Annotated in this window: 51 protein-coding genes and 2 tRNA genes (1 of these 53 cut by a window edge); 26 read left to right on the top strand and 27 right to left on the bottom strand. The window is 66.5% G+C overall.

The annotated features are described in order from the left end of the window. Nucleotides 1–51 precede the first annotated feature (51 nt). Both P5F91_RS12120 and P5F91_RS12115 read right to left on the bottom strand, forming a co-directional pair. Complete coding sequence (locus tag P5F91_RS12120) at nt 52–453, bottom strand: YciI family protein (RefSeq protein ID WP_145609676.1); 402 nt, start codon at nt 451–453, stop codon at nt 52–54. Between the two features lie 158 nt (nt 454–611). Continuing rightward, nucleotides 612–1,046: a YybH family protein gene (locus P5F91_RS12115; protein ID WP_277907272.1), complete on the bottom strand. Its 435-nt coding sequence runs from the start codon at nt 1,044–1,046 to the stop codon at nt 612–614. Nucleotides 1,047–1,170: 124 nt separating this feature from the next. Between P5F91_RS12115 and P5F91_RS12110 the strand changes: the two genes are divergently transcribed. Then, the gene (locus tag P5F91_RS12110; RefSeq protein ID WP_145609678.1) at nt 1,171–1,800 is read left to right on the top strand and encodes a TetR/AcrR family transcriptional regulator; all 630 of its coding nucleotides are present in this window, start codon (nt 1,171–1,173) and stop codon (nt 1,798–1,800) included. On the opposite strand, the gene P5F91_RS12105 is transcribed toward P5F91_RS12110, so the two are convergent. Continuing rightward, nucleotides 1,795–2,721 (bottom strand): LysR family transcriptional regulator, encoded by a 927-nt coding sequence (locus P5F91_RS12105; protein WP_145609679.1) that lies wholly within the window; start codon nt 2,719–2,721, stop codon nt 1,795–1,797. The two genes, P5F91_RS12110 and P5F91_RS12105, sit on opposite strands and share 6 nt — an antisense overlap. A gap of 91 nt (nt 2,722–2,812) precedes the next feature. Here P5F91_RS12105 and P5F91_RS12100 point away from each other — a divergent pair, with 91 nt between their 5' ends. Both P5F91_RS12100 and P5F91_RS12095 read left to right on the top strand, forming a co-directional pair. Next, nucleotides 2,813–3,829 carry an NADP-dependent oxidoreductase gene (locus P5F91_RS12100; protein ID WP_145609680.1) on the top strand — a complete coding sequence of 339 codons (1,017 nt, stop codon included), beginning with the start codon at nt 2,813–2,815 and terminating at the stop codon, nt 3,827–3,829. 32 nt (nt 3,830–3,861) lie between these two features. Beyond that, nucleotides 3,862–4,164 carry a putative quinol monooxygenase gene (locus P5F91_RS12095; protein WP_145609681.1) on the top strand — a complete coding sequence of 101 codons (303 nt, stop codon included), beginning with the start codon at nt 3,862–3,864 and terminating at the stop codon, nt 4,162–4,164. Nucleotides 4,165–4,250: 86 nt separating this feature from the next. On the opposite strand, the gene P5F91_RS12090 is transcribed toward P5F91_RS12095, so the two are convergent. Continuing rightward, nucleotides 4,251–7,025 (bottom strand): TonB-dependent receptor, encoded by a 2,775-nt coding sequence (locus tag P5F91_RS12090; protein ID WP_145609682.1) that lies wholly within the window; start codon nt 7,023–7,025, stop codon nt 4,251–4,253. A gap of 227 nt (nt 7,026–7,252) precedes the next feature. Here P5F91_RS12090 and P5F91_RS12085 point away from each other — a divergent pair, with 227 nt between their 5' ends. Then, nucleotides 7,253–8,059, top strand: a complete 807-nt coding sequence (locus P5F91_RS12085; protein ID WP_145609683.1) for an IclR family transcriptional regulator — start codon at nt 7,253–7,255, stop codon at nt 8,057–8,059. Nucleotides 8,060–8,119: 60 nt separating this feature from the next. Here P5F91_RS12085 and P5F91_RS12080 read toward each other — a convergent pair whose 3' ends face one another. Beyond that, nucleotides 8,120–8,464 carry an L-rhamnose mutarotase gene (locus tag P5F91_RS12080; RefSeq protein ID WP_145609684.1) on the bottom strand — a complete coding sequence of 115 codons (345 nt, stop codon included), beginning with the start codon at nt 8,462–8,464 and terminating at the stop codon, nt 8,120–8,122. Nucleotides 8,465–8,657: 193 nt separating this feature from the next. Between P5F91_RS12080 and P5F91_RS12075 the strand changes: the two genes are divergently transcribed. Genes P5F91_RS12075 through P5F91_RS12065 form a run of 3 tightly spaced genes read left to right on the top strand, consistent with a single transcriptional unit; the run spans nt 8,658 to nt 13,421 of the window. Beyond that, complete coding sequence (locus P5F91_RS12075) at nt 8,658–9,674, top strand: LacI family DNA-binding transcriptional regulator (protein ID WP_211106870.1); 1,017 nt, start codon at nt 8,658–8,660, stop codon at nt 9,672–9,674. Between the two features lie 6 nt (nt 9,675–9,680). Next, entirely contained in the window at nt 9,681–11,294 is a 1,614-nt protein-coding gene (locus tag P5F91_RS12070) for an alpha-L-fucosidase (RefSeq protein WP_186454631.1), read from the top strand. 48 nt (nt 11,295–11,342) lie between these two features. Continuing rightward, complete coding sequence (locus P5F91_RS12065; protein WP_145609686.1) at nt 11,343–13,421, top strand: beta-galactosidase; 2,079 nt, start codon at nt 11,343–11,345, stop codon at nt 13,419–13,421. A 57-nt stretch (nt 13,422–13,478) separates the two neighbouring features. On the opposite strand, the gene P5F91_RS12060 is transcribed toward P5F91_RS12065, so the two are convergent. Continuing rightward, nucleotides 13,479–14,258, bottom strand: coding sequence for an enoyl-CoA hydratase/isomerase family protein (locus P5F91_RS12060; RefSeq protein WP_211106871.1), 780 nt, complete (start codon nt 14,256–14,258; stop codon nt 13,479–13,481). 90 nt (nt 14,259–14,348) lie between these two features. After that, nucleotides 14,349–15,245 carry a LysR family transcriptional regulator gene (locus P5F91_RS12055; RefSeq protein ID WP_145609687.1) on the bottom strand — a complete coding sequence of 299 codons (897 nt, stop codon included), beginning with the start codon at nt 15,243–15,245 and terminating at the stop codon, nt 14,349–14,351. 115 nt (nt 15,246–15,360) lie between these two features. Here P5F91_RS12055 and P5F91_RS12050 point away from each other — a divergent pair, with 115 nt between their 5' ends. From P5F91_RS12050 to P5F91_RS12040, 3 genes are read left to right on the top strand one after another with little or no spacing between them, the layout of a single operon-like run. After that, nucleotides 15,361–15,516: a hypothetical protein gene (locus tag P5F91_RS12050; RefSeq protein ID WP_186454632.1), complete on the top strand. Its 156-nt coding sequence runs from the start codon at nt 15,361–15,363 to the stop codon at nt 15,514–15,516. Further along, a complete protein-coding gene (locus tag P5F91_RS12045; RefSeq protein WP_277907271.1) occupies nt 15,509–16,129 on the top strand; it encodes a glutathione S-transferase family protein in 621 nt (206 codons plus the stop codon). The genes P5F91_RS12050 and P5F91_RS12045 overlap by 8 nt, the downstream gene beginning before the upstream one ends. A 55-nt stretch (nt 16,130–16,184) precedes the next feature. Next, nucleotides 16,185–16,853 (top strand): peroxiredoxin-like family protein, encoded by a 669-nt coding sequence (locus P5F91_RS12040; protein WP_277907270.1) that lies wholly within the window; start codon nt 16,185–16,187, stop codon nt 16,851–16,853. A gap of 82 nt (nt 16,854–16,935) precedes the next feature. Here the strand turns inward: P5F91_RS12040 and P5F91_RS12035 are convergent, their stop codons facing one another. Continuing rightward, nucleotides 16,936–17,916, bottom strand: coding sequence for an SDR family oxidoreductase (locus tag P5F91_RS12035; RefSeq protein WP_277907269.1), 981 nt, complete (start codon nt 17,914–17,916; stop codon nt 16,936–16,938). Between the two features lie 74 nt (nt 17,917–17,990). Between P5F91_RS12035 and P5F91_RS12030 the strand changes: the two genes are divergently transcribed. Beyond that, entirely contained in the window at nt 17,991–18,371 is a 381-nt protein-coding gene (locus P5F91_RS12030) for a winged helix-turn-helix transcriptional regulator (RefSeq protein WP_145609691.1), read from the top strand. Nucleotides 18,372–18,616: 245 nt separating this feature from the next. Then, the gene (locus P5F91_RS12025) at nt 18,617–19,027 is read left to right on the top strand and encodes a nuclear transport factor 2 family protein (RefSeq protein WP_145609692.1); all 411 of its coding nucleotides are present in this window, start codon (nt 18,617–18,619) and stop codon (nt 19,025–19,027) included. On the opposite strand, the gene P5F91_RS12020 is transcribed toward P5F91_RS12025, so the two are convergent. The 3 genes from P5F91_RS12020 to P5F91_RS12010 all read right to left on the bottom strand — a co-directional run bounded on the left by P5F91_RS12020 (nt 19,024) and on the right by P5F91_RS12010 (nt 23,701). Beyond that, nucleotides 19,024–20,706, bottom strand: a complete 1,683-nt coding sequence (locus P5F91_RS12020) for an FAD-dependent oxidoreductase (RefSeq protein ID WP_277907268.1) — start codon at nt 20,704–20,706, stop codon at nt 19,024–19,026. The two genes, P5F91_RS12025 and P5F91_RS12020, sit on opposite strands and share 4 nt — an antisense overlap. Then, on the bottom strand, nt 20,703–21,350 hold the full coding sequence (locus P5F91_RS12015; protein ID WP_145609694.1) for a gluconate 2-dehydrogenase subunit 3 family protein: 648 nt from the start codon (nt 21,348–21,350) through the stop codon (nt 20,703–20,705). The genes P5F91_RS12020 and P5F91_RS12015 overlap by 4 nt, the downstream gene beginning before the upstream one ends. 62 nt (nt 21,351–21,412) lie before the next feature. Next, on the bottom strand, nt 21,413–23,701 hold the full coding sequence (locus P5F91_RS12010) for a TonB-dependent receptor (protein WP_145609695.1): 2,289 nt from the start codon (nt 23,699–23,701) through the stop codon (nt 21,413–21,415). Between the two features lie 639 nt (nt 23,702–24,340). Here P5F91_RS12010 and P5F91_RS12005 point away from each other — a divergent pair. Continuing rightward, nucleotides 24,341–25,069 carry a TetR/AcrR family transcriptional regulator gene (locus P5F91_RS12005; RefSeq protein ID WP_277907267.1) on the top strand — a complete coding sequence of 243 codons (729 nt, stop codon included), beginning with the start codon at nt 24,341–24,343 and terminating at the stop codon, nt 25,067–25,069. A gap of 48 nt (nt 25,070–25,117) precedes the next feature. On the opposite strand, the gene P5F91_RS12000 is transcribed toward P5F91_RS12005, so the two are convergent. Genes P5F91_RS12000 through P5F91_RS11990 form a run of 3 tightly spaced genes read right to left on the bottom strand, consistent with a single transcriptional unit; the run spans nt 25,118 to nt 29,214 of the window. Further along, nucleotides 25,118–27,520 (bottom strand): beta-glucosidase family protein, encoded by a 2,403-nt coding sequence (locus P5F91_RS12000; protein ID WP_277907266.1) that lies wholly within the window; start codon nt 27,518–27,520, stop codon nt 25,118–25,120. Nucleotides 27,521–27,547: 27 nt separating this feature from the next. Further along, entirely contained in the window at nt 27,548–28,108 is a 561-nt protein-coding gene (locus tag P5F91_RS11995) for an NADPH-dependent FMN reductase (protein ID WP_277907265.1), read from the bottom strand. Continuing rightward, nucleotides 28,105–29,214 (bottom strand): LLM class flavin-dependent oxidoreductase, encoded by a 1,110-nt coding sequence (locus P5F91_RS11990; protein WP_277907264.1) that lies wholly within the window; start codon nt 29,212–29,214, stop codon nt 28,105–28,107. Before P5F91_RS11990 ends, P5F91_RS11995 begins: the two co-directional genes overlap by 4 nt. Before the next feature lie 299 nt (nt 29,215–29,513). On the opposite strand from P5F91_RS11990, the gene P5F91_RS11985 reads away from it, so the two are divergent. From P5F91_RS11985 to P5F91_RS11975, 3 genes are all read left to right on the top strand, one after another. Beyond that, nucleotides 29,514–30,749 carry an MFS transporter gene (locus tag P5F91_RS11985; protein ID WP_277907263.1) on the top strand — a complete coding sequence of 412 codons (1,236 nt, stop codon included), beginning with the start codon at nt 29,514–29,516 and terminating at the stop codon, nt 30,747–30,749. An 84-nt stretch (nt 30,750–30,833) separates the two neighbouring features. After that, nucleotides 30,834–31,601, top strand: coding sequence for a hydroxypyruvate isomerase family protein (locus tag P5F91_RS11980; protein WP_145609700.1), 768 nt, complete (start codon nt 30,834–30,836; stop codon nt 31,599–31,601). Between the two features lie 24 nt (nt 31,602–31,625). Further along, the gene (locus P5F91_RS11975; RefSeq protein WP_277907262.1) at nt 31,626–33,008 is read left to right on the top strand and encodes an MFS transporter; all 1,383 of its coding nucleotides are present in this window, start codon (nt 31,626–31,628) and stop codon (nt 33,006–33,008) included. Between the two features lie 68 nt (nt 33,009–33,076). Here P5F91_RS11975 and P5F91_RS11970 read toward each other — a convergent pair whose 3' ends face one another. From P5F91_RS11970 to P5F91_RS11945, 6 genes are all read right to left on the bottom strand, one after another. Continuing rightward, complete coding sequence (locus P5F91_RS11970; RefSeq protein WP_277907261.1) at nt 33,077–33,469, bottom strand: C-glycoside deglycosidase beta subunit domain-containing protein; 393 nt, start codon at nt 33,467–33,469, stop codon at nt 33,077–33,079. A 14-nt stretch (nt 33,470–33,483) separates the two neighbouring features. Continuing rightward, complete coding sequence (locus P5F91_RS11965) at nt 33,484–34,494, bottom strand: sugar phosphate isomerase/epimerase family protein (RefSeq protein ID WP_145609703.1); 1,011 nt, start codon at nt 34,492–34,494, stop codon at nt 33,484–33,486. 235 nt (nt 34,495–34,729) lie between these two features. Next, nucleotides 34,730–35,782, bottom strand: coding sequence for a sugar phosphate isomerase/epimerase family protein (locus P5F91_RS11960; RefSeq protein WP_145609704.1), 1,053 nt, complete (start codon nt 35,780–35,782; stop codon nt 34,730–34,732). A 43-nt stretch (nt 35,783–35,825) separates the two neighbouring features. Next, nucleotides 35,826–36,977, bottom strand: coding sequence for a Gfo/Idh/MocA family protein (locus P5F91_RS11955; RefSeq protein ID WP_277907260.1), 1,152 nt, complete (start codon nt 36,975–36,977; stop codon nt 35,826–35,828). 17 nt (nt 36,978–36,994) lie between these two features. Beyond that, on the bottom strand, nt 36,995–38,461 hold the full coding sequence (locus P5F91_RS11950; RefSeq protein WP_277907259.1) for an MFS transporter: 1,467 nt from the start codon (nt 38,459–38,461) through the stop codon (nt 36,995–36,997). After that, nucleotides 38,458–38,913, bottom strand: a complete 456-nt coding sequence (locus P5F91_RS11945) for a nuclear transport factor 2 family protein (RefSeq protein WP_277907258.1) — start codon at nt 38,911–38,913, stop codon at nt 38,458–38,460. Before P5F91_RS11945 ends, P5F91_RS11950 begins: the two co-directional genes overlap by 4 nt. A 316-nt stretch (nt 38,914–39,229) precedes the next feature. Here P5F91_RS11945 and P5F91_RS11940 point away from each other — a divergent pair, with 316 nt between their 5' ends. Next, complete coding sequence (locus tag P5F91_RS11940) at nt 39,230–40,813, top strand: carboxylesterase/lipase family protein (protein ID WP_277907257.1); 1,584 nt, start codon at nt 39,230–39,232, stop codon at nt 40,811–40,813. Nucleotides 40,814–41,566: 753 nt separating this feature from the next. Here the strand turns inward: P5F91_RS11940 and P5F91_RS11935 are convergent. Beyond that, nucleotides 41,567–41,944, bottom strand: coding sequence for a winged helix-turn-helix transcriptional regulator (locus P5F91_RS11935; RefSeq protein ID WP_277907256.1), 378 nt, complete (start codon nt 41,942–41,944; stop codon nt 41,567–41,569). 86 nt (nt 41,945–42,030) lie between these two features. Here P5F91_RS11935 and P5F91_RS11930 point away from each other — a divergent pair, with 86 nt between their 5' ends. The 4 genes from P5F91_RS11930 to P5F91_RS11915 all read left to right on the top strand — a co-directional run bounded on the left by P5F91_RS11930 (nt 42,031) and on the right by P5F91_RS11915 (nt 45,098). After that, nucleotides 42,031–42,651, top strand: coding sequence for an FMN-dependent NADH-azoreductase (locus P5F91_RS11930; RefSeq protein ID WP_088871135.1), 621 nt, complete (start codon nt 42,031–42,033; stop codon nt 42,649–42,651). An 85-nt stretch (nt 42,652–42,736) separates the two neighbouring features. Beyond that, nucleotides 42,737–43,381: an SDR family oxidoreductase gene (locus P5F91_RS11925; protein ID WP_277907255.1), complete on the top strand. Its 645-nt coding sequence runs from the start codon at nt 42,737–42,739 to the stop codon at nt 43,379–43,381. A 64-nt stretch (nt 43,382–43,445) separates the two neighbouring features. Next, entirely contained in the window at nt 43,446–44,372 is a 927-nt protein-coding gene (locus P5F91_RS11920) for an oxidoreductase (protein WP_277907254.1), read from the top strand. Between the two features lie 84 nt (nt 44,373–44,456). Beyond that, nucleotides 44,457–45,098: a DsbA family oxidoreductase gene (locus P5F91_RS11915; protein ID WP_277907253.1), complete on the top strand. Its 642-nt coding sequence runs from the start codon at nt 44,457–44,459 to the stop codon at nt 45,096–45,098. 299 nt (nt 45,099–45,397) lie between these two features. Here P5F91_RS11915 and guaA read toward each other — a convergent pair whose 3' ends face one another. Continuing rightward, nucleotides 45,398–46,960, bottom strand: coding sequence for a glutamine-hydrolyzing GMP synthase (guaA, locus tag P5F91_RS11910; protein ID WP_145609708.1), 1,563 nt, complete (start codon nt 46,958–46,960; stop codon nt 45,398–45,400). A gap of 193 nt (nt 46,961–47,153) precedes the next feature. Between guaA and P5F91_RS11905 the strand changes: the two genes are divergently transcribed. After that, nucleotides 47,154–48,149 carry an alpha/beta hydrolase gene (locus tag P5F91_RS11905; protein ID WP_145609709.1) on the top strand — a complete coding sequence of 332 codons (996 nt, stop codon included), beginning with the start codon at nt 47,154–47,156 and terminating at the stop codon, nt 48,147–48,149. 66 nt (nt 48,150–48,215) lie between these two features. After that, on the top strand, nt 48,216–48,902 hold the full coding sequence (locus P5F91_RS11900; RefSeq protein WP_277907252.1) for a GNAT family N-acetyltransferase: 687 nt from the start codon (nt 48,216–48,218) through the stop codon (nt 48,900–48,902). Nucleotides 48,903–48,912: 10 nt separating this feature from the next. On the opposite strand, the gene P5F91_RS11895 is transcribed toward P5F91_RS11900, so the two are convergent. From P5F91_RS11895 to P5F91_RS11875, 5 genes are all read right to left on the bottom strand, one after another. Further along, nucleotides 48,913–49,467 (bottom strand): GNAT family N-acetyltransferase, encoded by a 555-nt coding sequence (locus P5F91_RS11895; protein WP_246134285.1) that lies wholly within the window; start codon nt 49,465–49,467, stop codon nt 48,913–48,915. A gap of 141 nt (nt 49,468–49,608) precedes the next feature. Then, entirely contained in the window at nt 49,609–51,000 is a 1,392-nt protein-coding gene (locus P5F91_RS11890; protein WP_277907251.1) for an RsmB/NOP family class I SAM-dependent RNA methyltransferase, read from the bottom strand. Nucleotides 51,001–51,104: 104 nt separating this feature from the next. Next, complete coding sequence (guaB, locus tag P5F91_RS11885) at nt 51,105–52,580, bottom strand: IMP dehydrogenase (protein WP_145609712.1); 1,476 nt, start codon at nt 52,578–52,580, stop codon at nt 51,105–51,107. Nucleotides 52,581–52,813: 233 nt separating this feature from the next. Further along, nucleotides 52,814–53,542: an RlmE family RNA methyltransferase gene (locus P5F91_RS11880; protein ID WP_277907250.1), complete on the bottom strand. Its 729-nt coding sequence runs from the start codon at nt 53,540–53,542 to the stop codon at nt 52,814–52,816. Nucleotides 53,543–53,647: 105 nt separating this feature from the next. Further along, the gene (locus tag P5F91_RS11875) at nt 53,648–54,682 is read right to left on the bottom strand and encodes a Ppx/GppA phosphatase family protein (RefSeq protein WP_145609714.1); all 1,035 of its coding nucleotides are present in this window, start codon (nt 54,680–54,682) and stop codon (nt 53,648–53,650) included. A gap of 427 nt (nt 54,683–55,109) precedes the next feature. Between P5F91_RS11875 and P5F91_RS11870 the strand changes: the two genes are divergently transcribed. The 3 genes from P5F91_RS11870 to P5F91_RS11860 all read left to right on the top strand — a co-directional run. Then, nucleotides 55,110–55,183 (top strand) — tRNA-Gln (locus tag P5F91_RS11870). A 70-nt stretch (nt 55,184–55,253) separates the two neighbouring features. Further along, nucleotides 55,254–55,327, top strand: a tRNA-Gln gene (locus tag P5F91_RS11865). Nucleotides 55,328–55,523: 196 nt separating this feature from the next. Further along, on the top strand, nt 55,524–55,703 hold the beginning of the coding sequence (locus P5F91_RS11860) for an ankyrin repeat domain-containing protein (protein ID WP_277907249.1). It continues 1,551 nt past the right edge of the window; 180 of the gene's 1,731 nt are visible here — the first part of the coding sequence; its start codon is at nt 55,524–55,526; the stop codon falls past the right edge of the window.

The raw sequence follows: 55,703 nt of genomic DNA, 5'->3' as shown, positions 1-55,703 counted from the left end.
GGGAAGGTGGCTGACCATGCCCCTCCCCGGTCCAACAACCCAAATGCCCGGTTACCGGTCCCCAGCGCTCTCCGGCGCCGGTGCGTCCTCAAAGTCCGCCATCTCGTACAGCGGCCTAATTTCGATCTCGCTCGGTCCCGGCATGGGGTTCGGGCAGCGCTTCACCCAGGCGACCGCCTCCGCCATATCCTTGACCTCCCATAGCCAAAAGCCCGCAACCAACGCGGCGGCCGGGGCGAAAGGCCCATCGATCACCGAACGGCCGGGACCGTCGAAGGCGACGCGCTTGCCGTGCGAACTGGGCTTGAGGCCATCGGCCATCACCAGGATGCCGGCGTCGCGCAAGTCATCATTGAACTTTCCCATCGCCGCCATCATCTCGGCCATCCACTCTTTCGCGGGTAGCCCCCTTTCGCTGTCTTCGGTCGCCTTCACCAGCACCATCACACGCATCGCCTGCCTCCTGGGGTTGGAGCCGGCCCCGCCGGCCTTGTATCGAAACGACGAATGACGTGTCCCGCCGCCGACACCGTCCGGCACATTTTCATGGGCAGGCTCGCCCGGCGGGAGCCAGCCTCAAGCCTGCGACCGACCGCGTGGATCAAGAGCTGTCATTGGGCCGGCACGGGAACGATGGCGGAGATACGCCAACCGCCAGCGGTGCGGATCGCGACTTCGTTGACCAGAAAAGTGTGGGTCGTCCCTTCCTGACCGGCGGGGCCAACGGTGATGCGGGTGGGCGCATAGATGTGGGCCACGTCCGGACCCAGGGGAAGGATGCGGATCGCATCCTCATCAGGCTCGAAGCGCCAAGTTCCGGCGAAGACCGCGCGGAAATGGTCGATGACCGCCGCCCGCCCCCAGAAGCGATACGCGCGGGCCACGAAGTTCACGGGATCCGGCTGCCCGGGCGGGGTGTGGGCAAGCACGGTGTCCATCATCTGGATATCGTGGGCGTTTTCAGCGGTGGCCTGGCGCAGAAAAAGCGCGCGGATCTCTTCAATGTCGGCGGCGCTGACGGCCGGTGTGCCGTGCTGATCGCTCATGGTTCTCGTTCCTTGTTCCGATTTAGACCTGTGCCCCGGGCGGCGGCGCTTGCCTTGACAGCGCCGGCTGGGGGGCGGTAAATAAAATATGACCGGTCGTCTTAAATTAATCAAGGGCACTGCAATGAACTCTGGACCATCCGCCCGCCGGGGGCCGAAACCCAAGCCGGACACCCGCGACAACCTCATCCGCGCTGGTTTGCAGGCCATCCACGCCGACGGGTTCGCGGCGACCGGCATCCAGGGCATCGTGGAAAGGGCCGACGTCCCAAAGGGGTCCTTCTACAATCACTTCGCCAGCAAGGAGGCCTTCGGGGCCGAAGTCCTCGACGCCTATTCGGATCTGGGGTTGGAACGGTTGCGCGCGTTCCTCGCCAACTCCGACCTGCCCCCCCTGGCCCGGTTGGGCGCCTATTTCGATGACCGGATTAAGGCGTTCACGGCCGGCGGCTATGCCCGTGGCTGCCTGCTGGGCAACTTCAGCGCCGAAGCCGCCGACCACAGCCCCCTGATCCGCGAGCATTTGGTCCAGCACTGGGATGCCTGGACCAAGGCGCTGGAGGGCTGCCTCGCCGAAGCGCAAGGCCAGGGCGCCATCGACGGCCGTCTGGCGCCAGCCTCCCTGGCACGGTTCATTTTGAACAGCTGGGAGGGCGCGCTGCTGCGCATGCGCGTCGAAAAGACGGGCTCCGCCCTCATAGAATGCAAATCCATGATCTTGGAAACGCTTCTGCCGTCCCGCCGCCCGTCATGAGCCGCCCGCGCCCGCCGTCGGCAGGGCATCCTGCAAATGGGCCAGGAAGGCCCGGACCGCCGGGTTCGCGCGGCGGCTTTCCGGCCAGACGGCGGTGATGTTGTGCCGCTCGACCGCATAGTCGGACAACACCGGCACAAGCTCGCCACGCGCCACGTAAGGGGCGGCGACAAAGTCGGCGCTGATGCCGATGCCGCCCCCGGCGACCAGCGCCGCGATCAGCGCCTCGCTGGCGTCCATGACGATGCCGGACGCGGGCACGATCTCGATTTCGCGATCCCCGATCAGGAAGGGCCAGCGCAACATCTGCCCGGAGCTTTGGTAGCGGAGAGCCGCGGTGTCGTGCCGCGCCAAATCGTCCGGATGCGCCGGCGTTCCCCGGGCGGCCAGGTAGGCCGGCGATGCGTAGCAGCAGAACCGGTGCGGCGCGAGCCGCCGCGACAGCAGCCGCGTATCCGGTAGGTCACCGATCCGCACGGCCAGGTCGATGCCGTGCTCGATCAGGTCGACGAACTGGTCGCTCAGGCGCAGGTCCACCAGCACCTGGGGATGGCGCGCTCGGAACGCCGGCAGCGCCGGCGCGATCACATGGATGCCGATGGGCAGGGACGCGGCGATACGCAAGGTTCCCGAGGGCGCCGACCGCGCGGACTTCGCCGCCTGCTCGATCTCCTCCGCGTCCCGCAGCAGCCGCAGGGCGCGTTCGTGCAGGTCACGGCCCTCCGGCGTCAGGGTCAGCGAGCGTGTCGTCCGGGTAATCAGGGTGACGCCCAGGTTTTGCTCCAGCCGCTGGACGCTCTTGCTCACCGCCGATGGTGAAATCGACAGCGAGCGGGCGGCCGCGGTGAAGCTGCCCAGCGACCCGACACGGGCGAAGGCGATCAGCCCGGTGAGCCTTTCAAGTCCGATTTGTTCCTTCATGGAAATACTGAAGCCACCTCCAGCCCAATTGTCAATTCGTGCCTAGGGGTCAAACTATGGCTTAGCTTCGAAAGCACGAAAGGAATGCGTCATGAGCGACACGATGAAAGCGGTTCGGCTGCACGAATTCGGCGGGCCCGAGGTGCTGCGCTATGAGGACGCGCCCCGTCCCACGCCCGCGCCCGGCGAGGTGCTGGTCAAGGTCCATGCCGTTGGCCTCAACCCGCCGGATTGGTACCTGCGGGACGGCTATCGTTCCCTTCCCCCCGAATGGCAGCCGCACCCGACCTTCCCCTTGACCCTCGGGTCGGACATATCGGGTGTCATCGCCGCCGTGGCCGGCGATGTCGGGGATTTCGACGTGGGCGATGAGGTCTATGCCATGGTGCGCTTCCCCCATAATGTCATGGAAGGCAGCAAGGCCTATGCCGATTATGTCAGCGTCCCGGTATCGGATCTGGCCCGCAAGCCGGCCGGCATCGATCACATCCACGCGGCCGGCGCGCCCATGTCCCTGCTCACCGCCTGGCAGTTCCTGATCGAACTGGGGCACGACGAGCCGAACCCGTTTCAACCTTACAGGCATGAGCCGGTGCCGTTGCGCGGCCGGACGGTGCTCGTCAACGGGGCCGGCGGTGGTGTCGGCCATCTGGCCGTGCAACTGGCGAAGTGGCAGGGCGCGCGCGTCATCGCCGTGGCGTCCGGAAAGAATGAAGGCCTGATGCGCGACCTGGGCGTCGACCAGTTCATAGACTATACCCGGACGCCCGCCGAGGAAGTGGTGCGCGACGCGGACCTGGTGCTGGACACCGTCGGCGGTCCCGATACCGGCCGCTTCCTGCGCACCCTGAAACGGGGCGGCGCGCTTTTCCCCGTCTATCCCCTGGGCTTCACCGGCCACAGCGAAGCGGAAGCGCTGGGCATCACGGTATCGACCACGCAGGTCCGGTCCAGCGGCGCGCAATTGGCTCAGGCCGCCCGTCTGCTCGACAACGGCACCGTCCGCGTCGTGCTCGACAGCACCTTCCCGCTCGCCCAGGCCTCCCAGGCGCATGAGCGTGCCGCCTGCGGCAATATCCAAGGCAAGATCGTCCTTACCGTTGCCTGAGCGGGAAAGCGGAACCCCAGGAGTATGCGATCATGCTGATCGTGATGGGCCATGTTCAGGTCGATCCCTCCGCGATGGAGGAGTTCGCCGCCGATATCCAGGTGCTCTCGCGGTCCGTCCGGCAGCGCGAGGGCAACCTGTCCTACGCCGTCGCGGTGGATGACCAAAGCGAAGGCCGGTTGCTGGTTGCCGAACGCTGGCGCGACCAGGCCTCCCTCTCCGCCCACCTCGACGCCCCCGACACGAGGGCGTTCGTGGGGAAGTGGCAGGGCCGGATGACAGGCGATGTCCGAAAATACGACGCCGCGAACGAGCGGTCCCTGCTGGACGGATAATGCCCCGTCATAGGGACCGTATCTCAAGGAAACGGCCCAGATCAGTCCTGATGGATCGAACTGGGCCGTCCTCCATTTATAACTTGTCAGTATGTGACGCGCGCGGTGAAGCTCAGGCGCCGGTCCGAGATCGTCGCGGTGCGGGGACGCGTCGCAATTCCGAAATACGACAGCTTGAGCGCGTTGTTGATATTGCGCGCGTCAACGCCCAGCGAGAAATTCTGGGTGACCTGATAGGTCAGGGAGCCGTCGAGCTGACCATAGGGCTGGTCGAAGATGGGAAGGTTACCGGTGCCCACACCCGCCGTCGTCTCGACGAACTTGCTGCGCCAGTTGTAGGCGAGCCGAAGTGACAGCGGGCCCTTCTCATAGATGCCGATCAGGTTGTAGCTGTATCTCGACAACAGCTCGAGCGGCACGCTGGTGACGGGGCCGGACGTCGCCGGGCTGGGCGCCTGGGAATCGACATAGGTGAAGTTCGCCTGGAGTCCGAGACCGTCCAGCGGGTCGGGCAGGAAATCAAAGAACTGCTGGAACGAGAATTCGGCCCCCTTCACTTCGGCATCGGCCGCGTTGGTGTAGGACGTGACCTGGTAGGTGTATGTCTTGCCGTCGGGGAAGGTGATGTCGCGCGGCGTGATCGCCGTCTGGATGTACCCGTTGATCTTCTTGTAGAAGCCGGCGACCGACACATACTCCTGGCTCGAGAAGTACCATTCCAGCGAGGCGTCAAAGTTGCGTGACGTCATCGGCTTGAGCAAAGGGTTGCCGCCGGTCGCGGTATGGATCTCTGCATGTTGCGACGGCCCAGGCTCGGTCAGCGTCAGGCTGGGGTTCAACTGCGAAAAGGTGGGGGCGGCCAGGTTGGTTGACGCCGCCAGGCGGAGCTGCAGGGCATCCGTCAGGTGATAGCGCAAGTTCAGGCTGGGCAGGGCCTTGGTATAGGAATCCTGGAACGCGATGGCGGCGTATTGAGGATTGCCCGTCGCCGTCGATCCGTCCGGCTGCGCGATCTGCGGCACCTGCTGGTAGTACCCTGAGACACCCAGATTGGTTTGGACGATCCGCACCCCGATGTTGCCGTCCAGCGGGATGGACAGCGGGCTGGCGTCGAAATAGGCTGCGCCATATTCCGCATACGTTTGCTGGCTCTGCGCGTTTGAGCCGCTGGGCAGGAAGGGCGGCGCGCCGTTGAGCCCGAAGGCGGTCAGCGTGTTGGCGTAATTGCCGATGGTCTCCAGTGGGAAGGTGACCACGCTGCCGAACACATTCGCGTCGCCGCGGAAGATGTCGCTCAAGTCGTAATTCTCAAGCCCGCCCCGGCCGTTGACGCTGGAATAGCGATAGCCGGTGTCCCGGGTCGAATTCGTCCTGTCCGTGTACCGGAAACCGGCGCGCAGTGATTTCAAAATGCCGGTATCGAAGCTGTACTTGACATCAAGCCGGCCGCTTTTCTCCTCGCCCACGGAATTGGAGAAGTCGTCGAGGAATCCGTTGTTGGAGTAAAGCGCGGCATTGGTGGTCTGGCTGGCCGGAATGGTGGAGAACGACGCCACGTCACCCGATATGTTCTGGTGAAAGACGGTGTTCGGGCCATTGGTGATGACGATGAAATTGCTCTGGCTGGTGTCCGATCGGATGTATTGGCCATCCGCTGTGATCTCCAGGTTCGACGTCGGGGTCCAATGCGCCTTCAAGGAATAGTCGGTCGTGGTCGAATCGCGCGTCGTCAGGCTGGCGTAGGACCCCAGGGGAACGTCCTCCCAGGTGCCGCTGATGAAATCGCCGTTGCTGGCGAATTTGAAGTCGGCGCCCGGTAGCGGTGTGATGGGCCCGTCCCCGGTCGTGGCGAAGAAGGCATTGCCCCGGATGTTGAACTTGTAGTTGTTGCGCAGTACCTCGCCCGTAAAATCCAAGGTGTCCGTGGGCTTCCACTGCAAGGCCACGTCCGTGCCGAAGCGCTGCCGGTTGCCGTAATTCTTGTTCAGGCCGCCGCCGTGCGGAATGGTTGTAAGTTGACCTGACCGGCCCATGGCCGCCGCCGTCGCGGCATCCGAGGGGTTGACGAAACTGCCGTCAGGATTGCGGCTCTGGTTCAGGGTGTAGAAGGGTTCCGTCGTGATTTGGTCGTCGCGGAAATAATCCTTCTGGTAGGCAATGTCGGCCAGCACGCCGATCTCGCCAATCCCGGTGTTCCAGCGATCACTCATCAGCACCGAGCCCGATGGCCCTGTCTTGTCGGCCAAGTCGTAATAATTGCCAGTGATCCCGCCAGCGAACTTGAAGCCGTCGAAGTCGAAGGGCTTGCGCGTGCGGAAGTTGATGACGCCGCTGAGCTGCCCTTCAATCTGTTCGGCGGACGGATTCTTGTAGACGTCGATGCCCGCCAGCAATTCTGCCGGCACGTCTTCGAGGTTGAGGATATCGACACCGCCGGCGGTGAAAATATCCCGCCCGTTCAACTCGGTACGCACCTGGGTCAACCCCCGGATGGCGACTGAGCTGCCCTCACCGTAATTGCGCTGGATCTGGATGCCGGCGACCCGCTGCAACGCTTCGGCGACATTGCGGTCGGGAAGCTTGCCGATGTCTTCGGCGACGATGGAATCGACGATCTCCGGCGCGTCGCGCTTGATCGCCTCCGCCGATTTCAAGCTGGCACGGACCCCTGTGACGACGATCTCGTTCAGGTCCCCCTGATCGTTCGCCGAGGCCGTGCCGGCGGTGGCGGCCGGCGTCTGCGCCGGAGCCCCGCTGGCGGCCGTCTGCGCGATGGCGGGTGCGGACCAGATCAACGCCAGCGGCAACGGCAAGCCGACCAGCAGCGGCACGAGTTTCGATGAATGGCGCCCACGCAACATGTGCGTTCTCCCTGATGATTTTTATGCTCGGAATGATTTTCACCAGTACAATTCAATTATCATATATGCAATACAAATTTTGAGGGTGTTTTTGCCGGGGATGTCCCTCGGATTTGGGCGGCCGACGCCCGCCGTGGCGCCAGGATCAAGGAAACCCGAGGCTTTCGAGCCGCCGGAATGTGGGCTATCGATGGGACGCGACCGCGTTGATGATCAGGGGGAACCACATGACCCGAGCGGGCCCTAAAGGCACCTATGCCGCGCCGGCCATAGAAAAGGCGTTTGAAATCCTGGAGATGCTGGCGGAGCATCGCGACGGGGCATTGGTCAGCGAGATGGCCGCGCACCTCAATCGCTCGGTCGGTGAGCTGTTCCGCGTCGTCATCGTGATGGAACAGCTGGGCTATCTTCAGAAGTCCGCTAAATCGGACCGCTATACGGCGGCCTACAAGCTGCTCGACCTCGCCTATCGCGCGACCCCGACGCAGAACCTTTTGCACGCCGCCCTGCCCGAGATGCGGCGGCTGGCGATCGAGACGGGGCAATCCTGCCATTTCGTTGTCCCCAACGGCGGCGAAGGGCTTGTCATCGCGCGGGAAGAGAATCCGGGCACGCGGGGGTTTTCGCTGCGGCTGGGTGCGGCGATCGACATGCTCAAGAGCTGCTCGGGTCAGGTGATCCTGGCCTTTTCCAAGCCGGAACGGGCCGACCGCATCGTCGCCGAGGCGGAGGCGATGCAGGGCGTGTCGGCCAACCGCGAGGAATTAGGCCAGCGGTTGGACATCATCAGGCGGGATGGTTTCGACCATCGCAAGAGCCCGATCACCCACGGCGTGACCGACATCAGCTATCCCGTGTTCGGGTTTGATCGGGATATCGTCGGCGCGCTGACCATTCCCTTCCTGGCGCTGATCGATGGATCGCAGAAGGTCGATTTTGAAACGGCCCAGGGACTGCTGAGGGTCGCCGCCGCCAATATCTCGGCGACGCTTGGGTACATGCCCGCCAAGCCGGACCCCACGCCTTCCCTTTGACGGTGGGAACAATGCCGACGACGGAGGCCCCGCAGGGGAGCGGCCGTCGCCGGCCCCGTATCACTGTTCGGCCAAGCTGAAAATACGATCCGCCGGCACCCACTTCTGACCCGCCTTGGCCCAGGGCAAGCGGCGCTGGAACGTGTCCATCAGCGCCTCCCAGGCCTGGACATCCGGATCGGCGGCGTCCACCGCGGCCTTGGCCGCCGGGTCGTAGTCATCCGTCACATCCACGATCATCGCCAGCCGATCGCCGCAGAGATGAATTTCCATCTCGAGGATGCCGGCCTGGCGGATGGCGCGCACCACCGCCGGCGGCACCTGGCCGGGCGCGTGCCACTGGCGATAGCGCTCGATCAGGACGGGATCGGATTTCAAATCCAACATCAGGACATGACGGTTCATCGAGGTCTTTTCCTCTCAAGTCCCGCACCGGGAAACCAGTGCGCATGACGGCCAGCCGCCGACAACAGTTTTTCAGAAAATGAACTTGTTATAAATATGCTTAATCGATAAAGTTAACGATAACTGCCGTCCGAACAGGCCGAAAGGCTGCGCCGGCATGCTATGGGGAGAGGCGCGCATCTTGACCGCCCGCATGAAAGACATCGCGCTGGAACTGGGGCTGTCTGTCGTCACGGTGTCCAAGGCGCTGCGCGCCCACCCGGACATCGGCGAGGCGACACGCCGCCGCGTGCTGGAGCGGGTGGCGGAGCTGGGATACCAGCCGAACCTGATGGCCCGGTCGCTGGTCACGGGCCAGACCTGGACCATTGGCCTGATCGTCCCCGACCTTCTCCACCCCTTCTTCGCGGGCATCGCCAAAGCCATCTCCAACGACATCCGGGCCCACGGATACGGGCTGCTGATCTCCTCCTCCGATGAGGAGCCGGATGCGGAGCGGCAGCAGATCCGGAATCTGCTGGCCCGGCAGGTGGATGTCATCGTGCTGGCCTCCACCCAGACGACGATGGATGGCCTGCGGGAGATCGAGCGGCGGGGCACGCCCCACATTCTGCTGGATAGGCGCTTCGCGGGGGCCGAGGCCCATTTCGTCGGCAATGACGACGAGGCGGTGGGCGCATTGGCCACCGCGCATCTGATCGCGCAAGGCTGCCGGCGCATCGCCCATCTTCGCGGGCCGGAGGTGAGCACGGCGGCGGGGCGCCTGTCCGGTTACCGACAGGCCTTGGCCCAGCACGGGCTGGCGGCGGCGCCGGATCTGGTGATGGACCTGGGGCCATCGGGCGACCACCGGGGCGAGGAGGCCGGCTATGCCGCGACACGCCGCCTGCTGGCGCTGTCCCCCCGCCCGGACGGACTGTTCTGCTACAACGACCCCTCCGCCCTGGGTGCCATGCGCGCCGTGCTGGAGGCGGGACTGCGCATCCCGGACGACATCGCCATCATCGGCTGCGGCAACCTTTCCTACGCCGACTTCCTGCGCATCCCCCTTTCCTCTGTCGACCAGGGCGCCGAAGCCATCGGCCGGCGCGTGGCCCAGCTGGCCACCAGCCTGGCCCGCAGCAAGAACGCCACGCCGCCACCCCAGGTCGATCTCGTGCCGCCGCGCCTGATGGCGCGCGCCTCCACCATCCGGTTCTCGAAGGAATAGCTGCTTATGGTAAGCCCGACGCGTCGTGACCTCGTCCGCTATGCTGGCGCGGTCTCAGCCCTCACCTTGTCCGCCGCACCGGCCTCCGCCAAGGCGCGCGCCGACGCCGGCCCGTTCGAGCCCACCTGGGATTCCCTGGCCGCCGGGTACCAGGCGCCGGCTTGGTTCCGCGATGCCAAGTTCGGCATTTGGGCCCATTGGGGACCGCAGTGCGCGCCGGAGTTTGGCGACTGGTACGCCCGCCGCATGTACATGCAGGGGGACCCCAGCTACGAACACCATGTCAAAACCTACGGGCACCCCACGCAATTCGGCTTCATGGAGCTGATCAACCGCTGGAAGGCGGAGCGGTGGGATCCGGAGGAACTGACCAAGCTCTACAAGGCGGCAGGCGCCAAGTACCTGGTGTCCATGGCCTGCCACCACGACAATTTCGACAACTTCGACTCCCGCCACCATGCCTGGAACGCCACGCGGGTGGGCCCGGGCAAGGACATCGTGGGCGGCTGGGCGGCCGCGGCGCGCAAACACGGCCTGCGCTTCGGCGTCAGCAACCACGCGAGCCATGCCTGGCATTGGTACCAGACGGCCTACGGCTATGACGCCACCGGTCCCCGGGCGGGCCAGCGCTACGACGCCTTCCGCCTGACCAAGGCCGATGGGGCCGGGAAATGGTGGCAGGGACTGGACCCCCAGAACCTTTATACGGGACGCAACATGGTGGTCCCGGATGGGATCACCGACCTGGCCGCCATGAACGCCTGGCACGAGTCCCACGACGGCATCTGGAACGAGTCTGTGCCCCCCAACCGGGCCTTCGCCGAGACTTGGCTGAAGCGGTGCCAAGATCTGATGGACCGCTATCAGCCGGACCTGGTCTATTTCGACGATACCGGCCTGCCCCTGGGCGACTACGGCCTGCGCGCCACCGCCCACTATTACAACCAGAGTCTGGCCCGCAAGGGTGCGGTGGATGTGGTCGTGAACTGCAAGGAACTGACGGACCTGCAGCGCCGCGCCGTGGTGGCCGACATCGAGCGGGGATTTGCCGACCACATCGTTACCGAACCCTGGCAGACCGACACATGCCTGGGCGACTGGCACTACAGCCGCCCCCTGTACGAACGCAAGGGCTACCTCAGCGCGCATCAGGTGGTGCAGCGCCTGGTGGATGTGGTCAGCAAGAACGGCTGCCTGCTGCTGAACGTCCCGGTCCGCAGCGATGGCACCATCGATGAGCTGGAACGCGGCATCCTGGAGGAACTGGTCGGCTGGATGGCGGTCAACAGCGAGGGGATTTTCGACTCCCGCCCCTGGAAAACCTACGGCGAAGGACCGACGGAAGTGGCCGCCGGCAAGTTCAACGAGGCCAAGCTGCGCCCCTTCACGGCGGAAGACATCCGGTTCACGGTGAAGGGCGACACGCTCTACGCCTATGCCCAGGAATGGCCGGCCGGGAAGTCCCTGACCATCCGGACCCTGACGCCGGCGGCCCGCCCCGTCCAGCGCGTCGACCTGCTGGGCGGCGGCGCCCTGGAGTTCAAGCAGACCGACGACGGCGTCAGCGTGACCCTGCCGGACCAGCGGCCGACCTTCACCCCCGCCTTCCGCATCCGATAAGCGCCGGCCCGACGGCACGGGCGCCAGAACAGATCGTGTGAGACAGAGATGACATCGCGTTTTCCAGCCGGTTTCCGGCGCCAGGCGCTGCGCGCGCTGCTGACCACCCTGTTGTGCACCGCATCGATGGCCGCCGCCACTGCGGGGGAGTCCGAGGTACCCGCCAGCTGGCCGGGCCCGAACCAGCTATTCGTCGGCGCTTGCTACCAGCCGATCGACCGCACGCCGGCGCAGATCGACCAGGACATCGCCATCATGAAACACGCGGGTTTCACCGTGGTGCGCATGGGCGACCTGTCATGGGATTCGTTCGAGCCGGCGCAGGGCAAGTTCACCTTCGACTGGTTCGACGCCGTACTGGACAAGATGCACGCCGCCGGCATCCGGGTGATCCTGGACATCCCCGGGACGCCCGCCCCCATCTGGCTGCACCGGACCTATCCCGGCGTCGATATCGTCAACCAGGCGGGTGCGCGGCTACCGCCGGCGGAACGCTACATGGACAACATCAGCGATCCGGACTACGTGCGCGAGGCCGGCATCCTGGCCGAGGCGATGACCAAGCGCTATGCCCACCACCCGGCGGTCATCGCCGTGGGATACGACAATGAAATCGGCAACGGCTTCATGTCCTATTCCGAGGCCGACCGCCAGCGCTTCATCACCTGGCTGCGCGCCAAGTACGGCACCATCGACGCGCTGAACAAGGCCTGGGCGACGCAGCGCTGGTCGCGCCGCCTCAACGATTTCTCGGACGTGGACCTGCCCCTGGCCGATGGCCCCGGCCCGGCGGAACGCTTCCTCGACCTGCACCGCTATTGGTCCGACGTCACCGTGGATCGCCTTCGGGAGCTGGACGCGATCCGCCGCCGCGCCATGCCGGACCTGCCCACCATCTCCAACCTCTGGGACTATGCGCCACGGCGCGGCTTCGATTACCTGGCGACCTACAAATCCTACGTCTCCTACGGCGCGGAGGGGTTTTACCCCGCCGACCCCATAAGCGGGGCGTTCAACGCGCTGATGACCAAGGGCGACCTGCCCACCCCCATCTGGTTCAACGAGTTCACGGCCGGCGGCGGCGGCGACTATGGCACGCCCGGCCGCAGCCGCATGTACGCCTATCTCGGGCTGCTGATGGGTGCGCAAGGCATCCTGGCCTGGACCTTCAACAGTCACCTGGGCGGGGAGGAGCAGGCCCTGTTCGGCCTGGTCGATCACGACGGCACGCCGTCCTGGAAGGTGGACGAGTTCGGCCGCATCGCCGGGGAGTTCAAGCGCCTCTCCCGCTACGGCTTCCCGCGCCACACCCGTCCCGAGGTGGCCATCGCCTATTCCTTCGAATCCGCCATCGCCTCTCACCCCAACGGGCCGTCCAGCACCACCCGGCAGTATTTCCAGGGCGCCTACGGCGACATGGTGCAAGCGGCGTTCGAGCCCCTGTTCAAGGCCAACATCGATACCGCCATCATCAACGTCGGGCACGACACGCTGGCGCCCTACAAGCTGGTGGTCATTCCCGCCGACTATGTGATGGACCCGGCGTCGGCGAAGGCCGTGCGGGAGTATGTCCAGAACGGCGGCACGGTGCTGATGACCGGCTATTCGGCCAAGGTGGACGAGCATGCGCAATGGTTCGACACGCCCCTGCCGGGCCGCCTGTCCGATGTGTTCGGGCTGAAGACCAACGCGTTCTACCGGTCGGAGGCACCGCTGAGCTACAGCCTAGGGTCGTCATCGACGGCAGCCACCACTCATTATTATGAAGTGCTGGCGCCGACGACGGCGACGGTGCTGGCGACCTTCGACAACACCCCCGACCATACGCCGGCCATCACCATCAACAAGTTCGGCAAGGGCACCGCCCTGTACCTGGGGACAGAACCTGCCCCCGCCGCCATGGCGCCGGTCCTGGCCTACGCCTATGGTCTGGCGGGCGTTCATCAGGGGCCGCAGACCCCGGATGGGGTTTACGCCCGCGTCGTGGATGGACGGACGCTGTATGTGAACACGACGCGGGAGACGCAGCACGTCGCCATCACGGGCGCCAAAACCGGGCTTGTCAGCAATCGTCGCTACGATGGCACCCTGGTTCTGGGTCCTTGGGAAGCCGAACTGCTGCCCTGAAGGTGAAGCGGCCGCTGGAACCAGCCGCCCGGCACTTGCCGGGCGGCTGCCGTGGTTCTAGCCCTGGGCGGCCATGCGGCGCGCCACGTCGGCGGCGCTGATGCCCTCGAGCGCCAGGCCAAAGGCGGTGCCTTCATCGATCAGGCGGCGGAGCTGCTGGGTCAGCGCGATGCGGGTGTAGCGGCCGGTCAGCGGCGGCAGCGCGGCGATACCGTCGGCGATCTCATGGGCGCGGGCGAGCAGGCGGTCCGCCGGCACGATCTCGTTGACCACCCCCCAGTCCTTCGCCGTCTGGGCGTCCAGCATCTGGCGGGTCAGCAGGAAGTAGCGCCCCCGGACCGAGCCGATCACATGCGGCCACAACAGGTGCATGCCGTCGCCGGGGACGATGCCGAACTCGAAATGCGGCTTGTCCTGGAACACGGTGTCCGGCGTTGCCAGGATGATGTCGGTCAGCAGCGCGTATTCGCTGTGCAGCAGGACCGGACCGTTCAGCGCGGTGATCATGGGCACCTCGATGTCGAGGATATTGGACAGCACCTTGCGGCCCTCGCGCAGGATCTTGTCGTAGCCCTGGGGGGTGAAGAAGTCGAAGCCCTCGGGATTGATCATGTCCATGAAGGCGTCGCCCGTGCCGGTCAGGATCACGGCGCGATTGTCCCGGTCCTCACCGATCTGGTGGAACAGCTCGACGAATTGCTCATGTGTATGCCCGTTGAAGACGAGCTTGCCGCCATCGGTGTGCAGGGCGACTTCCAGAACGCCATTGTCCTTGCGGGTCAGCCGGGCGTTGGGGAAAGCGTCGCGATAGGTCTCGAACTTGGCCATGGTGCTCATCCTTGATCTCAAGCCGTCCGGAAGCGGCGGCCTGACGGATTAGCTAAGCCATCCAACGGCGGGGCGGACGAGGCCGTGGGGCGATATGGCTTATTCCAGCGTGGAATACGGCTCGGCCATCACCCCTTCCACGAAGCGGGCGAATTCGCGCGCTTTGGCGCTGGCCATGCGCCCCCCGGGGAAGACCGCCCACAGGTCCAGGGAGGGCAGGGTCCAGTCCCCCAGCACCCGGCGCACCGCGCCGCTGGCCAGCTCAGGCGCGAACATCCAGTCCGAGGCGACCGTCAGCCCCATGTCGGCCAGCACCGCCGCCCGCTGCCCCTCAGCCGCGCTCACCTTGACGCGCCCGCGCATGGAGACCGACGCTTCGGTGCCGTCGCGGGTGAAGCACCACACGCTGGGCAACTGGCTGTGGATAACGGCTTCGTGTCCGGCCAAGTCGGCGGGGCTCTGCGGTTCCCCCCGGCGCGCCAGATAGGCCGGCGTGGCCAATACGGAGCGCGGGCCCGTCGCCAGCTTGCGCGCGACCGCGGATGAGTCGGGCAGCGCGCCCATCCGGAGCGATACGTCGATGCCCTCGGCCACCAAGTCGATGACGCGGTCGTCGAGGATCACGTCGATCTCCAGTTCGGGATGCTGTTCAAGGAAGCGCGGCAGCACCGGCACGATGTGCAGGCGGGCGAAGGTGGTCGCGGCCGAAACGCGCAAGATACCGGACAGCCCCGCCCCCGCACCGCGGGCGGCCAGGTCCGCCTCGTCAGCCTCCCGGATGGCGGCCTTGGCCCGCTCATAGAACCGGTGTCCCGCCTCGGTCGGACTCAGTCCGTGGGTCGAGCGGATCAGGAGGTTGACCTGAAGCCGGTCCTCCAGTTGGGCGATCGTCTTGGAGACGGCGGGCTGGCCGACATTCAGCTGCCGTGCGGCGGCTGAGAAGGACCCGGTCTCCACCACGCGGACAAACGCCGCCATTGCCTGATATCGGTCCATGCCATTCCTCCTTGGAATGAGCTTTATCGCCCAGGGCCCACTGCCCCGTCGAGTGTCGAACGGGCACCTATGGCGTGCCTTCGGATGGGCCGAAGGGGGTGAGGAGATCGAGATCATGGTTCGTTGGCTGATGGGAACCGCCGCCGCGCCGTCCCTGCTGGACGGGATCCTCGCCTTTCAAATCACCGGCAGCCCGGTTCCAGCACTCGTCGCGCTGGCCGCGCCGATCCTGCGCGCCGGGCTGCGTCACAAGGAATCCCGTCATGCTTGAGGTTTACGCCTTCGCCACGCCCAACAGCATCAAGGTGCCGATCGCGCTGGAGGAGCTGGGGCTTGATTATGCGCTGCATGCCGTCAACGTCCGCCAGGGCGCGCAGAAGGCGCCCGATTTCGTGGCACTCAACCCGAACGCCAAGGTGCCCGTGCTGGTCGATGGCGATTTGGTCCTGACCGAGTCCGCCGCCATCCTGGTCCATCTCGCCGAAAAGACCGGCCGCCTGTTGCCGCCCTCGGGCGAGGGCCGGGCCCGGGTGTTCGAGCAGCTGTTCTTCCATGCCTCGGGGCTGGGTCCCGCGTTCGGCCAGTCAGGTTTCTTCCAGCGCTTCGCGGCCGAGCCGCAGCCGATCGCGATCGAGCGCTTCCTGGGTGAGGCCAAACGCACCGTGTCCGTACTGGATGGGGTGCTGTCGCGGCATCGCTACGCCGCCGGCGACGCGTTCACCATCGCCGACATCGCCCATTTCGGCTGGCTGTGGCGGCGCGAGTTCGCCGGCGTCGGGCTGGAGGACACGCCCCATGTCGCCCGCTGGTACGCCGACATCGCGGCACGGCCCGCCGTCCAGCGTGCCCTCTCCCGCGTCAACGCACTGCTGCCGTCCACCTGACCCTCATTCAATTCCGGCGGGGAATGAGCCCCGCCCCCCTTCACGGAGATGTTTCATGTCCCTGCAATCCAAGCTCGACGCCTTCAAGGCGGACTTCGAAGCCGGCAAGCCGCCCTACAACGTGCCGCCGTCGGTGATCGAGACCATGCACCGCGCGACCGCCGAGCTGATCGCCAGCGGCGCCGCTGCCCGTGCGCTTAAGGCCGGTGATCAGGCACCCGCCTTCACGCTGAACGATCCCGATGGCAAGCCGGTCTCATCGGCGGCGTTGCTGGCCAGGGGGCCGCTGGTGGTGAGCTTCTATCGCGGCGTGTGGTGCCCCTACTGCAATATGGAGCTGCAGGCGCTTCAGGCCGCCCTGCCGGCGTTCGAGGCGCTGGGCGCCAGCCTCGTCGCCATTTCTCCGCAGTTGCCGGTGAACAGCCGCAAGTCCGTCCGCCAGAACGCGCTCAGTTTCCCCATCCTGTCCGACACGCACAACGAGGTGGCCGCCGCCTTCGGCCTTCGCTTCGCGCTGCCCGGCTACCTTGTCGATCTCTACAGGACCTTGAAGAACGACCTCCCGGCCTTCAACGGCGACCAGAGCTGGACGCTGCCGATGCCGGCCCGCTATGTCATCGCGCCGGATGGGACGATCCTTTATGCCGAGGTCAATCCCGATTACACCCGCCGGCCGGAGCCCGAGGACATGGTGCCGGCCCTGCGTCGCGCCGTGAACGCCTGAGCATGCGCCGGCCGGGTCAGCGGCCGGCTCTGCTTCCCGTCAAGGAAGCAACCCTCGAAGGCACGTCGGCTCCAACGCGGTCCTAGTCGAATGTCCGCAGCAATTTGAGCCGCATCAGGCTTTCAGCACTGGCGACAATCGCTTCCTTCCCCGGCCGCGGCGACCAGCCGAGCCGTTGTCTCGCCTTGATACCACTGGAACGCCGACGGTTCGCGTTGGGAGAGGGAGGGGCGGCGCGCCTGGGGACCCGGGCGGCTGAGGCCCCAAAACATTCACGCAGGATGGTGGCAACCTCCAGCAGGGACAGGGGTTCGCCGCTTACCGCGATGAAGCGCTCACCAGCCGCGGCTGGCTGGATCATGGCCCGTAGGTGCAGGTCGGCAACGTCGCGCACGTCCACCACGCCGAACCACATATCCGGCAGTTCAGGCGGAAAGGCGCCATCCAGCAATCCCTTGATGATGTTCGTCGACGTGGAGAGCTGAGGCCCGAGCGCCGGCCCAAATATTCCGGTCGGGTTGACGACGCTCAGTTCCGGGGTCCCGACCTCCCCCACAAAGTCCCATGCCGCGCGCTCCGCGATGGTTTTGGACAGAATGTAAGGTTGGTTTGGTGCATCAACGGGGGTCCAATCCTCCTCCGTATAGACATGGCCTGGCAGTGCCGGGCCATATCCGACCGCGGCAAAAGAGGAGGTGAGGACAACACGCCTCACTCCGGCGCGGCTGGCCGCGCGCAGCACGCGCAAGGTTCCATCGCGTGCCGGTATGACCAGATCATTGGGGTCTTCCGGCTGAACGGGCGGAAAGGGCGACGCGGTGTGCAGGACATAGTCGCAGCCTGCGGCGGCGGCATCCCAACCGTCGTCATGGCCCAGATCGGCGGCATGAAACGTAAGCCCGTGATCGGGATCCGCACCTGCCGTCACCATCATGGCGCGGACCTGCGAAGCCTTGTCGAGATTGCGCAGCGTTGTGCGAACCTCGTGCCCCGCCGCCAGCGCCGCCGCTATGCAGTGGCCGGCGAGGAACCCCGAACCACCCGTGACAAGAATCTTGCTCATTTCGCCTTCTCCTTGCCCTCACATTCGGCCAGACAGATGAATTAGGACAAGTAGGATGGATTTTGAGAGGTAATATGGAAAAGCAGACTATCGAGCCGCGCGCGTACGGTGACGAATGCGACGGGTGCACGGGACCGGAGCGTATCGAGGTCATGCGCTTCCAGCGGGCGATCAGGGCCATTACCGGCAAATGGAAGATCGAGATTGTTTGCAGCCTGGTCGCCGGCCCGATGCGTTTCGGCGAACTGCGCCGCGCGCTGCCGGGCATCACACAGCATATGCTGACCGAGCAGCTTCGTGACTTGGCGCGCAACGGCATCGTCATTCGCACCGCCTACCCCGAAGTGCCTCCACGGGTGGAGTATGCGTTGTCACAAGCCGGCGTCGATCTCATGCCGACCTTCAGCGCGTTGCACGATTGGGCCTTGCGCTACCAGGACCGATTGGCGGACTAGACCGATGAGCGCCTGGGTTCCGGCCCGTCCCAAGATGGTCGCGTGTATCTACCCGCTCAGGCCACGACACAACCGGCCGCGGTTTTCACGCGCCATTGTTCCGCCTGTGAAACATTGGGTGCTAAATTACCCTACTATAGGTCACATCGTTCCATTGGTATCTATTACCGGCACCGACGCACGTTCGATACGAATGCGAAGGGTGTCCTGGCCGAGGTTCGGTCGCCCTCTCAAGGAAACATGTCATGATGCAATCCAATGAATCCGAGGAGCGCATCCGCGCGTTGCTTTATCGGAACCTCGAGGAGGTCTTCGGCGAAGGCGACGATGCGCGCCGCCGCGCGGCAATCGACGAGCTCTGGGCACAGGATGGGGTGCTTTACGTGCCACCCGGCGTGATCGTCGGGCGCGAGGCGATCAACAAATTCGCCGGTGATCTTCGGGCGACGCATCCGCACTATGTCTACACCCCGCAGGGCAAGGCGCAGGTGCTGCACGATGCCGGGCGGCTGGCCTGGGGCTCAGGGCCACGCGGTGAAACACCCGACTATACCGGCTGGGATGTCATCACGGTCCGCGATGGCCAAATCGCGGCGCTGTACGTCTTCCTCGACGAGACATCCGAAGAGTTTCAGCGATCCGCCGGCACACCCTAGATTTTAGCCTCCCGCAACAGGCGCACCGCGGCATCGCAGGCGCGGGCCGTCAGCGCCATATAGGTCAGCGACGGATTCTGACAGGCCGATGAGGCCATGGCGGCGCCATCGCTGACGAAGACGTTGGGCACGTCATGCAGCTGATTCCAGCGGTTGGTGACGGAGGCGCGCGGGTCGTCGCCCATCATGGCGCCGCCCATCTCATGAATGGCGCTGCCGCCCACACCGGGGCGGTCCAACGACAGGACGACCTTCCCGCCCGCTGCCGTCAGCATGGCGCTGGCCTCGCGGCCGGCGTCCGCCAGGGCCTTCCGCTCGTTCTCGCCATGGGTGAAGTCGATCTTCAGCAGCGGCGCGCCCACGGCGTCCGTCTTGACCGGATCCAGCGTCAGGCGGTTGGTCGGCCGCGGCAGGCTTTCCGCGAAGGAAACCAGCACCATGCGCCAGCCGCCGGGGCCGCGCATGGCGGCCTTGAAGTCCGTACCCACGCCCGCCTCGCGCTTGGCCCGCGTCCAGGTGCTGCGCAAGGCGCCGCCCTGGAAGCTGTAGCCCCGCAGGAAGTCACCCTCCTGCCGGTCCAGGTTCCGGAAGCGCGGAATGACGATGCCCGTGGGGCGGTTGCCATAGGTCGTGCGGTCCTGGAAGCGGTCGAACAGGGCGACGGCCCCCACCGTGGTCGCATGGTCCATGATGTGGGTGCCCAGCAGGCCACTGGAGTTGCCCAGCCCTGCGGGGAAAGCATCGGACCGTGAGCGCAACAGCAAGTGGTTGGTGTTGAAGGCACCGGCGTTGAGGAAGACGATGCGGGCGGTGTGCCGCCGCCGCTCCCCCGTCTTCACGTTCAGCACCGAGACGCCGGTCGCCCGCCGCGTCCGGGCGTCGTAATCCACCCGCTCCACCACCGTGTCGGTGATCAGGGTCAGGTTGCCGGTCTTCTGGGCCGCCGGCAGGGTGGAACTCTGGGTGCTGAAATAGGCGCCGTAGGAACAGCCGCGCGCGCAGATGGAGCGGTACTGGCAAGCGGACCGCCCCTCCTTCTCTTGCGTCAGGTTGGCGGTGCGCCCGATGGTCAGGCGGCGGTCGGGCCAGCGCTGCTCGATGATCCCCTTGGCGTAGCGTTCCAGCACGTTCAGGGCCATGGGCGGCTGGTAGACACCATCGGGCAAGGAGGCCACGCCCTCCGCCTGGCCGGACACGCCGATGAAGCGTTCCACATGGTCGTACCAGGGCGCCAGGTCGGCATAGCGGATGGGCCAGTCGCTGCCGTGGCCATCCTTCTTGTTGGCGCCGAAGTCATAATCGCTCATGCGGTAGGATTGCCGGCCCCAGGTCAGCGAACGCCCGCCCAGCTGGTAACCGCGCCACCAGTTGAACTCCGTGCCCTCCGCCACCGAATAGGGGTTGTCCCTGTCGTTCACGAAATGGTTCTGCGTGAACTCGGTGAAATGCCGGTTCTTGGACTGGACGGCGAAATCGCGGGCATAGAGCGCCGCGTCGCCCTCCCCCCGGAAAGGCATTTCCCAGGGCGCCAGGGTTTCGGTCACATAACCGCTGCCGTGCTCGATCATGCGGCCGCGTTCGACCATCAGGACCTTCAGGCCCTTCTCCGTCAGTTCCTTGGCGGCCCAGCCCCCGGTGATCCCGGAACCGACCACGATCGCGTCAAACTCAGTGCTCATCCGAAGTCCACCGCCGTCCAATCGTTAGACCAGGCCCGCGCATGGGGGCCCACCGGCACATCCGGGTCCCAGTGTCCCGGTACGAGGTCGTATTGCAGTTCCTGCGAGGCGCCCGCCTCGGAGGTGTAGTATCCCGTGACGATCAGCCCTTTCAGCAGGCGCCAGGGCGACGCGTCGCCACCGGGTGGGCCACCGGATGCATAGGCCGCGCTATCCAGGGCCGTCAGCGCCCGCATCTGGGCGGCGGGTGCCGCCGACAGAAAGGCGCCACCCGTCTTCAGGTCCAGCTCGAACGTCAGCCAGTCCAGCACGGTGGCGCCGTCCGGAGCCGCGCCGCCGGTGAAGCGGGCCGCGGGAACGGGCGCGCCGGCCCCCTCCAGGCCATGGGCCAGCGCCAGGGTGACGAAGGCCGGCACCCCCACCGCCAGCGCGCCGGGCGTGTCGCTGTCGGGTATCGTCAAATCGGCCACCCGGTCCAGCAGCGCCCGCTGAGAGGGCGCCAAGGCCTTGACGGCGGACGCGTCCGCGCCAGCCTTGACCTGGGCCCAAAGGGTGGTGGGCGTCAGCGCGGCGCCAGCGGCCGCCATGGTCATCAGGAACTGGCGCCGGCCGGTGCCCCGTGCATCCCGCTTACCTTGATCCATGGGCTATCCTCCAGAAGGGTTCGGCGGCGGCGGATGAGCCCCGTACCGCCGCGAGCCCGGGTTCAGAACTTGGCTTCCGCCTGTATTCCCACCACCCGGCGCGCGTTGGGGTCGATCACTTGCCACAGCCCACCCTTGGCGAACGCCGTCGTGGGGTAGAGCTGGGTCGGATAGACCTTGTCACCCAGATTGCGGCCAAACAGGCCCACCGACCAGTCGTCCTCTGACTTCAGGGTCAGCCGGGCGTTGAAGATGGTCTGGCCCGGAACGACGTAGGTCGGGTCCGCCGACAGATACATGGATTGTTTGGTCCGGATGGTGGCATCAGCCCCGAGGACCAGGCTGTAGGTGTCGGACAGGGTGAACTGCCGCTCGGCCGAGATGGTCATCTTGAACTTGGGCGCGTAGTTCAGCTGCTTGTTGGACATGTCCGACCCGTCGGCCCCGATGAAGCCCTGCGGGTATTCGGCGATGTTGACGATACCGGAAACGTTGACCGTCGTGTCCGCGAAGGGGTGGCCGAAAATTTCCCACTCGAAGCCCTTGGTGACGACGCTCGACACGTTGATGTTGGAGCAGTTCAGGCCGCTGATGCCCGAAACACACGACTGCGTCTGGAAGTCCTTCACATCGGTATAGAAGAGGTCGGCATCAACATAGAGCCGCCCATCGAACATGGTCTTCTTCACACCCACCTCGAACCCGATGGGCCGTTCCGCCTTGATGGGGTCCAGGGTATGGTCGGTTGTGGTCAGCTGGTCGTTGATCTGCGGCGCCTTGTAGCCCGTGGAGACCGTGGCGTAGGCCATCGTGTCCCGGTCGAAATCGTGCTGTACGCCCGCGCGCCAGGTGGCGGCGTTGGCGTAGCCGGTCGCGGCGAAGGTGTCCGGCACGCCGGCGTTGATGGGGTCCGCCTCCTCCTCATGAACGCGGGAATGCGTGAAGCGCAAGCCCCCGATCAGCCGGGTTCCCGGCTCGAGGTACCAAGTGGCGTTGCCGAAGGCGGCATAGTCCTCACTATCGGCGCGGATGGCCTGCGTGCCGCTGGCCGCCGTCAGGTCCATGCCCACGGCCGCCGGGTGGATGAGCAGCAGCCCCGGCTTGGAACCGGCGAGGGCGGTGCGCTGGTAATACAAGCCGCCAACCCATTCCAGGTCCCGGTTGTCCGAGGAGGTCAGGCGCAGTTCCTGCGAGAAGAGGGAACGATTGTTCACCTGCGGCGTGGTCGTAGTGCCGGCGTAGAGCGCCACCACCGGGAAACAGTCCGAGAAATTGCAGTTCTGCATGTATTGGCGCGCCACCGACGGCGTGATGCCGATGAGGTCGACGGCGGTGGTGTCGTGCAGGCGGCGCCCGGCGGTGATGGAGGTCAGCGTCATGCCGTCCAGGTCGAGATCGAACTGACCCGACACACCGCCGATCTGCGCCCGGTCATACAGCCCCTGCTGGTTGCATTGGCTGGTGTTGGAGGCGGAGGGCACGATGCCGCACGCGTCCAGGGCCTGGGCCAGCGGCGAGCCGGCGGTGGCCGCCCGATAGATCAGGCCGCCCGGATCCCTGTCGTCGGTCTTGTTGTAGTCCCCGATCAGGTTGAACGTCAGCTTGTCGGACAGCTGGGCCAGGTAACGCGCGCGGATGCCGTAGTTGCTCTGGTCCTCATCCTTGCCTGTGACCGTGTCGTTGGTCAGGCCGGAGTTGTCGTAGAAGTGCGCGGCCAGGCGCAACGCCGAATTGCTGGTCACCGGCACGTTCAGGGCGGCGCGCACGACGTCGCGGGAATATCCCGAGCCCAGGCCGGTGAGGCCGAATTCCGTGGTAACATAGCCCGACGTCTCACCCAGGACGGGCGCCTTGGTGGTGATGTTGACCAAGCCGGCCGACACCGAACTGCCGAACAGCGTGCCCTGCGGGCCCTTCAGCACCTCCACCCGCTCCGTATCGAAAATATCCGAAACCGGCACGTTGCCCAGCACCACGCCATCCAGCACGATGCTGACGGAGCTGGCGGCCGTGGCGTTGCCCACCTGGTTGGTACCGATGCCACGAACGAAGCCCCCGCCGCCAGGTGCGGCGGTGGGTGCCGTGAATTCCAACGAAGCGCTGGCCTGTGAAAGATCCTGCACCGACTGCACGCCCCGGCGAGCCAGCTGGTCGGCGCCGATGACCGTCACCGAGATCGGCACCTGCTGCACGCTTTCGCTACGCTTCTGGGCCGTGACCACGATTTCCATGAGGGAGGTGTCGGCGGCGTTGGCGCCGGTGGACGCCGGTGCGGTCTGCGCCATGGCGGCCCCGGTCGTCAGGAACAGCGCCGTCGAGGCGCGCAGCAGCAATTTGATCGATGGTTTCATGGACACCCTCCCCTGTGATGTCGGGAAGGTGTCCGACGGTTTACCGGCCCATCCATTCCTCCCCGCATTTGTTGGAGATAATTAGAACCTGGATTATGGTTCTTGTCCAGGGCCAATCCATCGCAATGGCCACACTTCGGATCGCAGGCCGGCGGGCACGGCGCGGCAGATGCCGGGGCACGGGATCACGCACCGTGGAAACGCAGAAAATAGCGCAATGTAATCAATTAACTGAACCAAATATCCGCCGATATTCCGCCACACGGCGCCACCACCCGTCGCGAGGGTAAAGGATATCCCCCACTCTCAAAAAACTTATGCTGCGTCGCACATATCAGAATCACCATTATATTCTTAGAGCCACGCACGGCGGGTTTGGCGGCGTCCGTCGCGATATCCAGGTGGCGATGGCCAACCGCGGTCAACCGCGGCCGGTTTGCCGCCACGCCATTTTTCGGGCATGGTTGAGCACAGGTCATTGCGGTTTCCGGCAGGCGGCCGAAAATGGTATCAGCGCTATGATTCCAAATCACCACGAGCCTTTTGGGGAAAGCGGAGCTTATGAGTGAACGGAAAGCGGTGAAGCCAGGCCCGCAGCGCGAGCCCGTGCAAAGTCGCAGCAAGGCCTCGTACGAACGGATGCTGGCGGCGGCGCAGGATCTGCTGAAGATCCATGGCAACGATGAATTCACCCTCACCGACGTCAGTCGTGTGGGGAAGGTGTCCGTCGGCTCGATCTACTGCCGTTTCGACAGCAAGGATGATTTGATCCGCGTGGTGCAGGAGCGTGTTCAAACGGACATCCAGCACGAACAGCGGCAACTGATCGCGCGGGTGGCCTTGGAGACGAGCAACCTGCACGACCTGGTCGCGGCGCTGACCGCGGGCATGGCGGAGCACCTGCGCCATCATGCGGACATTCTCAGGGCCATGATGTTGCGCGCCAACCATGACCCGGTGGTGGCCCGCTTGGGCAAGATGTCCCATCAGGCGGCCATCGCCGACATCAAGCTGGCGATTCTGAGATATCGCGATGATATCGCGCACCCCGACCCGGAACGCGCGGTGCAGGCGGGGTTCAACATCATGTATTCCGCCCTGGCCCGCGTGCTGGGACTGGGGTCGAACCGGGAACAGGGGGACGCGTGGGAATGGGAACAGCTGAAGCGCGATCTCACCCATTCCTTCGCGGCCTATCTCATGACCAAGCCCCGCACCACCACGGCAATCGCCCATGACGGCGGCCGGCCGGCTTCTTCGGTCGATCCCGACCCGCAGGCCGACATGAAACACGGACCCGACGGCGCAGCACCCGTTCCCCAGCGCAAGCCGCGCGGGCGGCCCAGCACTAAGGTCAAGGCGGGCTGAACGCCCATCCCGCGTGCCCCGCCGCCGCGCGTGCCGCCATCCGGCCTTTCAGGCGGCCGTCCGCTCGATGACCAGCCGCAGGGGCAGGTCCTGGCTGCTCCACCCCAGCGTCACGTCGTGCCGGCCCGGGGCCGTCCGCCAGCCGCCCGCCGAGGTGTCCCAGTGGGCGAAGGCGCGCGACGGCAGGGTGAGGTGAACCGGCACCTCCTCCCCCGCCGGAACGACGACGCTGGCGAAGCCGCGCAAGTGCCGGATACCGTCCGGCCCGGCGACATAGGCCTGGAGCACCGCCTTGCCCGCACGCGGGCCGACGTTGCGCACCCTCGCGGCCACCATGGCGCCGCCATCGGCGGTGGGGGTCAGCGAGGGCTCGGATACCGTGAACCGGGTATAACCGAAGCCGGCGCCGAAGGCGTACAGCGGCGCCGTGCCGGCGGCCTGCATGCCTTTGTAGCCGATGAGATGTCCCTCCCGGTAGGGCACGTCGCCCGACGCCTCCGGCTTCAGGCCGAAGGCAGGGTAATCGCCGTCCTGGCGGGCGATGCTCAGGGGCAGCCGGCCGCCAGGCTCCCGGTCGCCGGCCAGCACCTGGGCCAAGGCGGGCCCATACTGCTCACCGGGGTACCAGGTGATCATCAGGCCCCTCACCTTCTCCTCCCAGGACAGGTCGAAGGCGTGGGCCACGTTGCATATGGCCACGATATTGGGGTTGACCTCCCGCAGGCGATGCAGCAGCTCGATCTGCGCGGCCGGCAGGGACGTGCCGGGGCGGTCCTTGCTTTCCACGCCGGCGTCCGCCGTCTCACCCAGCATCAGCAACACGACGTCCGCCCGTGCCGCCGCGGCCAGGGCGCGCGCCAGCATCTCGGCCGGCAGGTCCGGGCCGGCCATGCCATACCACAGGCCCTGGGCCCGCGCCGGGGTGTAAGCCACCTCGAAGGACAGCAGCACGGGCGTGCCGGCGGCCAAGTCCAGCACCACCGACTGGCTGTCCCCGCCTTTGAGCATGCCCATGAGGTCGGACGGCGCCACCGGCCCGCCGCCGCTGAACACCTCGCGGCCGTCCACGGCCAGGCGCAGCCTGCCCGTGCCGCCAATGTGGATGCGATGCGCGCCGTCGCGTTCCGGCACGTACCAGCCGCTGGCCCGGATGCGGCCGGCCTGCTTCAGGTGATCCGTTCCCGGCAGCCCGACGAACCATGTCAGCGAGTTGGTGTCGCGGGTCTCCGCGAACACGGGTTCGCCGTCGCCATCGCCGACAAAGAACTCCACCGTCATGCCGCGCGACGCCCCATCGCCCAAGTCTCGGGCGGGGGTGACGCTCAGGGGCGGCAGGCGGTATTCCGGCGCCACGCCCTGCTCATAGACCACCTCGACGGCGTCACCGAAGCGTTCGCGGATGGCGCGCAGCGGCGTGACGAAGTCGGGACGCACCGCGATCTTGGCGAAGGTGCCGCCCTGCAGGCAGGGGCTGGTCGCGTTGGGGCCGATGATCGCCAGCCGCCGCACGGCGGTCGGCGCCAGCGGCAGCACGTCCCCCTCGTTCTTCAGCAGCACGAAGCCGGCTGCGGCGGCCTCGACCAGCACGCCGTCCGGGTCGGCAACGGCCTTGCCGCGCGGCAGCCCGTCGATGGCCCGCACTGCCCCGGCCACGCGGCCCGCCGCGTCGGCCAGGCGATCCGCCGGCACCGTGCCGGCCGCCACCGCGGCGGCGAACTTCGTCCCCAGCACCCGGTCGGGACCGGGCATGTCCAGATCCAGTCCCGCCAGGGCGGAACGCACAGTGTCGCGGCCCCCGAACCAGTCGGACACGATGAAGCCGGGATAGCGCCAGTCCCCCTTGACGATATCCCTCAGCAGCTGGCGATGTTCCACGCAATAATGGCCGTTGAGGCGGTTGTACGCCGCCAGGATGCCGACGCAGCCGGCCGTCGCCGCCATTTCGAACGGCAGCAGGTAAACCTCGCGCAGGGCGCGGTCGTCGACCACGGCGTTCATGCTGTCGCGATCGGTCTCGCTGTCGTTGCACACCAGGTGCTTGGCGACGGACCCCACCCCCCGGCTCTGCAGGCCGGCGATCCAGGCGGCGCCCAAGGCGCCGGCGAGATAGGGGTCCTCGCCGAACAGCTCGAACGCGCGGCCGCAGAGCGGGCTGCGCTGCAGGTTCAGGTTCGGCGCCAGCACGGCGTCCACGCCCAGGCGCCGCGCCTCATCGCCCACGATGGCGCCCACGCGGGCCACCAGGTCGGCGTCGAAGCTGGCCCCCAGGGCGGTGCCGCAGGGCGTCAAGGCCGCCACGTCCCGCTCATCGACCCGGCCCGAGGCGATGCCCATCGGGCCGTCCGCCATCTTGATGGAACGGATGCCGGGCAGTTCGGCCGTCGACCACATGTCACGGCCACTCGTCAGCGGGGCGATGGCGACGGGATCATCCGGCAAATCGACAGACATTTGAAAATTCCCCCAAGGCGCCGGCGATCAGAGGTCAGCCAGCAGCATGATTTGTTGGGCCTGGACCTGGACCTGCTCCAGGATGCCGGCGTCGACTAAATGCCCCTCGGCATCGAAGGGCTTCTGCGCCACCGTGTTCACGGCAATGCCCAGCGGGGTGGGCCACCCCCGCATCGCGTGAACGATCCCGCGCAACGCCGTCAGCGTCACGCCGCCCGCCTGCCAGCCGGCCGCCGTGACCGTCAATCCGACCGGCACCCCGTCAAAATAGGGGCGGTCGTCGTCACGCAAGTCCTCCAGCAGGTCGATGGCGTTCTTCACCAGGCCGGAGACGCCGCCGTGATAACCGGGGGACCCAATGACCAGGCCGTCCGCGGCGCGCACCGCGTCGACGAAATCGCGCTGCTCCGCCGTGCGCTGGCGATTCTCCGGCGCGAAGTGCGGAAGGGCCGCCAGGTCGGCGCCGCCGAAAAGCCGGGTTTCGGCCCCCAGGGCCGCGGCGGCCGACAACACGGCCGTCACCATGCGCTCGCCCGATGAGCCCGGGCGGGTGGTGCCGCCGAAGCCGACGATCAGCGGCCGGCTCATCGCCCGGCCCCCCTCAGGGCCGGAATGACCTTCCGGGCCATCAGGTCCAGCGTCTGGTTGGCGTAGGCCATGCGCCGTTCGGTCAGAGGGCCTGTCAGCATGCCGCACAGGATGTTGCCGATGCCCAGTTCCTGGTAGGGCCGCAGATGCTCGATCACCGTCTCGGGACTGCCGTAGAGGCACCAGGTGCCGATCCAGTCTTCCGTCAGGGCGTTAGGGGTCCGGTCCGTCTTCTTGTTGGCCTCCGTCGCCTCGGCCTTGGCGTTGAACGCCGCCTCGCGGTCAACGGCTTCCTGGTAGACGGTCAGGATGTCCTCCAGTTCGCGGCGGGCCTGCGCGTCGGTCTCCGCCACGTGCACGCACTGGTAGGTGTGCGTCGACCAGGACAGGGCATGGGCCACGACCTCGGGCGCGTGGCCGGCCGCCATCAGCATGTCGCGATAGGCGGTGAAGTATTTGCGCACATGGACCATGGGCTCCGTCCCGCCAATCCGGGGCGGGGTGAACGCCGGAATGAAGGCGGGCCAGCCGTGCTCCGCCGCGCGCCGGGCGCTGGTCTCCTTCATGGCCACCGGCATCAGCTTGGCATGGCCCGGGGTGTAGGCCACCGGCGCGATCCGCTGCACCACCTCGCCCTTGTAATGGCCGTTGTCGAAGACGACCGGCGCGTCATGCGCGGCCTTGGCCCATAGCGTTTCGGCGATGGCCAGGTTCTCCTCCGCCAGGCGGGAGGCGTCCTTGTAGTTCACGCCGAAGCCGATCATCTCCTCCGGCGTCGTACCGCTGCCCACGCCGACCAGAATCCGCCCCTCGGTCAGCTGGTCCAGGATGTTGATGCGTTCCACGAACCGCACGGGGTGATGCAGCGGCACGGTGGTGACGGAGAAGCCGAAATGCACACGCTTCAGACGCGCCGCAAGGTAGGCGGCGAACAGGAAGGGATCGGACGCCATGGGCATGTAGCCCGTGAAATGATGATCCGGCAGGAAGACGGCGTCGAAACCGGACGCCTCGGCCCGTTCGGCATGGTCGATCATGCCCAGCATCACGGTGCGGTCTTGCTCCGGCCCCATGGAGCGGGCGTTCAGAAAGGTCGAGAAGCGCACTGTTTCCTCCGTTAGGTCGCCCTGTTCCGGCGTGGGACCGTCCCGTCGCGGTCCGGCCGTCGGCCCTCAAGCCGAACTCGGCACATAAATTAGAATTGTTATTCTTAATCTGTAACCGACGAAATCGCTTGCCGTCAATCGAAACCGGCCGCCCGTTCGAAAAAATGGCTCCATGCGAGGAAAACAACCGTTTTGGTGCGCCGCGACCGACTCCCGCGTTGACAAAACAGTTCCCTCGTCCTCATTATTTTCAAAATAATAATTCTGTTATGGCGTGCGACGCCGCAGGGAGGAAATTCATGGTGGATCGGGCGATCATCGCGCCGACAGAGGGCGCCCAGCGCAAGGCCGGTCTGGGACAGGGCATCATCCTGGTGATCAGCGGGTTCCTGCCCATCCTGGCGATCATCTCGCTGGCCCCGGCCGTGCCGACCATCCTGGACCACTTCCATGATGTCGCGAACGCGTCGCTGCTGGTGCCGGTGCTGGTCTCCGCGCCGGGCTTGGCCATCGCCGTGCTGGCCCCCTTCGCCGGACTGGCGGTGGACCGTCTAGGCCGGCGGCCGCTGCTGGTCTGGTCGACGCTGCTGTACGGCATCGCGGGCGCCCTGCCCTATTTCCTGGACGGCCTTCATGCCGTCATCGCGTCCCGCCTGTTGCTGGGCGTGGCGGAGGCGGCGATCCTGACCATCGTCAACACGCTGATCGCCGACTATTACGACCCGGCGGGTCGGCGCAAATGGCTGGTCATCCAGGGGGTCACCGGCTCGGCCCTGGCGCCGGCCGTGATCGCGGCGTCCGGTGTGCTGACCGAACTGCGCTGGAACGGCGTCTTCCTCATCTACCTCATCGCCCTGCCCATCTTTCTGGGCATGTACGTCCTGATTTTCGAGCCGGAAAAGTCCACCACACCCCAGGCCCGGTCGGCGGAAGGTGACGGGCCCGTCCCCTCCTTCCCGATGCGTGCCGTGGCACTGTACGGCGCCGTCACCCTGCTGGCCTCCACGATCTATTACGTCTTCATCATCCAGGGCGGCCTGGTGTTCCGCGAGGTGGGCGTCGACAGCCCCAGCAGGGTGGGCACCTTGATCTCAGTGGCCAGCATCGGCGTCCCCATCGGCACGCTGCTGTTCGGCTACCTCGGCAAGCGCGCCACGGCGCTGCAGCTGGCGGGCTTCTTCGCCCTGCTGGGCGTGGGCCTGACCGGCGTCGGGCTGTCGGGCGACTACAGGATCATGCTGGCCCTGTTGCTGCTGCAGCAGATGGGAGCCGGCATGACCGTGCCGTCCCTCATCGCCTGGGCACAGGGCGTGCTGCCCTTCGCCCATCGCGGGCGCGGCATGGGCATCTGGGCCTCCTGCTTCTTCCTCGGCCAATTCACCAGCCCCTTCGTCGTCGCCGGCGCCAAGGCGCTGACGAACGGAACGGTACAGGCCGCTTTCGTCACCATGGGCCTCGTGGCCCTCGCCGCCGCCGGTGCCGCCCTGGCGGCCCTGTTGAGCGCCAAGCCATCCCCCCTGGACGCGGTGCCCTGACGCGCACCCCGCCGGACCAATTCGGCCATGAAGCCGCCCCATGACGGGGCGCGCGATGGCCCTTCCCAACCGAGGAGTTTCCCCATGTACCTGGCCGCCTGCATCGAGTGGCTGTTCGCCGCCGAGCACCCGTCCTTTCCCGACCGCATCCATGCCGCCAAGGCTGCGGGGCTGACGGCGGTGGAGTTCCACCTGTGGCGGGACAAACCCCTGGCGGCGGTGCGCCGCGCCCTGGACGAGACCGGGGTGCGGCTGGCCAGCATGGTCGTCGAACCGCGGCGCAGCCTGATCGACCCCGCCCAGCACGAGGAATTCCTGGCGGCGGTGCGTGACAGCCTGCGCGCCGCCAAGGAAGCGAGCGCGCCGGCCCTGGTGGTGGCGTCCGGCTTCACGAGGCCGGACGTGTCGCGCCAGGAACAGCATGACATCGCCGTCGGCATCCTGAAGCAGGCGGCCGCCCTGGCCGAACAGGCCGGCATCCTGCTGCTGCTGGAACCGCTCAACACCCGCGTCGAGCATCCGGGCATGTTCCTCGACAGCACGGCCGAAGGGCTGGACATGGTGGAGGAGGTCGGCAGCCCCAACCTGCGCCTGCTGTATGACATGTACCACTCCACCGTGATGGGGGAAGACCCGGCTCAGGTGCTGGCCGGCCGTTTCCACCTGGTGGGGCACATCCAGGTCGCCGACGTTCCCGGGCGCCATCAGCCGGGCAACGGCACGGTGGATTGGCCGCGCTATGTCGGCGTTCTGCGGGACCTGGGCTACGCCGGTGCCGTGGGCCTGGAATACAAGCCCGAGGGCCCGACCCTGGAGACCCTGGCGACGGCCCGCGCCGCGCTGGGCCTGTAACCTCACCTGGGGAGAGCAACGGCGATGTCCACGCACACCGGGGGCGGCATCGCCGCCCCGATCCCAGCCCATCCGGCCACCGGCGACGCCCCCATCCCGACCGCCACGGGCGACGCCCTGCCCTGGCGCGCCAAGATCAGCTACGGCGCCGGCGACTTCGCCTTCGGCCTGTGCTGGAACATGGTCGGGGCCTTCCTGCTCTATTTCTATACCGACGTGGCGCTGCTGCCGGTGGGCGTCGTCGGCACGCTGTTCCTGCTGTCACGGCTGCTGGACGCCGGGATCGACCCGGTGGTCGGCCTTCTGGTGGACAGGACACGCAGCCGGTGGGGCCGGACCCGGCCCTATTTCCTCTATGGCGCGGTGCCCTTCGGCCTATTCTCGGTGGCCGTCTTCTACGTTCCACCCCTGGGAGACACCGGCAAGCTGGTCTGGGCCGGCGCTACCTTCATCATCCTGGGCCTGCTGTTCTCCGTCGTGAACATTCCCTACAGCGCGCTGCTGCCCATGATGACGGCGCGCCAGCGGGAACGGGTGCAGGTCGGCAGCCTGCGCTCCGCCGGCACGGCCTTGTCGGTCATCTTCGCCACCGCCGGCACCATGCCCCTGGTGACGGCGCTGGGCGGCGGCGACAAGGCCCAGGGCTTCCTCTTGACCGCGCTGCTGGCGGCCGGCGTGTCGGTGGCGCTGATTCTGAACCTTTTCGCCAACTGCCGCGAAGTCATCCATGATGGGGGCGGCGAACCGCCCGCCACCCTGTCCGCCGTCGCGAACATGGTCCGCAACCGCGCCTGGCTGGTGGTGTTCCTGTTCACCATCCTGAACTTCATCCGCTTCGGTGCCGTGCTGGCGGTGACGGCGTATTTCGCCCTGAATGTCCTACACCAGCCGTGGATGATCTCCATCCTGCTGCCGGCCATTTCCGGCACCCTGCTGATCGGGTCGGCGATCGCACCGCCCTATCTGCGCCGCTTCGGCATGCGCCAGGGCAACCGCCTGGTGCTGATCGCGGCCACGGGGCTGTACCTGGTCCTGCCCCTGGCCGAAGGCCAGCCCTGGCTGTTCCTGGCGATCTACATTCTGGCCTCGGTCCTCATCAGCGTCACCATGACGGCGATCTTCGCCATGGCGGCTGAAACCGTGGACTATCACGAAGCCCATTTCGGCGTGCGGCATGAGGGCCTGCTGTCGGCCGGCATCAGCCTATCGACCAAGATCGGCATGGCCCTGGGCGGCGCCGTCATCGCCTATGGACTGGCGTGGGTCGACTACAATCCCGCCGCCGTCAGCGACGGGGCCGTACACATGGTGCACGCGCTGTATTATGTGCCGGCACTCCTGGTGCTGGTGCTGCAGATCATCTGCATCAGCTTCTATCCCGCCATACCCAAGCGCGCCCAGGCCTGAAACCGGCGCAAGAAAAGGGGCGCGACGGTCAAGCCGCCGCGCCCCAGTACCGGCATGGAATGGAAGGGCTATGCCGGGATCACCAGTTCCTTCGTGTCGCGCGTGGTCGGCACGAAGGGAAGATAGGAAACGCGGATACGCTCCGACAGCTGCAGGCGATGCCGGCCAGGCGCCAGGCCGTCGGGACGCAGCACCGTCACCGCTGCCTTCTCACCGAAGTTCCAGCGTTCCGTGTATTCCGTCTCCATCTCGTCCAGCGTCCAGGTGCGGCCGCGGACGGAGAAGCGGACATCCTGGCGGGAAACCGGTTCGCCATCGATGATGACCCCGATGTCCTCGACCATGGAAAGGCCGATGCCGCGGTAGTAGGGCAGCCGGGCCAGGAAGGTGAAGCCGACCACCTGGCCGTCCTCGACCACGTTGCCGAAACCGTCCTCGCAGATCATGTATTTGTCGAACATGGTGGCCCCTCCCCTCACGCGGCGCCGACGGCGGCCTGCGGCTCACCAATCAGCTTCTTGAACATTTCCTGCTGGCGGCGGACCTGCTCGATGGAGTCCACCGGGAAGGCGTCCTGGATCCAGCGGTTGCCTTCATATTCCGAACAGATGTAGCCCTTGTAGCCGCCCTGCTTCAGCACGCGGATGATCTCGTCATACGGGATCGACGGCTCCACCAGATCCTCCGTCATCTCATAGAACTTGGCGTGGATGTTCCAGATGCGGTCCATGTGGTCCAGCATGCGCTTGGGCTCGAACGCCGCGTTGTGGCGCAGGGTGGTGGCCATGCCGATGGCGGGGCCGACACCGCCCATCTTCTCCACCTCCAGGATCACGTACTCGCTCAGGACCCGGTCTTCGTAGGCCTTGCAGATGTAGTCGGCGATGTGCTGGGGCACGCCGTCGCGGATGAACTTCTCCTTCCACACCGGCGGGAAGGCGAACAGGAACATGCCCATGTCCGGCAGGAATCCCAGGTAGTCGGAGCCCGACTTCTCGAACGCCTCGGCATGGCGGATGATCCAGGGATGATCGAAGTGCAGCGGCGCATGCACCTCGATCAGGAGGCGCACGTTGCGGCTTTCCGCATAATCGGCGCACGCCACCAGCACCTTGGGATCGATGGACACCAGGGCGCGGGTGTAGGGACAGCCAAGGCGGGCCGCATGGTCGATGTCGACCTTGCAGGAGGCCACCTGCTCCTCGAACGGCATCGGCCGGTCCTTGTACTTCTTATAGTCCAGCATGAAGTCGTGGCAGACGGGCGTCGTGCCGTACTTGGCCATCAGCGCGTGCCAGTTGTCGTAGACGGACGGGTCCAGGGGGTTGGGATAATCAGGGAACGTCTGCTCGCTGATGAGCTCGATGCCGTTGGCGCCCATCTCGGCGGACACCTTGATCAGGTCTTCCAGCGACTTCTGCCGCAGGAAATATTCTTCCTGGTAACTGTAGAGGCTGACGCCCCGCTTGATGTCGTACGTCGACATGAAGGCTGTCCTTGTCAGATGCGGCCCCGCCGGGAGCCGGTTTGGACGGCGGTCTCAGGCCAGAGCCCGATCTCTTGGATTCCGGATGGCGAACCCGCGCCTCCCCGCGCGCGTCGCCCGGTCATGGCAGCCGCGTGCGCCGGAAAACCGGCAGGGACCGCCACAGAACGATATTGGTATCAATATTATTATTCTTATTCTGGAAAATCAATCATCCCGCAAATGATGCGCCCGGTCACAGCCCGAGCAGGCGGCGGTTCAGCGCCCTGTCGCCCCCGGCATCGGCGAAATCGTCGAACGCCCGCTCGGTCACGCGGATGATGTGGTCCTGGATGAAGCGCGCGCCTTCACGGGCACCGTCCTCGGGATGCTTCAGGGCGCATTCCCATTCCAGCACGGCCCAGTTGGGATAGTCGTAGGCTGCCATCTTGGAGAAGACAGCTTTGAAATCCACCTGGCCGTCGCCCAGCGACCGGAAGCGACCTGGCCGGTCGACCCAGCCTTGATAGCCGCCGTAGACGCCCGACCGCCCGTTGGGCCGGAACTCCGCATCCTTCACGTGGAAGGCGCGGATCCGCTCATGATAGAGGTCGATAAAGGCCAGATAGTCGAGCTGCTGCAGCACGAAATGGCTGGGATCGAACAGGATATTGGCACGGGGGTGCTGGCCAACGGCCTCCAGGAAGCGCTCGAAGGTGGCGCCGTCGTGCAGGTCCTCCCCCGGGTGCAGCTCGAAGCAGACGTCCACGCCGACGTCGTCGAACGCATCCAGGATGGGCCGCCAGCGCCGCGCCAGTTCGGCGAACGCTTCCTCCACCAGGCCCGCCGGCCGCTGCGGCCAGGGATAGAGGTAAGGCCAGGCCAGTGCGCCGGAAAAGCTGGCGTGCCCTGTGAGCCCCAGGTTGGCACTTGCCCGCGCGGCCATCCGCATCTGCTCCACCGCCCAGGCCTGCCGCGCCGCCGGATTGCCGCGCACCGACGGGTCGGCGAAGCCGTCGAACTGCGCGTCATAGGCGGGATGGACGGCGACCAGCTGCCCCTGCAGGTGTGTGGACAGTTCCGTCACGGCCAAGCCGTGGGCGGCAAGCGTGCCCGTGACTTCCTGCGCGTAGTCGCGGCTTTCCGCCGCCAGGCGCAAGTTGAAAAGGCGGGAATCCCAACTGGGGATCTGCACCCCCTTGAAGCCCAGGTCCGCGGCCCAGGCGGCAATGCCGGCCAGGCTGTTGAAGGGGGCGGCATCGCCGGCGAATTGCGCCAGGAAGATGCCCGGCCCTTTGATGGTTCGCATGGATTTTTCTTTCCCGTCAGATCAGGTCCCGTCAGATAGGCCCTCAGACGGCCAGCCGAACCCAGCCGCCGCCGGCGGCGCTGTTGGCCACGGCCGTTTCGATGAAGGCCATGCCGCGCAAGCCGGCGTCCACGCCGGGCAAGGTGCCGTCCGGGGGCAGGCGGCCGGCATGGATGGCGGCGGCGAAATCGCGGTACAGGTTGGCGAAGGCCTCGATGTAGCCCTCGGGATGCCCGATGGGCAGACGGGTGGCAGCTTGCGCCGCCGCGCCCACGGCCCCGCCGCCGGCGTGCAGCACCTCGGTCCGGCCGTCCAGGCCGTTGATGGTCAGGGTGTTCGGGGTTTCCTGCGACCAGTCGAGCCCGGCTTCGGTGCCGAAGACCCGCAGGCGCAAACCGTTCCGGTCGCCGGCAGCAATCTGGGAGGCCTGCAGCACCCCCGGCACGCCGGTGGGCGTGCCGTCATCGAACCGCAGCAGGATGTTGCAGTCGTCATCCAGGCGCCGGCCCGGCACCAGGATGGACAGGTCGGCGCACAGGCGGGTAACCAGCGCGCCGGTGACGAATTCCGCCAGGTTGAAGGCGTGGACACCAATGTCGCCGATACAGCCGCCGGCACCGGAGCGGCCGGGATCGGTCCGCCAATCGGCCTGCTTGAGGCCCGTGGTTTCCACCCGAGTGGACAGCCAGCCCTGGCTGTATTCCACCACCACCTTGCGCAGCCGGCCGATGCGGCCCGCCGCCACCAGCGCCCGGGCCTCGCGGACCAGGGGATAGCCGGTGTAGGTGTGGGTCAGGGCATAAAGGCCGCGCGCGCGGGCGGCGACCTCCGCCAGGTCGCGCATTTCCGCCAGGGTGAGGGCGGCGGGCTTGTCGCACATGACATGCAGGCCCGCGTGCAGGGCGTGGACGCTGGCCGGCACATGGAGATGATTGGGGGTAACAATGGCCACAACGTCGATGCCGTCGGCCCGCTCCCGCTCGGCGGCGATCATGGCCGCGTAGCTGGGATAGGCCCGCGCGGGATCGACGCTGTAGGCAGCACCCCCCTGGCGCGACCGGTCGGGGTCGCTGCTGAACGCACCGGCGACCAGGCGGAACCGGCCGTCCAGCTCCGCCGCCATGCGGTGAACGGGCCCGATGAAACTGCCCGGGCCGCCACCGATGAGGCCAAGGCGCAGAACGGCATTGGACATCCCTTCCTCCCTTCCGGTCATGTCTTGCTGAAAACCCGCAGATCCTTGGGCAGGCGCGTGACCATCCCGCCCACGACCAGCAACAGCCCCGCCACCAGGGGCAGGGTCGCCAGGAAGCTCCGGCGCGCGTGATCGGGATCGAGATCGCGGGCCAGGGCGAAATATAGGCTGCCGATCAACGCGGCACCGGACGCGGCACCCAACTGCTGGACCGCCTTCATGGTGCCGGACGCGGCACCGGCATGGGCCACATCGACATCCGACAAGGTCACAGGGCCCAGCGGACCGCCGGTCAAGCCCATGCCCGTTCCCGTCACCAGTAACGCGCCGCCAATCGCCACCAGAGGCGCCTGCGCCGAAATCAGCGCGAACAGCACCACCAGGCCGGCGAACATGATCACCACGCCGATGCCGATGAGACGCAGGCCGATGCGCGGCAGCACCCGCCGGGCGACAACGCCGATCGCCACCGAGGCGCCCACGGCGTAGGGCACATGCACCAAGGCCGTCTCCAGCGGCGAACAGCCCAGGCCGTATTGCAGCGTCAGGGTCAGGATGAACAGCAACCCCGCCGTCACCGCCTGGAAACAGAGGGAGATGCACACACCGACGGTGAAGCCCCGGTTGGCGAACAGGCCGGGGTCCACCAGGGCGGTTCCCGTCGTCGATCGCCGCCGGACATGCCGGACGAACAGCAAGCCCAGGAGGGGCGCCACGGCCAGCGACGCCAGGCACCACCAAGGCCAGCCGGCCTCCCGCCCCTGCATCAGCGGCAGGATGACGGCCAGCAAGGTCGCGGCGATCAGAAGCGTGCCCAGGACGTCCACGCCGCTGGCCCGCGATGACCGCCCGGGCGGCAGGACCCGCCAGGCGCCGATCAGGCCGGCCACACCCAAGGGGCCATTGATCAGGAAGATGGGCCGCCAGCCCAGCCCGAACAGGTCGGCCTCGATCAGGAGGCCGCCCAGGATGGGCCCGAGGACGGCCGCCAGCCCGCCCAGCACGCCGAAAATAGCCAGGGCGCCGATACGCTCCGCCGGCGGGTACATCACCTGGATCAGCGACATCACCTGGGGCAGCATCAAGGCGGCGGCGGCCCCCTGCGCGAGGCGCGCCAGCACCAGCAGGACCGGGCTGGCCGCCGCGCCGCACAGCAGCGATGTCACGGTGAAGCCGGCGACACCCACCATGAACAAACGGCGGTAGCCGTGTGTATCCCCCAGCCGGCCGCCCGTGATCAGCAACACGGCGAAGGCGACGGCATAGCCGGCCACCATCCATTGCATCGCCGCCGGCCCAGCCCCCAGGTCGCGCTGGATGGAGGGCAAGGCGACGTTGACGATGGTGAGGTCGATCAAGTCCATCATGAACGCGCCGGCGACGATGACCAGGGCCGATTTCCGGCGCCCTGGGGACATGGCGGCGGCCTGATCGATGGCGGACGCCGCGCTGGGCCGGGGGCCGGCCGAAGCCACGCCGGTCATTTGGCCCCCGCGCTGAACTCCGCCCATTCCTCGACGATCTTGCCGCAGCGCAGGCGGTCGTGCTGCGTGATGACGGCGCCCGCCTCCCCGGCCTTGAGCTGGCCACGGAAATGAATCACCCCGACGTCGCCGGCCACGGCCACCGTCTCGATGACGAAGCGCGAGTCCGGCAAGCCGGTCATCTTTTCCCACTGGGCGATGGTGCTGTCGCGGGTGGCGCCGAACGGCGGGTTGCGCTGGACCATATCGGCGGCGGCGAAGGTTTCATAAGCGCCGCGGGCGTCCTTACGCACCAGCAGCTGGGTCGCAAAGTCCTGGACCAGTCTCGCAGGATCATCCCGCTTCATGGCCTGGCCGGGGGGACAACCACCCCCGTCCGCCGCCTGCGCCGCCGCCGCCGCGACGCCCAAGATCCCCATCCCGCAGAACACGGCGGCCCGGTACCAACGCATGTCGCTCCTCCCCTTTATTGTCGTGGCGCCGCCCAGGGGCGCTTCACAAGCTATAACATGAATTCAGATTATAATTCTATATGACATGCGCTATCATGATCCGGCTGGCGACCTTCACTCCCATCCCAGCATTTCCCCCGCCGCCCCTCCCACAGTGGGAGGTGGCGGCTTTTTTTTCACCGCCCCCGCGCTTCCCAAGGGCCAAGTCCGCGCGGAGTTCACGCCTATCATAATAAGAATTTTCATTCTTATCGATTGTCGCGAAAGCCGCCTTGTTGTAAACCATCACCATTATAAAAATCGGGAGGCGCTACTCGTGAGGGCGTACAAGATGTTGGCGGGCGCGGCCGTCGCCCTGTTCCTGTTGCCGGCCGCCGCGTCGGCCCAGCCGACCATCCAGCTCAACTCCGGTGAAATCCGCGGTGCGGAAAAAGGCGTGGTCGACGAATTCCTGGGCATCCCCTACGCCCAGGCCCCGGTGGGCCCCCTGCGTTGGCATGATCCCTTGCCGGCCAAGGCATGGCAGGGGGTGCGCGACGCCACCCAGGCGTCGCCGGCCTGCTACCAGGGCCCGCCTGGCAAATTCGGCCCCTTCACGTCGGAGTTCCTGATCCAAGGCCCGGTGTCGGAGGACTGCCTTTACCTGAACGTCTGGAGGCCGCGCCCGGCCCACGGCAAGCTGCCGGTGTTGGTCTATATACACGGGGGCGGCTTCGGCAGCGGGTCCGGCACCGTCCCGGTTTACGAGGGCGGCGGCCTGGCATCCAACGGCGCGGTCGTCGTCACCATAAACTATCGGCTCGGCGTGTTCGGTTTCCTGGCCCACCCGGACCTCACCCGGGAATCGGCCCTGCACAGTTCAGGCAACTACAGCCTGCTCGACATGATCGAGGCGTTGAAATGGGTCCGCGCCAACATCGCCAAGTTCGGCGGCGATCCTGACAGCGTGACCATCGCCGGACAGTCCGCAGGCGCCGCCTCGGTCAATGACCTGATGATGTCACCGCTTGCCAAAGGCCTGTTCCAGCGCGCGATCGCGCAGAGCGGCTCGGCCATGGGCATCCACATGCCATCGCTGGCCGAGGCGGAGACGACAGGCGTCTCGTTCGCGGAGAAGATGGGCGCCCGGTCGCTGGCCGAGCTGCGCGCCCTGCCGGCCGATGCGGTGCAGCAGGCCGCCAACGTTCCGCCGCCCAAACCCGGCGCCAAACCGTCGATACCCGCCATCGTGTTCGCCCCCAACCTGGACACCATCGTCGTCGCCGGGGATCCGGAGAATCCGGCGGCTCCGGTGGCGAGCAAGGTGCCGGTCATGACCGGCTTCAACGCCGACGAGGGCACCCTGTTCGGCAACAGTCAGCTGACGGCCGCCGACCTCACCGCCCTGCTCCATGAGCGCTATGGCACGTCCGCCGAGCGCCTGCTGGCGCTTTACCCCCATGCCACCGATGGCGAGGCGCGCGCCTCATACAAACTGTTGGCGCAGGACCGTTACATGGCCGGCATGGTGTTGTGGGCCCAAGCGCGGGCGGCCGGCGGGCAGACGGTCTACGCCTACCTTTATGATCATCCCTACCCTGCCACCATCGACGGCCAAGACTTCGGCGCCTTCCACACCGCCGAGGTGCCCTATGTGATGGGCGCCCTGGACAAGGGCGGCCGCACCTTCACCGACCGGGATCGCGCCGTTTCACGGACGCTCCAGGCCCACTGGCTGGCTTTCATGAAGCAAGGCGACCCCACCCTTCCCGGTGCCCCGTGGCCCCGGGTGGCGCTCGGCGCGCCGACGGTGATGGGCCTGGGCGACACCACCGGCCCGCGCCTGGGCGTCTCCAGCGAGGCGCGCCTCGCGGCATTCAAGGACTACGTCGCCTCCGGCGGCCGGCTTTCGCTTTTTTAAGCAAGTCGAAGTCGGAAAACAGCGGGAGCCCTCAAATACGTTCCAGCTGTTCAAGCAGGCAAGCGCCTGATCTCAAGCCCGCCCTCAAGGAAGAGGGCTATAGAAGTTCAACCACCGGCGCCACGCCGTCTCACGAAAAGACTGATATCGACATACAAGGGCGGTGGTCCTGGCCATGGGTACCACTGCACCTTGGTATCGTGCGGCTGATGGGCCGCCCCGTCTCCTTGGACATCGATCGGTGCCTATCGGCAAAACCACCTCGCCGATATCGCGATCTGAACCGCGGAGGTATCCGAACCTACGCCCCCTCACTCCCACTCCATTGTTCGGGGCCAAACCAACCATCTGAATTCATTGCAGAAAATATTTTTCGGACCAGTTATTACCGGCCTAGGACCCGTCAAAAAGCTACACTGCTGATATCGTTAAGGAATTTCCGACGACGTCCGCAAGCCATCTATCGGCTACTATCGGTTCTTCCTGATCCTGTACAGCTCTGACGCCCAAACCCAGATTGCGGCGAAAAGTACCGTCAGCGTTGGCACAACCCGGCGCCTACGCGAACAGGCAAAGTCTGGCTTGCACCGGATCCGACGCCTACCGGAATGACCACCAAGTCGTTGCCTAGCGTATCGTTCGGCATTGCCACTGGCGAGATGCGCCTCCGACGCAGCAAATTGGCCAACAGCTTTCTCGGCCTGGTCCATATCGCCACCGCTCGATACTGGCTCAAATTTGTTCACACACGCCTTAGCTTGCATCATACCGGACGCGAGCGTCCTGGATGTTCTCCTGACTGGCGTATGCCCACGTGACGAGACCCATTACCGGCGCAAGAAGCGTCCGCCCCACCTCCGTCAGCTCATAATCCACGCGCGGCGGAATAGTGGGGAACAATGTCCGCTTCACCAACCCGTCGCGTTCCAGTCCGCGCAAAGTGATCGTCAGCATCCGCTGCGAGATGCCGTCGATCCGACGCCGCAGCTCATTGAACCGAACTGGTCCATCTTTGAGCGTTGCGATGATGTACAGGCTCCATTTGTCGCCGACGAGATCAAGGATTTCCCGAACCGTCCGGCAGTCGTCCCCTTTGCTGGGGGTAGGAAAATCAATGTCACCAAGTGTCATCGGAGTGCCTTCTTGCGAGGGACAGGGCAGTCACCTTAATAGTGTTGGTATCAAGAGTTTACTACCCTGTTCACGTCGGAGCAACCATGTCCAACATCCTCCTCGTTACATCGAGCCCTCGTGGCGCCGAGAGCCTGTCCACTCGTTTCGCGACCGAGATCGCCGAAGGCTTCAAGGTTCGCTTGGGCGGCACCGTTTTGACGCGCGATCTGGCGGCTAACCCGCTCCCGCATATCGGCCAAGCGTACATTCAAGGCCGCGTCGCGGCCCCCGAGGCGCGCACACCCGAGCAGCTCAAGGCGGTTGGCCTTGCGCAGGAGCTCGTCGATGAGGTGAAGGCTGCTGACGTGATCGTCTTGGGTTCAGGCATGATCAATTTCGGTCTGTCGTCGCAGTTGAAGGCCTGGTTCGATCACATCACTTGGCCGCGCGTGACCTTTGGTTATAACGAAGCCGGCAGGCCGCAGGGATTGTTGACCGGCAAGAAGGTCTATGTCGTCACGGCCGCAGGCGGCGTCTTCTCAGAAGGCGACTGGGCCGCCTTTGATTTCCAGACCGGCTATCTGCGCCACCTCCTGGGCTTCATAGGCCTGACCGACATCGAAATCGTCCGCGTGGAGGGAACCGTCTTCGGGCCTGAGGCGGCCAAGGCCGCCATCGCCGCCACCGAAGCTCAGGTTCGTTCGGTCTTGGAAAAGGCCGCCTGAAAGCGGAGCGGCCGGCTGCTCAGGCGACCATGCATGTCAGCAGCTAGAGCAGTCGATCCAAGCCAAAGACCACGAGGAAGATGAGATGAAGATTGCTCTCTTTGGAGGGACCGGACCAACCGGAAGACACATTATCGAAGAGGCGCTCCGACAAGGATATAAGCTGTCCGTCTATACGCGCGACGCCGGAAAACTTTCGGCCTTTGGTAGCAAGATTGAGGTCATCGTCGGTGACCTGAACAATCGCGAAGCGATCAAGGCGTGCGTCGCGGGCTCTGACGCGGTGATCAGCGCCTTGGGCCCCAACAGTCTGAAAGCGCGCGAGACACGGCCGATCATGCACGGCGTCGGTACGATCATCTCTGTCATGGAAGAGCTGATCGTTCGTCGCCTCATCCAGATCTCGACGGCCGCCTATCGTGATCCGAAGGACGGCTTCGACCTCAAGTCGCGAGCATTCGTGCTGCTGTTCAAGCTGATCGTTCACAACGCCTATGACGACATCAAATCGACCGCTGAACTGGTGAGCAATTCACGCCTGGATTGGACGCTGGTACGGATTCCCAACCTGAAGGATGGGCCAGCAACAGGCCAAGTGGATGCTGGCTGGTACGGCAGGACGAAGCTTGGCACGAAGCTGTCGCGCGGGAACCTCGCGAAGTTCCTGGTCGATCAGGTCACAGCCAAGGAGTTCGTGAACGCAGCGCCGGGGATAGCCAATCGTAGCTGAGGGCAAAGGGTATCCGCGATCTGCGGGACAGACCCAGGCGCTCGTCAAACGGAAGGAGAAACCTATGCCATCCGAGGGGTTCACGACGGCTGATGTGCCCGATCAGTCAGGCAAGTGCTTCATCGTTACGGGAGCCAATACCGGCATAGGCTTTGAAGTGGCGAGCGCGCTGGCGGCGCGGCGTGCGCGAGTGCTGCTCGCGTGCCGCGACGAGGCGAAGGCGAGAGCCGCGATGAGCCGGATTCGTCAAAAGACTTCGGGAGCTGAGCTCGCGTTCCTACCACTTGACCTGGCGGATTTGGCGAGCGTGCGACGGGCGGCTGAACTGGCCGCCAAGGAGCCGTGTGTCGACGTGCTGATCAACAATGCCGGCGTGCAGGGACCGACGCTCAAGCACACAGCGCAGGGCTTCGAGCAGACGTTCGGCGTCAATCATCTTGGCTGCTTCGCGTTCAGCGCGCTCATGCTGCCGAAACTCATGGAAACGCCCGGATCGCGCATCGTCATCACGAGCAGCGGGCAGCATAAGGGCGCGAAGATCGAATGGGACGACCTTAGCGCTCAGAAGAGCTACAGGTGGCTTCCACGCTATGGCGCCAGCAAGCTCGCGAACCTGCTCTTCGTCTTCGAGTTGGATCGGCGGCTGAGGGCGGCAGGAGCGCCGGTAACGGCGGTGGCCTGCCACCCGGGTCTTGCCGGGACAAACCTCGCCCGCGGCAGCCGGTGGGGCAACATAGTGATGTCGCTGATCGGCTTGCTATTCGCCACGCCCGCCATGGGCGCCTGGGGCGCGCTGCACGCAGCGACCGGACGAGTAAAGCCAGGCGGTTACTACGGGCCGACGGGACTCTCCGGGCTGCGCGGTCCTTCCGGTGAAGGTGTTCCCTCCAAAGACGCGAGGAATCCACAGCTCGCCAAGCGACTGTGGGATGTGTCCGTCAAAATGACCAGGATCGACCCTGACTTGCCCTCCGTCGATGGCCCGTCCTGACTTATGGATGGAAGGCGCTGCAGTCGACGCGAAATGGCTCAATTAATCCAAGACTGTCGGTTCAACGACCAGAAGAATGAGATAATGCTGCAAATCGATCTTTACACCGAGGTCACCTGCCCCTGGTGCATCATCGGGCATCACCGTCTCGACAAGGTCCTGGCGGAACGCTTCCCCGATCTGGACGTGGACATCCGCCAACATCCGGTCCTTCTGCTTCCCGATGCACCGGCCGAGGGCCTCTACATTCCCGATCTTCTCCTCTCGCGCTATGGCGTGACGGATCCGAAGGCGTCGTTCGCCCGGCCGGAGGCGGAAGCGCGGGCATCTGGCCTTGATCTCGACCTGAGCCGTCAGCCCTGGACCTACAGGACGCAGGCAGCGCACGGGTTGATTCTTGCGGCGCGAGCAAAAGGAACGCAGCATCAGTTCGCGGTCGCGATCACCGATGCCCATTTCCTGAAAGCAAGGAACATCTCAGACGCCGATGTCCTCGCTGACATTGCCGTGGCCTATGGGTTCGAACGCGAAGAAGCTCGTGAGATAGCGCTCAACCGCGAGCAACACAGACGTGTCGAGCAGGAGGCGGCCAAATCGATGGCGGCCGGGGTCAGGTCAGTGCCCCACTTTGTATTTGGCGGACGCATCGCCATCAACGGAGGACGCAGCGAAGACGAGATTGCATCGGCTATCCGTGAGGCTGCTGGTGTCGCCGCGTCCGCCTAGCAGCGACCGGGTCACCATCGCAGCGAAACACTCAGGGTTGCGCTCCAATGCAAAAGCGGCCTACAACTTCCGCTCCATCGTCGGCCACAGGGCCATGCTTGCTCAAAGTCGTTTACACGCCTAGCCGAGTGGCGGCTGAAGGCCTACGCTCCGGGTGTCATTAGGTTGCGGCCGCGAGGACAAATTTGGGGATAATGCTAGTTCGTGAATTGTGAGCTACGAGCTTTCGACAGCTATCGAAACGCCTACCTCGCCGAGACCCCGACGCACTATCCTTGAATATCCAAAAGCACGCCCCGTCACTCCCACTCGATGGTGCCCGGCGGCTTGCTGGTGATGTCGTAGGTCACGCGGTTGATGCCGCGCACTTCGTTGATGATGCGGGTGGCCACGCGGCCCAGGAATTCGTGGCTGAAGGGGTAGTAGTCGGCGGTCATGCCGTCGACCGAGGTCACGGCGCGCAGCGCGCAGGCGTAGTCGTAGGAGCGGCCGTCGCCCATGACGCCCACGGTGCGCACCGGCAGCAGCACGGCAAAGGCCTGCCAGATCACATCGTACAGGCCGGCGTTGCGGATTTCCTCCAGGTAGACCGTGTCGGCCTTGCGCAGGATCTCCAGCTTCTCCGGCGTGATCTCGCCGGGGATGCGGATGGCCAGGCCCGGGCCCGGGAACGGGTGGCGGCCGATGAAGGCCTTGGGCAGGCCCAGCTCCACGCCCAGGCGGCGCACCTCGTCCTTGAACAGCTCGCGCAGCGGCTCCACCAGCTTCAGGTTCATGCGCTCCGGCAGGCCGCCCACATTGTGGTGCGACTTGATGGTGACGCTGGGGCCGCCGGTGAAGCTGACGCTTTCGATCACGTCGGGATAGAGCGTGCCCTGGGCCAGGAAGCCGGCGCCGCCGATCTTCTTGGCCTCGGCATCGAAGATCTCGATGAAGGTGGCGCCGATGGTCTTGCGCTTTACCTCCGGGTCGCTGACGCCGGCCAGCTTGCCCAGGAACAGGTCGGCCGCGTCCACATGCACCAGCGGGATGTTGTAGTGGTCGCGGAACAGCGTCACCACCTCATCCGCCTCACCGGCGCGCATCAGGCCGGTGTCGACGAAGATGCAGGTCAGCTGGTCGCCGATGGCCTCATGGATCAGCACGGCGGCGACGGAGCTGTCGACACCGCCGGACAGGCCGCAGATGACCTTGCCGGTGCCCACCTGGGCGCGGATCTTCTCGATGGCCTGGGCCTTGAAGGCGGCCATGGTCCAACTGCCCGACAGGCCGGAGACGGAGAACAGGAAATTGCGGATCAGCGCGTCGCCGTGCGGGGTGTGCACCACCTCAGGATGGAACTGCACGGCGTAGAAGCGGCGGCTGTCGTCGGCGATGATGGCATAGGGCGCGCCCTCGCTGGTCGCCACGATGCGGAAGCCTTCCGGCAGCTTGGCGACGCGGTCGCCATGGCTCATCCACACCTGCTCGCGGGCCCCCACCTGCCACACGCCCTCGAACAGCGCGCAGGGCTCCTTCACATCGACGAAGGCGCGGCCGAATTCGCGGGTCTCCCCCGGCTCGACCTTGCCGCCCAGCTGCTCGCACATCGTCTGCTGGCCATAGCAGATGCCCAGCACGGGCACGCCCTTGGTGAAGACGATGCCGGGGGCGCGGGGGCTGCCCTCTTCCGTCACCGAGGCCGGGCTGCCGGACAGGATGATGGCCTTGGGCCCATAGGCCTGGATGGCCGCCTCGGTCATGGAATAGGGGTGGATCTCGCAGTACACCCCGGCCTCGCGCACCCGCCGGGCGATGAGCTGGGTCACCTGCGACCCGAAATCGAGAATGAGGACCCGATCGGACGTCGTCTCTGTGGCCATGGGCTTGTCCCTATCATTGGGGGTTGCGAGGGTGGCCGCACGCTAGTCCAAGGCACCCCGCCACGGCAAGCGTTGGACAGGCAAGGGGCCCCCGCGCCGAACGCGGGAGAACGGACCGGCCGGATTGGGACCGGCTGGACTTTGGTTTGTTATTTTGCTAAATAACGAAACATAACCCTCCCGTGGAGCATTCATGCGTCCCTTCCCCCGCCGTTTGCTGGCCGCGGCCCTGATCCTCACGGCGCCGACGGCATGGGCCCAATCCCCCGACACGTCCGATACCGAGGTCAGCCTGGAAGACAGCGGCGGTTCATCCCTTTACGGCTCCCTGATGCGACCGGCGGACTGGAAGGGGGTGGCGGTGCTGATGCAGGCGGGGTCGGGCCCCGCGGACCGCGACGGCAATTCCACCCTGCTGACAGTGCGCGGCAATGTGCTGAAGCTGATCGCCCAAGGGCTGGCCGCCGACGGTGTCGCCAGTCTGCGGGTTGACAAGCGCTGCATCGCCAAGAGTGCCGCCGCCTGCCCCGGCGAGGACAAGCTGCGTTTCTCGACCTATGTCGATGACATGGCGGCCTGGGCTCGCTATCTCGCGCGTCAACCCCGGGTGCGCTGCGTCATGCTGCTGGGCCATTCGGAGGGGGCGACCATCGCCACCCTGGCGGCGGCGCAACTGGCCAAGGAGAAGGTGCCGGTTTGCGGCGTGCTGTCGCTGTCCGGCGCCGGGCGGCCCTTCGGCGACATCCGCCTGCAGCAGATCCGTGACCGCGGCGCCCCGCCCGCCATCCTGGACAAGGTGGCGGCGATCGAGGCGGCGCTGAAGGAAGGCCGCACGGTGGAGGATGTGCCGCCGGCCCTGCGAATGCTCTACCGCCCCGCCATCCAGCCCTATGTCATCTCCCAAGGGGCCGTCAGCCCGACGCAAGCGGCGGCGGCCCTGACGGTGCCCCTGCTGGTGCTGCAGGGCGACACCGACCTGCAGGTGACGGTCGATGACGCCCGCCTGCTGGCCCAGGCGCAACCGGCGGCCACGCTGGCGATCATCCCCGGCGCCAACCACATGCTGAAGGCAGCACCGGCCGAGCCCAAGGCCAACATCGCCACATACGCCGACCCCACCCTGCCCCTGGCGCCCGGCGTGATGGAGGCCATCACCGGTTTCATCCACAAGGCGGCGCCGGGGAATTAGCAACCGACCCTTGCGCCCAGGCAGGTATATCCCCATCCATAGCGAAACCGATTGAGGGACCCCGCCTTGGCCGACCTGAGCCCGCTCGACAATCCCGTCTGGAACGCACTGACCATAGCCCACCAGTCCCTTGGGCAGGTCCATGGCCTGGCCGCACGCTATCAGGACGACATTTCCCCCCTCGCCGGCCTGGGCGAGCCCACGGCGGCGGCGCTGACCGACCTGGCGGCCCTGGTGCCATCGGGCCGGGGCATCGGCCTGGTCAGCCCGGCGGCCCTGGACATCCCGCCCGGCGACTGGCAGGTGCTGCGCGCGCGGGAGGTGGACCAGATGGTGTGCGAGACCCTGACACCGCAGCCCGCGATGCCGCTGATCCGCCTGACCGCCGACGACGTGCCCGACATGGTGGACCTGGCCAAGCGGACGGAGCCCGGGCCCTTCCTGGACGGCACCATCCGCATGGGCGCCTATTTCGGCCTGCGCAGCCCGGACGGACGGCTGATGGCCATGACCGGCCAGCGCATGCGCCTGCCCGGCTTGCGCGAGGTCAGCGCCGTCTGCACCGATCCGGATTTCCGGGGCCGGGGCCTGGCCTTGGCCCTGGTCAGCGCCGTGGCCGCCGGTATCGTCGCTGAAGGCGAGACGCCCTTCCTGCACGTGAAGACCGAGAACGAGGGCGCCAAGCGGATCTATGAAAAGCTGGGCTTCCGCGTGCGGCGGGCTGTGCACTTCATCGTGCTGCGGCGGCTCTGACCCTAACCACTCACCCCTCGCTGTACGACGACAGCCGGGCCAGGGGCGCCAGATCCAGCCAGCCGTAGGCGACCTCGGTCAGGCGGGCGCCGGCGAAGGTGATGGGCTGTTCCGCCAGACGACTTCCCCCCAAGCGTTCGTAAAACCAGCGGGCGGGGTTGTCGCGCAGCACCCAGACGCAGGCGGAGCGCATGCCGGAACTCATCAGTTCGGTCGCCATGGCGGCCATCAGGCGGCGGCCGTGGCCCTGGTTCTGGGCGTGGTCGTACAGGTAGATGGCATAGAATTCACCCTCATACCCGCGCATGTCGGTACGCTGGGGGCCGCAGGTGGCGAAGCCCACCACGCCCGTGGCCGGCAGGCCGTCCGCGGCGATGTTCTCCCCCATGGCGACGAAGGTTCGGCGCTGGCGCCCGGCCAGCAGGCCGCGCCAACGCTGAGCATGCGCCTCGGGCGACAGGCCCACCAGGTAATCGTCAGGCAATTGCCCCGGATAGGTCGTGCGCCAGCTGGCGACATGGACGCGGGCGATGGCCGCGGCGTCCGCCACGGTGGCAGGCCGCACCAAACCGATTTCCGCCGGACCGTGAGCCATGCACCGCCCCTCGTTCCCGTTACCGTCCCCACCATCCTGCCGCAGAAGCGCGCGCCCCGCCAGAGGGCGACGCGACAGGATGGTGACAACCGTTCGAAAACCCCGTCGGCGTCAGGCCTCGGCCGCGTCCTCGCCCGCCTCCTCCACCCCTTCCGCCTCGTCAGCGGTGGCGGCACCGGCGGCGGCCTCCTTGCGCACCATGACGGCGGCGAAGAAGCCGTCGGTATCATGGCGGGCCGGGGACAGCGACAGCATGCCGTTGGTGCTGGGCGGGGTGCCCATGCCCTCGGGCCAGGCCTCGGTGATGGGCAGCAGGGTGAAGTCCGGGTGGCTGGCCAGGAAACCGGTCACCTGGTCCTGGTTTTCCTCCGGCAGCAGGGAGCAGGTGGCGTAAACCAGGCGGCCGCCCGGGCGCACCAGGCGGGCGGCGCTGTCCAGGATTTCCGCCTGCAGGGGCAGCAGCTCCGACAGACCGGGGCCCAGCTGGCGCCAGCGGGCGTCGGGGTTGCGGCGCCAGGTGCCGGTGCCGCTGCAGGGTGCATCCACCACCACGCGGTCAAACCGGCCCTTGTGCCGCTTCACCCAGGGATCGCGGGCCGACTTGATGGGCCGCGTCTCGATGTTGTGCAGGCCGGCCCGACGGAACCGCTCCTGCGCGCGCTTCAACCGGCCGTCCAGCACGTCGCATGCGACCACGCGACCCTTGTTGTTCATCATGGCGGCGATGGCCAGCGTCTTGCCGCCGGCGCCCGCGCAGAAGTCCACCACCTGTTGGCCCGGCTGCGGATTGGCGGCGAAGGCCACCAGCTGCGAGCCCTCGTCCTGGATTTCCAGCAGGCCGTCCTGGAAGGCCTTCAGCGTGGCGATGGGGAAGCGGTTGCGCACCCGGATGCCCAGGGCGGAGATCTTGGTCGGCTCCGCCTGCACGCCGGCCTTTGCCAAGGCCGCCAAGGCCTGCTCCCGCGTGCCCTTCACCGGGTTCACGCGCAGATCCATGGGGGCCGCCCCCAGCATGGCCTGCATCTCCGGCACGAAACGCTCGCCCAGGGCATTGCGCAGGGTATCCGCCGCCCAGTCCGGCACCTCCGCCACCACGGCATCAGGCTGCTGCGGATGGTCCAGCGTGTGGGTTTCCAGCGCCTGGATCAGGGCGCGCTCATGCGCCTCCAGCGGTGCCGGCGCGAACTTGCCGCCGTTGAAATGCTCCGCCACGGAAGAGGCGCTGCGGCCCCGGGTCAGCAGCTCATCGGCGATCAGCAGGGCGCGGGCATCCACCGCCGGCTGGCCCTCTCCGCCATAGCCTGACCGGCTCAGCCACCAGTGCAGCCGGGCCCAGCGCCGCAAGATGCCGTAGACCTTCTCGGCCACGTCAGTGCGGTCCTTGGCGCCGATGTAGCGGCGGGCGCGGAAAAAGGCGCTGGCCACGGCATCGGCGGGACGCGGCGTCGCCAGCACCTCCGCCAGAAGGTCGATGGCCGCCTGCAGGCGGGCGGTCGGAGTCATCGCGGAACTTCTTCTTTCTGGAGCGGTCTAAAAACAACAGAGCCGGCTGCGGTTCGCATTGAACGCAGCCGGCTCCGAATATCAAGGCGCGACGCCGCCGGAAATCAACCCGGACGGTAGTTCGGCGACTCGTTGGTGATCTGGATGTCGTGGACGTGGCTTTCGCGCAGGCCCGCGTTGGTGATGCGCACGAAGCGGCAGTTCTGCTGCATCTCCGGCAGGGTGGCGTTGCCGGTGTAGCCCATGGCGGCGCGCAGGCCGCCCACCAGCTGGTGGATCACGCTGCCCACCGGGCCCTTGTACGGCACGCGGCCTTCCACGCCCTCGGGCACGAGCTTCAGGGTGTTGGTGACCTCGGCCTGGAAATAGCGGTCGGCGGAACCGCGGGCCATGGCGCCCACCGAGCCCATGCCGCGATAGCTTTTGTAGCTGCGGCCCTGGTACAGGATGACCTCGCCCGGGCTTTCGTCCGTGCCGGCGAACATGCTGCCCAGCATGGCGACGTCGGCGCCGGCGGCGATGGCCTTGGCCAGGTCGCCGGAATACTTGATGCCGCCGTCGGCGATGACGGGGATGCCGCGCTCACGGCAGGCGTCCACCACGTCCATCACGGCGGTCAGCTGGGGCACGCCCACGCCGGCGACGATGCGGGTGGTGCAGATGGACCCGGGACCGATGCCCACCTTGATGGCGTCCGCGCCGGCGTCGATCAGGGCGCGGGCGGCGTCACCGGTGGCGACGTTGCCGGCGATGACCTGGGTGTAGTTCGACAGGGCGCGGGCGGCGCGCACCTGGTCGGCCACCTTGCTGGAGTGGCCATGGGCGGTGTCGACAACCAGCACGTCCACCTGGGCGTCGAACAGGGCCTCGGCACGGGCCAGGCCGTCCGGGCCGGTGCCGGTGGCGGCGGCCACACGCAGGCGGCCCTTCTCATCCTTGCAGGCGTTGGGGTGCGACTGCGCCTTCTCGATGTCCTTCACCGTGATCAGGCCGATGCAGCGGTAGCTGTCGTCCACCACCAGCAGCTTCTCGATGCGGTTGGTGTGCAGCAGGCGCTTGGCCTCGTCCTTGCCCACCCCTTCGCGCACGGTGATCAGGTTCTGGTGCGTCATCAGCTCCGACACGGGCTGGTGCGGGTTGGTGGCGAAGCGCACGTCGCGGTTCGTCAGGATGCCGACCAGCTTGCCGGCGCCACCGTTCTCCACCACCGGAATGCCGGAGATGCGGTAGCGGGCCATCAGGCCCAGGGCGTCGGCCAGGGTCGCGTCGGCCGCGATGGTGATGGGGTTGACCACCATGCCGGACTCGAAGCGCTTCACCTTGCGTACTTCCTCGGCCTGACGCTCGATATCCATGTTGCGATGGATGACGCCCATGCCGCCGGCCTGGGCCATGGCGATGGCCAGGGCCGATTCCGTCACGGTGTCCATGGCGGCGGACATCAGGGGAATGCCCAGTTCGATGGTCTTGGTCAGCCGCGTGCGGGTGTCCACCTCGGCCGGCATCACACTGGACGCCGCGGGCTCCAGCAGGACGTCGTCGAAGGTCAGGGCTTCGCGGATTTGGAGCGCACGGGTCATGAACCATCTCCCTAGTCGGGCCGGCCATGGGACGTAGGCGGGCCCGGGCGTCAGATACGGGTATGGGACGACCCGTCCGCCCCCACACATGGGGCCGGCCGCGTCATCCAGGGCTTAAGGTTCGATGCACTATACACGCGCTTGCCCGCTTGTGAACCCACCACATATGGGTCAAATCCGCCATGGCAGACTTGCGCGCGCCTCACCCCTCGCGGGGTGGAAAGGTTAAGGATTTAGTCCTCGCCACCCTCGGCGGCGTCATCGTCGCGCCGGGTGGTGGCGCCGCGGAAGCCGGTGGCGACGACATAGGTTTCCGAGCTGTCGGCGCGGCTGGCCGGCGGCTTGGCGTGGCGCACCACGGCGAAGTCGCGCTTCAGCAGGTCCAGCAGGCTGCGCTCCGCCCCGCCCTGGAACAGCTTGGCCACGAAGGCGCCGCCGGGGGCCAGCACCTCGGCCGCGAAGGCGTAGGCCGCGTCGGCCAGGGCCATGATGCGCAGGTGGTCGGTCTTGGGATGGCCGGTGGTGGGCGCCGCCATGTCGGACAGCACCACGTCGGCCGGGCCGCCCAGGGCCGCCTTCAGCTGGTCCGGCGCCTCGGGCAGCAGGAAGTCCATCTGCATGGTGATGGCGCCGGGCACGTCCTCCATGTCCAGGATGTCCAGGCCCACGACCTTGGCGCCGCGCACCTTCTCCACCGCCACCTGGGTCCAGCCGCCGGGGGCGGCACCCAGGTCCACCACGCGGGTGCCGGGCTTCAGCAGGTGATACTTCTCATCCAGCTGCAGCAGCTTGAAGGCCGCGCGCGAGCGATAGCCGCGCTTCTTGGCCTCCGCCACATAGGGATCGTTCAGCTGGCGCTCCAGCCAGCGGGCGGAGGAGACGGAACGCTTGGCCGCCGTCTTCACGCGCACGGTCAGGCCGCGACCGCTGAGTTGGCTACCCGTGCCTTTGGACTTGGTCATGGTGAACACCCGGTTTGGCGGACCGGGCCCACGGCCCCGTCATCTCTCGACATCGATTCGAAGCGGCGCATATTGGTGCCGGCGCCGCCAAAGGCAAGTGAAACCTCAACCTCTCCCGCGCGTGGCAGCCATCAACTCGGTGAGAATGCCCTCGCGCACGCCCCGGTCGGCGATGCGCAAATTCTCCACCGGCCAGCGTTCCCAGATGGCCTCCAGCACGGCGCAGCCGGCGATGACCAGGTCGGCCCGGTCATGGCCGATGCAGGGATGGGCGGAACGGCCGGCATAGTCCAGGCACAGCAGCGACTTGCTGATCGCCCGCGCCTCGTCCAGCCCCAGCCAGGAGCCGTCGACCTGCGACCGGTCATAGCGGGTGAGGCCCAGGCGGATGCCGGCCAGGGTGGTGACGGTGCCGGACGTGCCCAGCATCTGCACCCGGCCGGCCGCGACCTCGCGCCGGATGTCGTTGCGGGCGTCGAAGTCGGCCAGCGCGGCGCCCACCGTGTCCACCATGCCGCGATAGGCCTCGGGCAGCACGCGGTCGCCGCCGAAGGTCTCCGTCAGGCTGACGACGCCCTGGGGCACGGAGACCTGGTCGATCAGCGTGGGCCGGCCCCGGTTGAAGGACAGCCACATGATTTCGGTGGAGCCGCCGCCGATGTCGAACACCAGGGCGCGGGGGATGCGACGGTTCAGCAGGGCGGCGCAACCGGCCAGCGCCAGCCGCGCCTCCTCCTCCGCCGAGATGATCTCGATGCGGATGCCGGTCTCTTCCGCCACGCGGTCGATGAAGGTGCCGCAGTTGGCGGCGCGGCGGCAGGCCTCCGTCGCCACGGCGCGCACGTCGGTGACGCCGCGCCGGCGCATCTTGTTGCCGCAGATCTTCAGGGCCGCCACGGTGCGGGCCATGGCCTCGTCCGACAGGGCGTTGGTGCGGCTGAGTCCCTCCCCCAGCCGCACGATGCGGGAGAAGGCGTCGATGATGCGAAAGCCCTCCCGCCCCGGACGGGCGATCAGCAGGCGGCAGTTGTTGGTGCCAAGGTCCAAGGCGGCCAGAACCGGCCGCCGCACAGGCTCACCCGGGCCAGCACCCCGGGGGGTGCGGGTTTCCGGCAGGGGCTGAACGCCCGTCTCACTCATCGCCGAACCAGCCTTTTCCTTCACATCCAGCGGACACGCCCATCAGGCACGGCCATTGGATGCGCCCCTCGGGGGCATCACCGCCGCCAAGCCGGCAACCCGGTCAGCCGCCCTGGACCGGATGGTCTTCGGGGGCGCCCCGGCGCCGCTGCGGCACACGGGTATCACTCTAGACTATGAGAGCGTCGCCGCACCACCACCCTCGCGCACGCGTCTGCGCCCCGCAATTCGACCATGGATGGGCCTTGCATCCCCCCGTCGCCTCACCGTTCCCAGGCGCCCACCCCGTTGCAGCCTGCTCCTTGCCCCGCTTCCTGACCGGACCGTCAAAAAATTTCCAAGAAAGGGCTACACATCCCCAAAGAGGGGTGTTATAAGCCGCGCCGTCCGACGGACATGGTGGCCAGCGCCACCGCGTTCGTTCTGCTGGGGGATCGTCTAGCGGTAGGACTACGGACTCTGACTCCGTCAACCTTGGTTCGAATCCAAGTCCCCCAGCCAATCTCTTCCGCGACAGCTCCGCTTGCCTGAGCACCGGCGCCGATCCAGGCGCCATCGCGGCCCGTCCTGCTGGGGGATCGTCTAGCGGTAGGACTACGGACTCTGACTCCGTCAACCTTGGTTCGAATCCAAGTCCCCCAGCCAAACGGCTCTGCTGTCCTCCCACCCTGTTGACATCCGGCGGCGTTCGACGTCTTCTCAATGCCAGTGCGCATTGGGGCGCCACCTGTCCGCGGCAAGGGGGCCTAGCCTCCACCCAGTCGGTTTCGACCGTACCTCACATATCCCTTCTTCCGGCCCCATGAAGCGGACATCGGGCGTTTTTCGGAAGGAAGGTCCCATGTCTTCCCGCACCCTGTCTGACCGCACGGCCATCGACGGTCTGCGCCGCGAGGCCAAGCGCTGGCTGAAGGCCATAGGCGCCGGCGAGGCCGACGCCATCGCCCGCTTCCTCATCGTGTTCCCCGGGCATGCCACGGCGCCCAAACTGCGCGAGGTGCAGCACGCGCTGGCGCGGGAG

Source organism: Nitrospirillum amazonense, from assembly GCF_029594735.1.
In the GTDB taxonomy this organism is placed as follows: Bacteria; Pseudomonadota; Alphaproteobacteria; order Azospirillales; family Azospirillaceae; genus Nitrospirillum; species Nitrospirillum amazonense.
Note: the sequence above shows the minus strand (reverse complement) of the source record. Positions and strands in the feature narration are given on the sequence as shown.

Bases quoted from the DNA above. Each gene is read 5' to 3' on its own strand.
- P5F91_RS12120 (WP_145609676.1), bottom strand. From the start codon at position 453: ATGCGTGTGATGGTGCTGGTGAAGGCGACCGAAGACAGCGAAAGGGGG.
- P5F91_RS12115 (WP_277907272.1), bottom strand. From the start codon at position 1,046: ATGAGCGATCAGCACGGCACACCGGCCGTCAGCGCCGCCGACATTGAA.
- P5F91_RS12110 (WP_145609678.1), top strand. From the start codon at position 1,171: ATGAACTCTGGACCATCCGCCCGCCGGGGGCCGAAACCCAAGCCGGAC.
- P5F91_RS12105 (WP_145609679.1), bottom strand. From the start codon at position 2,721: ATGAAGGAACAAATCGGACTTGAAAGGCTCACCGGGCTGATCGCCTTC.
- P5F91_RS12100 (WP_145609680.1), top strand. From the start codon at position 2,813: ATGAGCGACACGATGAAAGCGGTTCGGCTGCACGAATTCGGCGGGCCC.
- P5F91_RS12095 (WP_145609681.1), top strand. From the start codon at position 3,862: ATGCTGATCGTGATGGGCCATGTTCAGGTCGATCCCTCCGCGATGGAG.
- P5F91_RS12090 (WP_145609682.1), bottom strand. From the start codon at position 7,025: ATGTTGCGTGGGCGCCATTCATCGAAACTCGTGCCGCTGCTGGTCGGC.
- P5F91_RS12085 (WP_145609683.1), top strand. From the start codon at position 7,253: ATGACCCGAGCGGGCCCTAAAGGCACCTATGCCGCGCCGGCCATAGAA.
- P5F91_RS12080 (WP_145609684.1), bottom strand. From the start codon at position 8,464: ATGAACCGTCATGTCCTGATGTTGGATTTGAAATCCGATCCCGTCCTG.
- P5F91_RS12075 (WP_211106870.1), top strand. From the start codon at position 8,658: ATGAAAGACATCGCGCTGGAACTGGGGCTGTCTGTCGTCACGGTGTCC.
- P5F91_RS12070 (WP_186454631.1), top strand. From the start codon at position 9,681: ATGGTAAGCCCGACGCGTCGTGACCTCGTCCGCTATGCTGGCGCGGTC.
- P5F91_RS12065 (WP_145609686.1), top strand. From the start codon at position 11,343: ATGACATCGCGTTTTCCAGCCGGTTTCCGGCGCCAGGCGCTGCGCGCG.
- P5F91_RS12060 (WP_211106871.1), bottom strand. From the start codon at position 14,258: ATGAGCACCATGGCCAAGTTCGAGACCTATCGCGACGCTTTCCCCAAC.
- P5F91_RS12055 (WP_145609687.1), bottom strand. From the start codon at position 15,245: ATGGACCGATATCAGGCAATGGCGGCGTTTGTCCGCGTGGTGGAGACC.
- P5F91_RS12050 (WP_186454632.1), top strand. From the start codon at position 15,361: ATGGTTCGTTGGCTGATGGGAACCGCCGCCGCGCCGTCCCTGCTGGAC.
- P5F91_RS12045 (WP_277907271.1), top strand. From the start codon at position 15,509: ATGCTTGAGGTTTACGCCTTCGCCACGCCCAACAGCATCAAGGTGCCG.
- P5F91_RS12040 (WP_277907270.1), top strand. From the start codon at position 16,185: ATGTCCCTGCAATCCAAGCTCGACGCCTTCAAGGCGGACTTCGAAGCC.
- P5F91_RS12035 (WP_277907269.1), bottom strand. From the start codon at position 17,916: ATGAGCAAGATTCTTGTCACGGGTGGTTCGGGGTTCCTCGCCGGCCAC.
- P5F91_RS12030 (WP_145609691.1), top strand. From the start codon at position 17,991: ATGGAAAAGCAGACTATCGAGCCGCGCGCGTACGGTGACGAATGCGAC.
- P5F91_RS12025 (WP_145609692.1), top strand. From the start codon at position 18,617: ATGATGCAATCCAATGAATCCGAGGAGCGCATCCGCGCGTTGCTTTAT.
- P5F91_RS12020 (WP_277907268.1), bottom strand. From the start codon at position 20,706: ATGAGCACTGAGTTTGACGCGATCGTGGTCGGTTCCGGGATCACCGGG.
- P5F91_RS12015 (WP_145609694.1), bottom strand. From the start codon at position 21,350: ATGGATCAAGGTAAGCGGGATGCACGGGGCACCGGCCGGCGCCAGTTC.
- P5F91_RS12010 (WP_145609695.1), bottom strand. From the start codon at position 23,701: ATGAAACCATCGATCAAATTGCTGCTGCGCGCCTCGACGGCGCTGTTC.
- P5F91_RS12005 (WP_277907267.1), top strand. From the start codon at position 24,341: ATGCTGGCGGCGGCGCAGGATCTGCTGAAGATCCATGGCAACGATGAA.
- P5F91_RS12000 (WP_277907266.1), bottom strand. From the start codon at position 27,520: ATGTCTGTCGATTTGCCGGATGATCCCGTCGCCATCGCCCCGCTGACG.
- P5F91_RS11995 (WP_277907265.1), bottom strand. From the start codon at position 28,108: ATGAGCCGGCCGCTGATCGTCGGCTTCGGCGGCACCACCCGCCCGGGC.
- P5F91_RS11985 (WP_277907263.1), top strand. From the start codon at position 29,514: ATGGTGGATCGGGCGATCATCGCGCCGACAGAGGGCGCCCAGCGCAAG.
- P5F91_RS11980 (WP_145609700.1), top strand. From the start codon at position 30,834: ATGTACCTGGCCGCCTGCATCGAGTGGCTGTTCGCCGCCGAGCACCCG.
- P5F91_RS11975 (WP_277907262.1), top strand. From the start codon at position 31,626: ATGTCCACGCACACCGGGGGCGGCATCGCCGCCCCGATCCCAGCCCAT.
- P5F91_RS11970 (WP_277907261.1), bottom strand. From the start codon at position 33,469: ATGTTCGACAAATACATGATCTGCGAGGACGGTTTCGGCAACGTGGTC.
- P5F91_RS11965 (WP_145609703.1), bottom strand. From the start codon at position 34,494: ATGTCGACGTACGACATCAAGCGGGGCGTCAGCCTCTACAGTTACCAG.
- P5F91_RS11960 (WP_145609704.1), bottom strand. From the start codon at position 35,782: ATGCGAACCATCAAAGGGCCGGGCATCTTCCTGGCGCAATTCGCCGGC.
- P5F91_RS11955 (WP_277907260.1), bottom strand. From the start codon at position 36,977: ATGTCCAATGCCGTTCTGCGCCTTGGCCTCATCGGTGGCGGCCCGGGC.
- P5F91_RS11950 (WP_277907259.1), bottom strand. From the start codon at position 38,461: ATGACCGGCGTGGCTTCGGCCGGCCCCCGGCCCAGCGCGGCGTCCGCC.
- P5F91_RS11945 (WP_277907258.1), bottom strand. From the start codon at position 38,913: ATGCGTTGGTACCGGGCCGCCGTGTTCTGCGGGATGGGGATCTTGGGC.
- P5F91_RS11935 (WP_277907256.1), bottom strand. From the start codon at position 41,944: ATGACACTTGGTGACATTGATTTTCCTACCCCCAGCAAAGGGGACGAC.
- P5F91_RS11930 (WP_088871135.1), top strand. From the start codon at position 42,031: ATGTCCAACATCCTCCTCGTTACATCGAGCCCTCGTGGCGCCGAGAGC.
- P5F91_RS11925 (WP_277907255.1), top strand. From the start codon at position 42,737: ATGAAGATTGCTCTCTTTGGAGGGACCGGACCAACCGGAAGACACATT.
- P5F91_RS11920 (WP_277907254.1), top strand. From the start codon at position 43,446: ATGCCATCCGAGGGGTTCACGACGGCTGATGTGCCCGATCAGTCAGGC.
- P5F91_RS11915 (WP_277907253.1), top strand. From the start codon at position 44,457: ATGCTGCAAATCGATCTTTACACCGAGGTCACCTGCCCCTGGTGCATC.
- guaA (WP_145609708.1), bottom strand. From the start codon at position 46,960: ATGGCCACAGAGACGACGTCCGATCGGGTCCTCATTCTCGATTTCGGG.
- P5F91_RS11905 (WP_145609709.1), top strand. From the start codon at position 47,154: ATGCGTCCCTTCCCCCGCCGTTTGCTGGCCGCGGCCCTGATCCTCACG.
- P5F91_RS11890 (WP_277907251.1), bottom strand. From the start codon at position 51,000: ATGACTCCGACCGCCCGCCTGCAGGCGGCCATCGACCTTCTGGCGGAG.
- guaB (WP_145609712.1), bottom strand. From the start codon at position 52,580: ATGACCCGTGCGCTCCAAATCCGCGAAGCCCTGACCTTCGACGACGTC.
- P5F91_RS11880 (WP_277907250.1), bottom strand. From the start codon at position 53,542: ATGACCAAGTCCAAAGGCACGGGTAGCCAACTCAGCGGTCGCGGCCTG.
- P5F91_RS11875 (WP_145609714.1), bottom strand. From the start codon at position 54,682: ATGAGTGAGACGGGCGTTCAGCCCCTGCCGGAAACCCGCACCCCCCGG.